Source organism: Streptomyces sp. NPDC127197 (genome assembly GCF_042672405.1).
Classification (GTDB): Bacteria; Actinomycetota; Actinomycetes; order Streptomycetales; family Streptomycetaceae; genus Streptomyces; species Streptomyces flavusporus.
Map to the genome: position 1 here is coordinate 56,042 of NZ_JBHXVG010000007.1, position 57,545 is coordinate 113,586.

Consider the following 57,545-nt stretch of genomic DNA (forward strand, 5'->3'; position numbering starts at 1 on the left):
GCCTGCGGGTCGATTTCGTGGTGTTGGCCCTGTGACGCCGCGCCCGGGCCGGGTCACCCGGCCGGGCAGCGGCGTCGTCTCACACGGAGCAGGATTGAGGCGTCAGCCGTCGAGCCAGTCGCCTGCGAGGTCCGTGGGACGGTATCCCGTGGCGTTCCAGAGGAAATGCGGGTGGGCACAGCCGAACATGTAGGCGAGCAGTGCGGTGTCCTCCCTCCCGGTCTGAGGGTCGTGCAGGGTGTAGAAGAACTCGGATCCGACTGCGCCGGAGTCTTGTTGGACATCACGAGCGCGGGCCGTGGACGGTGCGGCGCTGGATGCCTCCACGGCGGCGATGTACGTGCGGCGCAGGATCTCCCATGTGCTGTCGGTGTTGCCGTGCCAGGGGCCGTGCAGTGCTTCGAAGGCATGGAGCTCGGCGTCGAAGAGGGGCCATGTCTCGGGGTATTGGGCTCGGCAGCGTGCGGACAGCTCGGCGGTCCGGGCGCTCAGAGCGGGTGCGGTGGGCCGCGGGGCGATGGTGAGGCTGGTGCCGTGGGTGAGGATGCCGGTGCATGCGTTGGGCTGAAGGTCGCACAGCGGGCACTCCTGGGCCGGGGGGAGGCTCTGGGTGATGCCGTCGAACCACAGGGCGTGGCGGCCCGTGAGCCCCAACCAGACGATGGTGCTGGTCATCAGCCAGGTGTTCCACATCGGGGGATGCGCCTCGGGCATGCAGCCGTACTTGATGAGGGCGATGGCGCAGGCAGCGTAGAGGGCCTTGGTGTGGGTGGGCATGTCGGCGAGCCAGAAGTTGCTGATTTCGCCGGTGAGGGCGTCGGCTCGCACGTCGACCATGTCGTCGACGACGCGGCACAGCAACAGGGAGGCGAGGTGTTCTTCCTGCCAGAGTTCGGTGTCGGGCGAGACGTGCCAGAACAGGCAGTCCATCATCTGCAGGAGTGAGTAGGTGCTCTGGCTGAGTGGGTTGGTCTGGGGGAGTACGACGCTGCCCGCGTGATGCTGTTGGAGCCAGTACTCGTCCACGGATCGCTTATGGGCTGCGTAGAGTCCGCAGACGAGGGCCCGTGCGGTGTTGGTGCTGAAATTCTCGGCCAAGCGGCCTTCGATGAGTTGGGTGAGGTGCGTGGTGTCTATGGTGTCGATCACGCGTTTGTATTCGTGGAAGAGCAGGATGTCGTCCTCGAAGCGGTGGCGGTAGCCAAGGTCTCGTTCAAGGTCGTTCATCTGCCGGGCCAAGACCCATCCACCGGTCAGGACGCTGTCGAGTTCCCGGTGGTACGGCCAGGTCTTGACGGTGAGGGGACGACCGGCGCTCTGCCGCCAACCGTAGTCAGCCAGCGTGCGTTCGGGCGGCGTGGGCAGCCGACGGCACAGAGAGCAGTCGCAGACGGCTGTCTGCTCCTCCTCGCGCGGCGGGGAGAGTGCCCGGCTCCTCCAGGCCCCTTCCAGCATCATGCAGGTCAGTCGGCAGACCTCGATATCGGTGCTGACTTGGGGGAAGGCCGCTTCGATCACGCGCAGGCTGGCGTCGAGTCGCCTCAACCTGGCGTAGCCCTCCTCGTCGGGCGGGAGGAACGCGCGCGGCGCCAGATGGAGGGCTCCCTCCACATGCAGCGTGGTGCTGGAGTGGGGGGATCCGAGTGCGTCCAGCCGCTGCTGAGCGGCGTTCTGGAAATCTCGGTACTCATCCGTGCACCCATCGATGTGTTTCTCGAAGAGGCGGGCCAGGGCGTTCCCCGCCTCCGCCGGCTGGAGCTGGGCGCTTGGCTGCGCCGGGATCAAGCTGTCGGTGGATATCTCCGGACCACCGCCTACGACTCGAGATTTCACACCGGTCTCCCTTCAAGCTGTGGTCCTGGCAACGGAATCGATCGGCCGTGGTTGTCGGCCAGATTCATCCGCGACACCGCCGGCGGCCTCCCATGAACGGCCCGCCCTTGTCGAAGGGGAGATCGAACCGGACGTCCTGCGGCATGCGTTTCCTTTCGGGAGACGGCAGCGCAAAGTCCCCCGTCCCTGCGTGCGGTCACCGTGACCGCCCGCGCACTCGAACTGAGCTTCGCGATACGAAAGTTGAACCGGAAAGCGGTACGAGACTGCCCAGAGCGTAAATGATCTACGCGTAACCGGACCGTGATCTCCGTTACTGCTCAAGCCTCTTGAGCTGCGTATACTCGCGCGCCCCCAACATAAGTGAGAGCTACACGCGTCTCGGCGATCGCCTCGACCGGCCCGTCGAACGGATCGCGGTCCAGGACCACGAGATCCGCCAGCGCTCCCACACGCACCTCGCCCGTGTCGTCGAGGTGGTTCACATACGCCGAACCCGCCGTGTAGGCGGTCAACGCCTCGGCGAGTCCGATCCGTTCGCCGGGCAGGAACACCGGCGTGTCGCCCCCGTCCGGCGCCACCCGGTTGACCGCCACATGGATGCCGTGCAGCGGATCGGGGCTGCTCACCGGCCAGTCGCTGCCCGCCGCGAGCCGGGCGCCGGAGCGCAGCAGCGCGCCGAACGGGTACTGCCACGCGGCCCGTTCGGGCCCCAGGAAGGGGATGGTCAGCTCGTCCATCTGCGGTTCGTGCGCGGCCCACAACGGCTGGATGTTCGCGACAGCCCCGAGCCGGGCGAAGCGCGGCACGTCGGTGGGCTGGACGACCTGGAGATGCGCCAGGTGGGGCCGCGTGTCGCTCGGTCCGTTGGCCGCGCGCGCCGCCTCGATCGCGTCCAGCGCGTCGCGTACGGCCCGGTCGCCGAGCGCGTGGAAGTGGCACTGGAAGCCGAGCGCATCCAACTCGGTGACGTACTTGGGCAGTTGATCCGCGTCAATGAAGGCCGTGCCCCGGTTGGCGGTGGCGCACCCGCACTTGTCGAGGTAGGGGTCCAGCAGTGCCGCCGTGCCGGTCTCGGCGACGCCGTCCAGCATCAGCTTCACGCTGCCTGCCTGAAACCGGCCATGGCTCAACGCCGCCCGCCGCTCGGCCAGTTCGGGAATCTGCTCGGCGCCGCGCTCACGGTCCCACCACAGCGCACCGACGACACGCGCAGTGAGCGAGCCGTCCCGCGCGGCCGTCAGATACGCCTCGGACGGATCGTCCATGCCCAGGAACTCGCCGACCAGCGCGTCCTGCCAGGCGGTGATGCCGAGCGCGTGCAGATGGCGCTGGGCGTGCAGCAGGGCGGCCACCCGGTCGGCCGGCGTGGCGGGTGGGGTGAGCCGGCCCACCAGCTGCATCGCCCCCTCCTGCAAGGTACCGCTCGGCTCGCCCGAGGCGTCCCGGTCGATCCGCCCGTCCGCCGGGTCGGGCGTGTCGCGCGTGATGCCGGCGAGCGCGAGGGCACGGCTGTTCACCCAGGCGCCGTGATGGTCACGGTTGGGCAGATAGACCGGCCGGTCGGGCACCACCGTGTCCAGCAGCTCCTTCGTCGGTGTGCCGCCCTCGAAGGCCTCCATCGACCATCCGCCACCGGTGATCCACTCCCGCTCGGGGTGCGCGTCGGCGTACGCGCGCACCGCGGCGAGGGTGTCGTCGGCTGTCTTCGCCCCGGTCAGGTCGCACTGGGTGAGCTCAAGGCCGGCCGGCACCGGATGCACATGCGCGTCCTGGAACCCGGGCAGCAGCAACCGCCCGGCGAGGTCCACCACCTCGGTCCGCGGCCCGGCGAGATCGTGCACCTCCTCGCGCCCTACGGCCGTGATGCGGTCACCGGTGACGGCGACGGAGGTAGCGGTGCGGCCCTCGGGGGTGAGGACGGGGCCGCCGGTGAACAGGAGATCTGCGTGCATGATCCGTTTCCTGGTAGGGGTTATCGGGAGGTGGCGAGAAGCTGCGGCGCGTCTGCGTCGGTGCCCTTCCCGGTGCGGAAGTACGGCGACCTGCGCACCCACCTGGCCCACGCGGCGGCCACGAAGCCGGACGCGATCATCGCCAGGGGAGTGGAGAGCAGGAACCAGCCGTTGTCCGCGCTGACTTCGAAGTGGTCGGTGGAGGTGTAGAAGGACCACCCGAGGTAGCCGCCGAGGCCGAGCAGTGCGGCCGCGCTGAGCGTGGGCAGGACGACCGCGCGCACTCCCTGCCGCCAGTCCCCGCGCAGCAGTGCGCGGAAGCGGACGGCGGCCGCGAGGGCCGTGAGGGCGTACGACAGGGCGACCACGATGCCCACGGCGCTCACCGTCGCCATGATCATGTCGGCGAGCCGCGGGATGACCAGCGCCAGACCCGCGACCGCTGCGGCCAGCGCGCCGATCAGCACCGTGCCGGCGGCCGGAGTCCCGTACCGGGGCTGACCTTGGACCACACCGGGCCGAGCGTACGGTCCCGGCTCATCGCGAACATCGCCCGGGCCGTCGGGATCACACCGGCCTGCAGCGAGGCGACCGCCGAGGACATCAGGGCGATCAGCGGGAGCGCCGCCCACGGCTGGGACGCCAGCCGGTCGCCGAAGAAGGCCAGGCCCTCGGCGCCGTGGCCGACCAACTCCTCCTCGGACAGCACGCGTTGGAAGGCGACCGAGCCGAGCAGGAAGAGCGCCAGCATGGTGAACAGGGTGGTGATGCCGGCCCGGGACGCGTCGCGCGGGTCGCGCACCTCCTCGTTGACGCTGAACGCCGACTCGAAGCCCCAGTAGCAGAACACCGACAGGAGCATCCCCTGCGCGAGCGCGGTCGGCGACGGGATCGCGAACGGGTCGAACCAGCTCAGGCTGAAGTCGTGCGGGCCGGTGACGATGCCGTATCCGCAAAAGCCCAGCAGGACGACGTACTCGAAGACCAGCAGTCCGGCCTGGAAGCGCGCGGCGGTGCGGATGCCGGTCACGGCGGTCAGCGTGACCGCCGCCAGGACCAGGATGCCGACGGCCGTGGTCTGCGCGGTCGAGCCCGGGTCCAGCGCCAGGTCGCCCACCCGGTGCAGTCCGGCGTCGCCCGCCAGCTGGAGCAGGGCCGAGCCGGTGACCGCCGTGGTGTAGGCGAGGAACGCCACCACGGCCACGATGTTCACCCAGCCCACCATGAAACCCAGCCAGGGGGTGAGCGAACGGTCCACCCACACATAGCCGTTGCCCGCGTTCGGCTCGACCTTGTTGAGCCGGGAGTAGGCGCCCGCGATGCCGAGGATCGGCAGGAACGCCAGCAGCATGATCGCCGGCAGATGCAGTCCGACCACGCCCGCGGTGACGCCGAGACCGATGCCGCTCAGCGCCGCCGCGGCCTGGCTGGGGGAAATCCGGTCCCGGGCGGGACACCCCGACGGCCACACTGGACCACCGTCCGTCAACAACGCCCCATGAGGAGGACGTTCGCCGATGACTCAGCCCGCCCCGCGCACCGCCGAGCAGCGCAAGCAGGACACCCTGCACCGTCTGGAGCACGACGAGGACGTGTGGGTCGCCACGGCCGACGCCGGTGGGGGAGTGCCGTATCTCGTCCCCCTCTCCTTCCTCTGGGACGGCTCGACCCTGCTGCTGGCCACACCGGGCGCCGGCCCGACGGGCCGCAACCTGAGGGCGACCGGCAGAACGCGCCTCGGTATCGGCCCGACCCGCGACGTCGTCATGGTCGACGGCACGGTCGACACGATCACCCTGGCCGAGCTCTCCGAGGAGGAGGGCGACCGCTTCGCGGCCAAGACCGGCTTCGACCCGCGTGAACTCACCACGTCCTACCTGTACTTCAGGGTGCGGCCGACCCGGATCCAGGCCTGGCGCGAGGCCGGCGAACTGGACGGGCGAGAGCTGATGCGGGACGGGAAGTGGCTGGTGGCGGACTGAAACCGTACGACCGGGACACCCGTGGGGGTACAGGGCGGGGGACAGGACCGTCCCGCGCCCCGGACCCTGCGGAGGAACCATGCCACTGGTGAAAGCGGGCTTCGTGGTGCTCGACTGCGCCGAGCCGGAGAAGCTCGCCGTGTTCTACACGGAACTGCTGGAAGGCGAGCAGACGGACGCGACCGCCAACCGTGTCGAGATCAGGGGCGCCGACGGGACCCGGCTCGCGTTCCGCCGCGACATGAACGCGACGCCGCCGAGCTGGCCGCGCCCCGAGAACTCGCTCCAGGCCCATCTCGACTTCGAGGTGGAGGACCTGGACGAGGTCGAGCGCAGGATCGTCGGGCTCGGCGGCCGTCCGCTGGAGACGAAGGAGGCGCCGGGCCCGTACGAGGAGCGCGGGTACGCCGACCCGGCCGGCCACTCCTTCACCATGCGCCGCACGGCCGCCGCGGCACCGAAGCAGGGCTGAGGCCTTCAGTCAGTCCCGGCCGCCCTTCTCCTTGGTCGGCCACACGCCGGTCGAGCGCGCGATGGCCTTGGCGCCCGTGCGGTCCACCGCGCTGCGCACCGCCGCGAAGATCGCTCCCTGGATGGCGGCGGCCAGCAGGATCTCCCCCCAGCCGCGGTCCGGGTCCAGCGCGTCGGGCGCGTCCTCCTCGTGCCGCAGCGCCATCCACGTCTTGCGGAAGGCGAGGCCCGCCAGCGCACCGCCCGCATAGCCCAGCACCCATCCGACCGGCTGGTAGGCGAGGGGGAATTTCTTCTTCTTGCTCTTCTTGGCCACCGTGGTCTCCTCGGTTGTCGGTGTACGGGCTGCGCCGGCTGCGGGGTTCAGGGACGGCCGGCGGCCGGGACCTCCTCACCCGGACGGACCGGCCCCGGCGGTGTGCCGTCCCCGAACGGACGGCCGCCGAGTTCCTCGCGGTGATGCGGGGTCAGCCAGCCGGACAGGTCCGGTCCCAGCGGCACGATCCTGGTCGGATTGATGCCGGTGTGCACCTGGTGGTAGTGCCGCTTGATGTGGTCGAAGTCGACGGTGTCCCCGAAACCGGGCGTCTGGAAGAGATCGCGTGCGTACGCCCACAGCACCTGGTTCTCCGTCAGCTTCCAGCGGTTGCACTTGAAGTGGCCGTGGTAGACCGCGTCGAAGCGGACCAGCGTGGTGAACAGCCGGATGTCCGCCTCGGTGATCGTGTCGCCGACCAGATAGCGCTGCCGAGCCAGCCGTGGCGTCAGCAGCTCCAGCCGCCGGAAGACGTCCGAGCAGGCGGCCTCGTATTCCGCCTGCCCGGTGGCGAAGCCCGCCCGGTACACACCGTTGTTCACGTCCTCGTAGACGTCCGCCATCACCTCGTCGATCTCGTCGCGCAGCCGCTCCGGGTACAGGTCGGGTGCTCCCTCCCGGTGCAGGGACGTCCACTGGGTCGCGAAGTCCAGGGTGAGCTGCTGGTAGTCGTTGGTGACCAGCTGTCCGGTGGGTACGTCCACGATCGCGGGCACGCTGACGCCGCCCGGGTAGCCGGTCTCCCGCTTGTCGTAGGCCTCGCTGAGGAAGCCTATGCCGAGCACCGGGTCCCGCCCGTCCGGGTCCAGGGTGAAGCGCCAGCTGCGGTCGTCCTGGATCGGATCGGCGACGGCCAGCGACAGGGCGGCGTCCAGTCCCAGCAGTCGCCGGGAGATCACGGCCCGGCTCGCCCATGGACAGGCACGGCTGACGACCAGCCGGTAGCGGGCCGCGGCCACCGGCCAGCCGTCCCGGCCGTCCGCGGTGATCCGGTCCGTGAAGTGGCTCTTGGACCGCCGGAACGACTTCCTGCCGTACGCGCTGTTGCCGTCGTCCCCGGCACTCATGACCTGTCTCCTTCCCAAGGGGGCATGTACTGACCACCTGGTTCCCCGAGTTCCCCCCTTTCCGCTCACGGCACGGTGTGACTCGCGCCGACCGGGGCAGTCGGCGTTGATGAGCGGGACAACCACGCACGCACAGCACGACAGCACCTCGGACCGCGGGCAGGCGCCCAAGGCCGACCGCAGGACGCGCCTGACCGTGCTGGTGGCGCTGGCGGCCAACCTGGTGATCGCGGTCGCCAAGACGGTCGGCGGACTCGTCGCCGGGTCCCCCGCCCTGCTGTCCGAGGCCGCGCACTCCGTGGCCGACAGCATGAACGAGCTCTTCCTCCTCGCCGCCCTGCGCCGCAGCCGCCGCCCCGCCGACCGGCGCCACCCCTTCGGCTACGGCAAGGAACGGTTCTTCTGGTCGCTGCTGGCGGCCGTCGGGATCTTCGTCATGGGCGGCTGCTTCTCCTTCTTCCAGGGCTTCGAGGCGCTGACGAGGGGCACCGAGGAGAACTTCGGCGGCTATGTGGCCGGCATGGTCGTGCTCGGCGTCGCTCTGCTCGCCGAGGGCGTCTCCCTGCTGCGGGCCCTGCACCAGCTGCACGGGCAGGGCGCCGCCGACGGCCTGCGCGATCCGGCCCTGCGCACGGTGATCGCCGAGGACGGCACGGCGGTGCTCGGGGTGACCCTCGCCCTCGCCGGTATGGCGGTGCACATGGCCACCGGCCAGGTCGTGTGGGAGGCGTCCGCCTCGCTGGCCATCAGCGCGCTGCTGGTGTACGTCGCCTACCGACTCGGCCGCGACGCGCGCGACCATCTGATCGGCGAGGCCGCCGACCCGGAGGCGAGCGGCAGGATCCGGGCGCTGCTGCAGGCGCAACCCGAGATCGACAGCGTGGAGGCGCTGCTCACGATGAAGACCGGCATCGACTCCACGCTGGTGGCCGCCCGCATCGACCTGGTGCCCGGTCTGGACAGCGAACGGGTCGAGGAGGTGGCCGTGCGCATCAAGGGGTCGATCGCCCGCACGGTTCCCGAGGCGGACCAGATCTTCCTCGACGTGACCGACCGGCCCGCGCGGGAGACACAGGAAAGCCCCGCCGCGACGGGGGAACGCGGCGGGGCCTGAACTGCGAGTGCCCGCCGTACGGCGCTTCATGCACGCCGGGCACGACAATCTGCGAATTTTCTCGGAGAGACGGCGGGATCAGTCCCCGTCGACCGGTTCGAGGACGAAGACCGGGATCTCGCGGTCCGTCTTCGTCTGGTACTCGGCGTACGGGGGATAGGCGGCCACGGCGCGCTCCCACCACTCGGCCTTCTCCGCGCCCGTGACCTCGCGGGCCGTCATGTCCCGCTTGACCGGGCCGTCCTGGAGCTCGACGTGCGGGTCGGCCTTGACGTTGTGGTACCAGACCGGGTGCTGGGGCGCCCCGCCCAGCGAGGCGACGGCGGCATACCGTCCCTCGTGCTCGACGCGCATCAGCGGAGTCTTGCGGATCTTGCCGCTCTTCGCGCCCCGAGTGGTGAGCACGATGACGGGCATCGAGGTGCCCTGCAGGGTCGTTCCCTTGGTACCGCCGGAACTCTCGTACAGCTCGACCTGCTCGCGCACCCACTGCGTCGGGCTGGGTTCGTACTTACCCTCAAGGGGCATGGCAACCGTCCCATCGTCGCGTTCCGGAGCCGTCCGACACGGCTCACCGGCACCGAGACTAAACATCGACAGGCGAGGGTTTCATCCACGCCGGCCGATGTTGCGCCACAGGCATTACCTCGCGAATCATCGCCCCGGTCCGGCCGGTTGGAGTGCGCGCGAAGCCGTACGCTCGGCTCGGAACCCACTCCGACGGCAGGAGCAGCAACGATGCAGTACGTGAAGCTCGGTTCCACGGGCCTGGACGTCTCGCGGATCTGTCTGGGCTGCATGACCTACGGCCTTCCCGACCGCGGCGTGCACGAGTGGACCCTCGACGAGGAGGCCTCACGCCCGTTGATCCGGCAGGCGCTGGAGGCCGGGATCACCTTCTTCGACACGGCGAACGTGTATTCGGACGGCACCAGCGAGGAGATCGTCGGCAAGGCGCTGCGCGACTTCGCCCGCCGGGACGAGATCGTGCTCGCCACGAAGGTGCACGGCCGGATGCGGCCCGGTCCCAACGGCGGCGGACTGTCCCGCAAGGCGATCATGACCGAGATCGACCACAGTCTGCAGCGCCTCGGCACCGACTACGTCGACCTGTACCAGATCCACCGCTGGGACCCGTACACGCCGATCGAGGAGACGATGGAGGCGCTGCACGACCTGGTCAAGGCGGGCAAGGTGCGCTACCTCGGGGCGAGTTCGATGTACGCCTGGCAGTTCTCCAAGGCCCAGTACACCGCCCAGCTGCACGGCTGGACCCGGTTCGTGTCGATGCAGAACCACTACAACCTCCTCTACCGCGAGGAGGAGCGCGAGATGCTGCCGCTCTGCGCGGACCAGGGCGTCGGCGTACTGCCGTGGAGCCCGCTGGCCCGCGGCCGCCTCACCCGCGACTGGGGCACCACCACCGAGCGCAGCGCGGCCGACGGCTTCGGCAGCCGCCTCTACCCGGAGGGCGACCGCACGATCGTCGAGGCCGTCACCCGGATCGCGGGCGACCGCGGCGTGCCCCGCGCCCAGGTGGCCCTGGCCTGGCTGCTGCACCAGGACACGGTGACGGCGCCGGTCGTCGGTGCTCCCAAACCGCACCACATCGATGACGCCGTGGCCGCCGTCGAGCTGGAGCTGACCGGCAAGGAGATCGAGGAGCTGGAGCAGCCCTACACGCCGCACCCCGTCAGCGGGCACTGACGGGCGGCGCGGTCAGTGCGGCCCGGGCGGTGCGAACTCGGTGCCGCACGGGCCGCCGCCCTCGCTCTCCGGCAGCGGCACGCGCTCGGCGTCCATCGTCAGCGTGCGGTAGTAGCCGCCGATGCGCTCGGCGGAGCGGCCGACGTAGTGGCCGATGAACGAGCGGCGGAACCGGTCCTCGGTGCGGTTCGGCTCGGAGCCGTGCACCAGGCTGCCGTTGAAGAACAGGACGTCGCCCGGCTCCATGTCGACCGGCACCGTCGCAAGGCCGGGCGGCGGCGGTACGTACTCCCGTGCGAAGGACACCTCGGCGTCCGCCTCCTCGGGGCAGAAGATGTCCATCCGGTGCGTGCCGGGCACGACCTCCAGCCCGCCGTTGTCCCGGCCGATCACGTCGCAGGCGACCCAGGCCGCCACGCAGGTTCCCGGCTCGACCCGCAGATAGAAGTTGTCCTGGTGCAGCGCCTGGCCGCGCGCACCTGGCGGCTTGAAGTAGAACATGCTCTGCGCGGCCAGCACCTCCTCGCCGAACAGCGTCTCCAGCACGCCGCGCAGCCGCGGGTCCAGCAGGAAACGCAGCGCGACGGGGTTGATCTCGTGCGGCTGCATCACCCTCGGGTAGGTGGCCAGTGGATCTTCGGGCGCGCCGGGCGGGACCGTGCGGGGCTCGAAGTGCCCGGGCACGGGCCCGGCCGCGTGCAGCGCCGCGAACTCGGCGCACAACCGGTCGATCTCGTCGTCCCCGAACAGCTTCCGGACGACCGTGAAGCCGTCCTCCTCGAACCGTGCGCGTCCCTCCTGGGTCAGGATGGGAGATCCGGCGGCGCCGATATCCGTGGCTGTCATGCGTCCACTCCTCGGTGAGGTGTCACTGGTCCATCACGCTAGGCCGACGCGCGGTCCGGGAGGATGCCCATGAGCGCTGACGACTTGCCCGGGACTGCTGTGGACGGCGTTCCGTCCCCGCCGCCCGGACTGGTGGTGGTCGGCCACTTCGACCAGTCTCAGGGCTACGCCATCGACCGGCCACGCGGGTCGGACAGCTGGCTGTTCACCTGGACGACGGGCGGTCAGGGCCGGCTGCGCCAGGGCAGTGCCGAGACGCGGGCGGGCGTCGGGGATTTGGTGGTGCTCGCCCCCGGGGTGCGGCAGGGCTACGGCGTGGCGCCCGGCGCGCCGCACTGGCGCTTCTGGTGGGCGCACTGCCCGGCCCGGCCGACCTGGTCGTCCTGGCTGCGCCCGTACGACGTGGGCGACGGCGTGCACGTCGTCACCCCCGTCCCGGCCGGACTGCACGGCCGCGTCGAGTCCGCCTTCCGCCGGATGCTCGCCGACGCCCGCTGGACGGGCGCGGAGACCCCGCCCGCCACCGCGCCGGCGGACGACCGGGTCACCATGGCTCACGGCACCGCCGCCCGGGAGTTGGCGCTGTGCGCCCTGGAGGAGGTCGTCCTGCTCACGCCCACCGTCGCCGCCGCCCGGTGTCGACGCCCGGGTGCGCCGGGCCGAGGCGCTGATCGCCGCCGACCCCGGCGCCCCGCACACCGTCCGCTCACTGGCCGGCAGCGTCGCCCTGTCACCCTCCCGGTTCGCGCACTTGTTCACCCAGCAGCTCGGCCAGTCACCGATGCGGGCCCTGCGCGAGGCACGCCTGCGGCACGCGGCCCGGCTGCTGGAGGGCACCGACCTGTCCGTGGAACGGGTGGCCGCGGCCTCGGGCTTCGCCAGCCCGTTCCACTTCAACCGGGTGTTCCACGAGCGCTACGGCACCCCGCCCGGCGCCTACCGCGCGCAGCACCGGTGAACCGCTCAGGGCCTGTCCGGCGGATCAAGCTCCGGTACCCGCCTGGAACACCGTGAGGGAGATCTCCGACTCGTTGCCCGCCACAGGCACCTCCTCGGCGGTCCACTTCACCGTCAGCGGGTCCCGCTCGTCCGGCGGGGTCACGAGCAGTGACGCCGGCTCGGCCGTGCGGGCGCCGCTGATCTCCGGGCTGGCGTACGACAGTCCGGCCCAGGCGCTGTCGCCCGGTGTCAGGGTGACCGTGGCGGGCGAGCCCGGTTCGCGCCCCGGGTCGGGCCCCAGCTGCCGGCCGGACGCGTCGACGAAGGCGGCGCCGGGATAGCCGTACAGGGTGCAGGTGCGCGACGAGGTGTTGGTGAGGACGATCGGGAAGTTGCGCTGCCCGGCGCCCGGGTTGTTGCGGCCGACCGAGGCGCGCAGCTCCCAGGTGTGGCAGCGGGTGCCGGGAGCGGACTCGGGCTCGGTGGATGCGCTCGCGTCGCTCGGGGGGCTCGCCGATGAGGAGTCCGGGGCGGATGCGGCCGTCGTCGGCTGCCGTGGGCCGCTCGTCGTGCCGTCGGCCTCGCCGCCGCAGCCGGCCAGCAGGCCCAGCACCGTGACCGCGGCCGCGAGGAGCGCCGACCGGCGCAGGGAGGGGAAGGGGTGTGCGGACGGGGACGTGGGCGTCATGTTCCTCAACACTCCCGGACGTTCGCCGATGCGTACGTACGGGCTCCTTGTGCCCCGTCCCGGGCGCCCGATGCGAACCGGGGCCGGAAAAGCCTCACTCCTCCGCGAGCAGGTCCAGCTCCGCCCAGATCGTTTTGCCCTCGGCCGTGTGCCGGCTGCCCCAGCGCTGGGTGACCTGGGCGACCAGGAACAGCCCGCGGCCGCCCTCGTCCCACATCTTCGCGCGGCGCAGGTGCGGCGCGGTGTGGCTGGCGTCGGACACCTCGCAGATCAGCGTCGACTCGTCATGGATCAGCCGCAGCCGGATGGGGTGCGAGCCGTACCGGATGGCGTTGGTGACCAACTCGCTGACCACCAGCTCGGTGGTGAACGAGGCCTCGAGAAGCCCCCAGATGTCGAGCTGGTCGGCAACCTGCTTGCGGATCGGGGCGACCAGCGCAGGATCAGCCGGAATGTCCCAGGTCGAGACCTGCGACTCCGGCAGCCCGTGCGTACGCGCCACCAGCAGCGCCACGTCGTCGCAGGCGCTGCCGGTGGGGAGCAGGGTGTGCAGGATCCGGTCGCAGGTCCCGTCCAGTGACCCCGTGGACGCCGACAGTGCCTCGCGCAGCAGTCCGAGACCTGCCTCGACGTCCCGATCGTGGGACTCGATCAGTCCGTTGGTGAAGAAGGACAGCACGGTGCCCTCGGGCAGGTACAGCTCGGCCGCCTCGAACGGCAGCCCGCCCAGGCCCAGCGGCGGACCGGCGGGCAGCTCGACCTCCTGGGCCGCACCGCCCGGCAGGACCATGACCGGCGACGGATGCCCTGCCCGGGCGAACGTGCAGCACCGGGACACCGGGTCGTACACCGCGTACAGGCAGGTCGCGCCGACCTCGCCGAGGTCGCTGACGTCGGCGCTGGTCTCCTCCGACAGCCGGACGACCAGGTCGTCGAGGTGGGTGAGCAACTCGTCGGGGGCGAGGTCGATGTCGGCGAGCGTGCGCACGGCCGTGCGCAGCCGGCCCATCGTGGCCGAGGCCCGGATGCCGTGGCCGACGACGTCCCCGACGACCAGCGCGACCCGGGTCCCGGACAGCGGGATCACGTCGAACCAGTCACCGCCCACCTCGGCCCGGGCCGCCGGAAGGTAACGCGAGGACGCCTCCAGGGCGGCCCTGCACGGCAGCGACTGCGGGAGCAGGCTGCGCTGGAGGGCGAGGGTGGTCTCGCGCTCGCGGGTGTAGCGGCGGGCGTTGTCGATGCAGACGGCGGCGCGTGCCGTGATCTCCTCGGCCAGGAGCTGGTCGTCCGATGTGAAGGGGGCCGGGCGCCGGAAGCGGGTGAGGACGGCGACGCCCAGCGTCGTGCCACGGGCTCGGATCGGCACGGACATCGTGGCGTGGATGCCGTACCCCCTGACCCGCTCCATCCGGGCCTTGTCCCAGGTCAACCACTGGGTGAGGTCGTCTGAGGGGGCTTGCGCGACGATCGTCCGGCCGGCCAGCACGGAGTCGGCCTGGGGTGAGGAGGCGGGGTACACGTCCAGCTGGCCCGGTGGGACCACGGCCTCGAAGCTGTCCGGATCGATCGACTGATGGGCCGCCCGGCGCAGAGTGATCGGCGCGGTCGGCGGCTCCGCGGAGGGCTCGCTCCCGAACTCCGGCGGGTCCAGCAGGTCGACGCTGACGAAGTCGGCGAGGGCGGGAACGCAGACATCCGCCAGCTCCTGCGCCGTCCGGACGACGTCGAGTGTCGTGCCGATGCGGAGGCTCGCTTCATTGACCAGGCGGAGCCGCTCGCGTGCCAGGTACTGCTCGGTGAAGTCGTGCACGGCGACGCACACACCGCACACCCGCCCGGTGCCGTCGGTGATCGGCGCCATCCGGGCCAGCCGGGCGTCGACCCGGCCATCGTCGCCGAGCGGCACGTGGGTGTGGACATCGTGCCCCCGGCCGGTCGTGAGCACGTGGTGCAACTGCTGCTCGATCTCCTCGCCCTGGGTTCTGGCGAGGAACTCCGGCACCCGTAGCCCCCGGACGCGCTCCTCGGGCAGCCCGATCAACGCGGCCATGTCGGCGTTGATCCGGTACACCCGGAGCCGCTCGTCGTGGATCGCGACGGCGCAGGGAGTCTGGAGGAGGCTGGTCTTCTCCAGCGGATCGTCGGCCGGTCGGTCCCGGTCGCCCTCCAGAGGTGTCACGACGAGCCAGTCGTCGGTGCCGCTGTCCGGTGGTTGCCGATGGTGAGCGAGCAGCCACACGGACACCGTACGGCCGTCCCGGTGGCGCAAAGTGAGCGTTCCGTCGCAGCGGGGCTCGCGGAGAGCCGGCGCCGGGCCCTCGACCAGCTGTGCGGCGGGGCGTCCCACGACCTCGTCGGCCGTCCAGCCCAGCAGCCGCCGCGCGCCTTCGCCCCACTCGGTCACGGTGCCGTCGCGGTCGATGACAGCCCGGGCCGTGGCGGCCTCGTCGAAGGGGTAGACCGGGCTCATCGTCGTCACTCCATCGCGCATACGCACAGTGAACGGTTGGGCCACTTCAGTTCCAGCGTAGTGCGTTGTGGTCCTGCGTGAACCGGGCACCGGCCACCCCGGGTACTCCGGGTCAAGAGGCAGATCCGGCCGATGTGACCCCTGGGGCAGAAGTACATCACCCGACCCTTGACGGGCGTGTGTGGCAGCCCGTCAGAATCTGTTTGTTCACGATCAGTTGTGAGTACTTCTGGGCCCTGATGAGGGAGAGCCGCCATGTCGGTCACTCGCAGATCGGTTTTGATCACCGGTACGGCCGCACCGGCCGCCGGAGCGCTGCTGGGCACGCCGGGAGCACAGGCCGCCGAGGCCGCCGCCCGGGTCACGGGCCGCCACACCCTCGCCCTGCGCGACGGCTGGCGCTTCGCCCTGGTGAACCCGGGCGGCATCACTGACCCGACCGGCGCGTATGCCGACGCCGCCGAGCCCGGCCACGACGACTCGGGCTGGCGTCAGGTGGCGGTGCCCCACGACTGGAGCATCGAGTCCGCCCCGACCACCGAGCACGGCACCACCAGCGGCACCGGCTTCTTCCCCGGCGGACTCGGCTGGTACCGCCACACCTTCACCCTGCCGCCCGCCCTCGCGGGCAAGCGGATCTCGGTGGAGTTCGACGGCGTCTACATGGACTCGTACGTCTACTGCAACGGCAAGGAGGTCGGCCGCCACCCCTACGGCTACACCGGCTTCGCCTTCGACCTCACCGATCTGGTGCGCCCCGACGGCAGCACCGAGAACGTGCTCGCGGTCAAGGTGCAGAACCAGTTGCCCAGCAGCCGCTGGTACTCGGGCAGTGGCATCTACCGCGAGGCCCGCCTCGTCGTCACCGAGCCGGTGCACGTGGAGCGCTGGGGTACGTATGTCACGACACCGGAGATCACCGACGAGCGGGGCGTCGTACGTGTGCAGACCTCGGTGGTGAACGCCTCCGGCGACGGCGCGGACGTCGAGATCGTGTCGCGGATCGCCGATCCCCGCGGCCGTACCGTCGCCCGTACGTCCTCCACGGTCCCCGCCACCGACAAGGCGACCGAAACCCATGAACTCACCGTTCCAGAGCCGAAGTTGTGGGACTTCGACACCCCGCACCACCGCTACACCCTGAAGACCGAACTGCGCGTCGGCGGCAGAACGACCGACACCTGCCGCACCACCTTCGGCTTCCGCACCTTCCGCTTCGACCCGGACGAGGGCTTCCACCTCAACGGCGTCCACAGCAAGATCAAGGGCGTCGACCTCCACCACGACCTGGGCGCCCTGGGCGCCGCCGTCAGCATCGACGCGATCCGGCGGCAGATGACCATCATGAAGTCGATGGGCATCAACGCCTTCCGCACCTCCCACAACCCGCCCACCCCGGAGATGATCCAGGTCTGCGAGGAGATGGGCATCGTGATGCTGGTGGAGGCCTTCGACTGCTGGCGGACCGGCAAGAACCGCTACGACTACGGCCGGTTCTTCGACGAGTGGGGCGAGAAGGACGCCACCGAGATGGTCCTCGCGGCCCGCAACTCGCCCGCCGTCCTGATGTGGTCCATCGGCAACGAGGTCCCCGACTCCACCTCCACCGCCGGGCTCGCCATGGCCGACCGCGTCATCGACGCCATCAGGGCCGCCGACGACACCCGCCCGCTGGTCATCGGCTCCGACAAGTACCGCCGTCTGCCGGCCAAGGGCTCGGCGGCCGATCTGATGCTGGCCAAGCTGGACGGGCTGGGCCTCAACTACAACACCGCCAAGTCCGTCGACCAGTTGCACGCCGCCTATCCCCACCTGTTCCTCTTCGAGTCCGAGTCGTCCTCCGAGACCTCCACGCGCGGCACCTACCAGGAGCCCGAGCGCCTCAACACGGGCGAGAACCACACGCCGGGCAAGCGGGCCACCTCGTCCTACGACAACAACCTCGCCTCCTGGACCATGAGCGGCGAGTACGGGCACAAGAAGGATCGGGACCGGAAGTGGTTCGCCGGGCAGTTCCTGTGGTCCGGCATCGACTACATCGGCGAACCCACGCCCTACGACGTCTTCCCGGTCAAGGCGTCCTTCTTCGGCGCGGTCGACACGGCCGGCTTCCCGAAGGACATGTACTACCTGTTCCAGAGCCAGTGGATCAGCGAGCCCATGGTCCACCTGCTGCCGATGACCTGGAACCACGCGGAGGGCGACACGGTCGAGGTGTGGGCGTACTCGAATGTCGACACCGTGGAGCTGTTCCTCAACGGAAAGTCCCTCGGCACGCGGACGTTCGACACCAAGAAGACCGTCGACGGCCGGGCCTACCTGGAGACCATCGAGGCGACCGGCGACGACAAGACCTTCACCGACGGCCCCTACCCCGGCAGCTACACCAGCCCGAACGGCAGCGCCGGCAAACTCCACCTCACCTGGAAAGTGCCATACGAGCCGGGGGAGTTGAAGGCGGTGGTACGCGGGGACGGCAAGGTGGTCGCCACCGATGTGCTGCGCACGGCCGGTGCGCCGAGGGCCGTACGCCTTGCCGCCGACCGCAAGTCCCTGGCCGCCGACGGCCGTTCGCTGGTCTTCTTGACCGCCGAGATCGTCGACGCCCGTGGTGTGGTGGTGCCCGACGCCGAGGACCTGATCTCCTTCGAGGTGACGGGCGGCTCGCTCGCCGGCCTCGACAACGGGCGGGAGGAGAGCGCCGAGCGCTACCAGGCCAGCACGCGTACGGCCTTCCACGGCAAGGCGCTGGCGATCGTACGGTCGGGCACGAAGTCGGGCTTCCTGAAGGTGACCGCACGGGCCGAAGGACTGAGGGCGGGCAGCGTGACCGTGAAGACGACTCCCGCCCGGTCGGCCGCGCGCACCCCGGCCGCCGTGTTCGAGCCCGACTACCCGGCGCCCCCGAACTACCCGCACGCGGACGCCAGTTACTCCGGCCGTCCGGACACCCTCCCGGCCGCGATGCTCGACGGCGACCCGGCCACCGGCTGGTCCAACGGCTTCCACAAGGCGGCCACGGCCCTGCTGCCCGCCTTCGACGGGGCCCGGGCCGAGGACTGGGTCTCGCTGGACTTCGGCCGGACGCGGACCATCGACCGGGCCGAGGTCTCCTTCACCGTGGACGCGACGCACACCCTGCCCGCGTCGGTCGATGCCGAGGTCTGGGACGGGCGCCGGTACGTGCCGGTCGAGGGGGTGGCCGTCGACTGGGCCACCGCCTCGGACGCGCCGACCGTCATCACCTTCGACGCCGTACGCGGCTCCCGGCTGCGGCTCACCCTGACCAGCGCTCACCCAGGGGAGGCCCGCGGGGCGGTGCGGATCAGCAAGTTGGAGGTGCCCACAAGCTGAGCCGATGAGCGGTCCGGGCGGGAACCAGTCCCGTCCGGACCGTTGACGGGGTGTCATGCTGCCAACAAACATGGCTGCGTCCGTCTTTGGGAGCGCTCCCATAGCGAGCGTCACCCGTACCTCCCCCCAGGAGCCCAGACGTGAAACGACGCAGAACCACCCTGTTGTCCCTGACGGCCCTGCTGGCGGCGGGACTCACGGCCCTCCCGGCCGCACCGGCCGGCGCCGAAGAGGTCGAGCAGCTCAAGAACGGCACCTTCGACACCACGACCGAGCCCTGGTGGGCGACCAGCAACGTCACCGCGGGCCTGTCCGACGGGCAGCTCTGCGCCGACGTGCCCGGCGGCACCGCCAACCGCTGGGACGCCGCCGTCGGCCAGAACGACATCGCCCTGGTGAAGGGGGAGTCGTACCGCTTCTCCTTCACCGCCAACGGCTCGCCCGAGGGGCACGTCGTGCGGGCGATCGTCGGCCTGTCGGCGGCGCCGTACGACACCTACTTCGAGGTGACGCCGGAGCTGAGCGTCTCCGGGAACACGTACTCGTACACCTTCACCTCGCCCGTCGACACCCCGCAGGGCCAGGTCGCCTTCCAGCTCGGCGGCAGCGCGGACGCTTGGCGCTTCTGCATGGACGACGCCTCCCTGCTGGGCGGCGTACCGCCCGAGGTGTACGAGCCCGACACCGGGCCGCGGGTGCGGGTGAACCAGGTCGCCTATCTGCCCGCCGGGCCCAAGAACGCCACGCTGGTCACCGACGCCACCGAGAAGCTGCCCTGGCAGCTGAAGAACGCGTCCGGAGCCGTGGTCGCCCAGGGCTGGACCGTGCCGCGCGGCACCGACGTCTCCTCCGCCCAGAACGTCCACTCCATCGACTTCGGCGCCCACCGCAAGCAGGGCAAGGACTTCACGCTGGTCGCCGACGGAGAGGCGAGCCGCCCCTTCGACATCGGCACGGCCGCCTACGAGCGGCTGCGCCTGGACGCCGTGAAGTACTACTACACGCAGCGCAGCGGCATCGCGATCCGCGACGACCTGCGCCCGGGCTACGCCCGCCCCGCCGGACACGTCGACGTCGCACCCAACCAGGGCGACGGCGCCGTGCCCTGCCAGCCGGGGGTGTGCGACTACACGCTCGACGTCACCGGCGGCTGGTACGACGCCGGCGACCACGGCAAGTACGTCGTCAACGGCGGCATCTCCGTATGGGAGCTGCTGAGCACCTACGAACGCGAACTGCTCGCCCGCACCGGGGAGTCGGAGAAGCTGGGCGACGGTACGCTCGCCATCCCGGAGAGCGGCAACAAGGTGCCGGACATCCTGGACGAGGTCCGCTGGGAGCTGGAGTTCCTGCTGAAGATGCAGGTGCCCGCGGATCGGCCGCTGGCCGGCATGGCGCACCACAAGATCCACGACGAGCAGTGGACGGGCCTGCCGCTGCTGCCGAGCGACGACCCGCAGAAGCGCGAACTGCATCCGCCGTCCACCGCGGCGACCCTGAACCTGGCGGCGACGGCCGCGCAGGCGGCGCGCCTGTACAAGCCGTACGACAGGGAGTTCGCGGCGAAGACCCTGGACGCCGCGCGCAAGGCATGGTCGGCGGCGCTCGCCCACCCCGACCGGTACGCCTCGGAGAGCGACGGCATCGGCGGTGGCACCTACGCCGACAACGACGTGACCGACGAGTTCTACTGGGCCGCGGCGGAGCTGTATCTCAGCACAGGAGAGAAGGAGTTCGCGGACCACGTCCTCAACTCCCCGGTCCACACGGCCGACATCTTCGGTCCCCTCGGCTACGACTGGGCCAGGACCGCGGCGGCGGCCCGGCTGGACCTGGCGACCGTGCCGAGCAGGTTGCCCGGCCGGGACAAGGTGCGCCAGTCCGTCGTCAAGGCAGCGGACCGCTACCTTGCCACGCTGAAGTCACACCCGTACGGAATGCCGTACGTCCCCGACGGCAACCTCTACGACTGGGGCTCCAACCACCAGATCCTGCACAACGCCGTCGTCATCGCCACCGCGTACGACATCACGGGCGCCTCGAAGTACCGGGACGGCGCGCTGCAGAGCATGGACTACCTCTTCGGCCGCAACGCGCTGAACATCTCGTACGTGACCGGCTACGGCGAGGTCAACTCCCACAATCAGCACGCCCGTTGGTACGCCCGCCAGCTCGACCCGAACCAGCCGAACCCACCGGTCGGCACGCTCGCAGGCGGGCCGAACTCGAGCATCCAGGACCCCTACGCACAGAGCAAACTCCAGGGCTGCGTCGGCCAGTTCTGCTACATCGACGACATCCAGTCCTGGTCGACGAACGAGCACACGATCAACTGGAACTCCGCCCTGACCCGGATGGCGTCCTTCGTGGCCGATCAGGGATGACCGCTGAGGTTCACATGCCCTCGTCGTCCCGGTGCACGTGCGTGAGCTTGTCGGGGTTCGACACGATGTAGACGTTCGACACCCGGTCGCCCTCCGGAGTGAGGTCCATGACCATCACGGCGTAGGGCGAGGCTCCCTGGAACAGCACCGCCGCGTCGTCGCCGTTGACGCGGCGGTAGCTCAGATCGAGCCCCTGTGTGCCGCGCCGGGCCGCGTAGCCGGTGAGCAGGCGGACCGCCTTGTCCCGGCCGTGCACGGGACGCAGCCCGGCCCTGCGGTTTCCGCCGCTGTCCGTCCACACAGGGGCGGTCGGACATGGCGGGGCCTCCCGGGGCGGCGCGATACACCACTGGGAGGTGCGGAGCGGTCCGAATGTGACATCGGCGCTGCCGAATGTGACGTACCTCTCAAGGATTCTGAGCGCTCTCTGCCCGTCCGGTACCTACCCCGATCCCTGCTGAGCTGGTGATATTTACGAGTAAGTACCCGCGCGGTACCGTGATGCCATGCCAGCCCTCAACGTGGAGTTCAGTGATCGTGAGCTGGAGGACCTGCGGCAGATCGCCAAGGAGCGCGGTACGTCGATGAAGGCCCTCGTGCGTGAGGCGGCCGCGGCCGACATCGCCCGGCACCGGGCGCTGCAGGAGGGCGCCGAGGCCTTCCGCCGGTTCTTCGCGGCCCACGCCGACGAGTTCGCGGCCGCCTTCCCCGACGACGAACCGCCCGCCGGCGGCGAGGGACGGGCCGCCTGACCGATGGCACCCGTCCTGCACATCGACGTGCCCTGGCTGCTCCAGCGCCACGAGGAGGTCCTGCCGGACCAGCCGACGATCAACGACTTCTCCGCACTGGTCGCCGCCGTCGCCCGGCACCGCGTCGATCCGCCCCGCCTCGGCGTGGACTCCGACCCCGCCTGGCGGGCCGCCGCACTGCTGCACACCCTCGCCCTGCTCAAGCCCCTTCCGTCGGCGAACGCCCGTTTCGCCTGCGCGACGGCCGTGGCGTACATGTTCGTCAGCGGCGTCGGCATCGACCCGCCCTACGGGGCGCTGGTGGACCTGGCCCGGGATCTGATCGACGGCAAGACCGACGTCTACGGCGCCGCTGACCGGCTGCGCTCCTGGCAGATCTGACGCGCCCGACCCGGCCGCCCCTCCCGCCCCCGGGACCGCCGGCCGAGGGCGGGAGGAACAGGGCCGGCGGCCGCCTCACGCAGGGGAGCCGCCGTCCTGCGCGGGGGCCCAGGCCCTGTCGGCCCGGCGAGAGAGGCCGGTTCCATCCAACTGCTCGGCCGGAGACGTCGGGAGCGTGCGCGGCACCCCGTTGCGTGCGTCGGTTTCATACGGGGCGCATGGAATGGTGAATGGTCGGGCCGACGGCGTGAGTTACCATTGAATCTGACTTTATTTCAGTGTGGCTGATGTTGCCCAAGTGCCTTGTTGGCCGTGAGCGCGATGTGCAAGGGTGAACCACCCGGCGGGGGGAGTAATGGCCGGGCACATTCGCACTTCGGTGAACCGGTCGTGCGAAGCGCCAAGGGTGAATTCACGCTCCCCGCACCCCGCCAAAAGGTACGCACCAACCCGGGCTCCTTTTCGGCGGTCAGAACCCCCGTGTACCACCTGCGTGGGAAAGGAATCCGCTCAGTGCCCACCCCCCACCCCCCTCGCCCTCCTTACCCGCCGTCCGGCGGAGATCCCGGAGAATCCGACGAGTCCCTCGCCGCCCGGCTGAGAGGGGCGTCGGATGTCGAAGTCGCCCATTCCACCGCCCTGCTGATCGCCCGGCACTGGCCGGCGGTCCACTCCTACGCGATCGTCTGCCTCGCCTCCTCGGCGAACGTCGCCGCCATGGTGACCACGGCCGCCTTCCACCAGGTCTTCGACCGTCTCACGCTGGGCGAGCCGGGCATCGCGCTGCGCCCGCTGCTTCTGGTGACCGTGCGGGACACGGTCCGGCGGTGGGCCTCGGAGGAGCGAATATCCGGTGTACTGCCGGAGTTGCAGAAACCCGCGGGGGGCCGTGGTATGCGGGCGGCCAAGTCCATGACGCCCGAAAACCGCAAGCTGGCCGAGCGCGCATTCCAGGCCCTTCCCGGACCCGCCCGCTGTCTGCTGTGGCACACCGAGGTCGAGGGGGAGCCGCTCGACTTCCCCGCCGGACTCCTCGGCATGGACACCGACACGGCGTCGGCCACCCTCGAACTGGCCCGGGACAAATTCCGCGAGGGCTGTGTACGGGCCCACCAGGAACTCGCACCGAGCAAGGACTGCCGCTTCCACAACCGTCTCCTCGACGTCCCGATCCGCCGCGGCAGGGCACTCCTGCCGGACGTTCAGCAGCATCTCGCCGAGTGCCGCCACTGCCGGGACGCAGCCGAACAACTGAGCCATTTCGAGGCCGGGTTGGACGTTCTGCTCGCCGAGGCGGTGCTCGGCTGGGGCGCCCGTCGCTACCTCGAGTCGCGACCGGGCCGCACCCCGCACCGACCGGGTGCCCGCGGTCGGCGCGCCGCCCGGCACTCCGGACGGGGGAGAGGAATGGCACGCCATCGCATCCTGGACCGCATTCCGATCCCCACCGTGGCGGGCCGCTCCTCGCGGGCCGTGCGCACCGGAGTGGGCATCGTCTCCGCCGCCCTGCTCGGCACCGTCCTCGCCACCAGCCTGTCGTCCTACGACGGCGACACCGACACCACGGCCTCCGCCGGCGCCAACGACGACCGCGGCTCCGCGCCCGGCACCGGCGCTCAGGCCCCGCCCACCGTGTCCGCCACGCCGCCCGGCGCCGCCCAACTCCCCACCGCACCCCGGCAGACCAGGCTGCGCAACGCCGCCGCCGACCTGTGCCTCGACCTGCGGGACGGGACCGAGGCCGAGGCCGGTACCGGGACCGAGCTGGCGGTGTGCTCGGCCGACCCGGCCCAGCAGTGGACGTACGAGAACGACGGGCTGCTGCGCAGCGTGGCCGATCCCGACCTGTGCCTGGACTCGCACGCGGACGCCGGTGTCGTCATCCTCGGCACTTGTGCCGCCGCCAGGAGCGAGCGGGGCGAGGACGTGCGCTACGACCTCACCGTCCGCGGCGAGTTGCTGCCCCGCTGGGACGAGCAGCTCGCGCTCTCCTCCACTGCCGGTGAACCGGGCGCCGACATCGTCGTCAAGGTCCGCGACGGCTCCACCGCCCAGCGCTGGCTGACCGACCCCGAACCGGCCGACGCGGGGTCCCTGTCGGTCGCGGAGACGACCGATCCGTCCGCGCGACCGGTGGGACTGCCGGGCGGTTCCTAGCCGACGACGCCGCACCGGCCAGGGCGCCCTACGCGACCATGCCGTGCGCCGCGCCGGCGATCAGCTGTGAAAGCCCGGCTCCGGCCGGGCGCCCGCCGGTGTGCGTGGCGGTCATGCGGACTCCTCGACGAGGACGAGGTCGGCGGGTCCGACGGTGGCGGGTGTGGCGTGCCCGGACAGGGCGAGGGTGAGATCGAGTTCGGCGAGCAGACAGCGGATCACATGCTCCACGCCCGCCCGGCCGTCGAGTGCGAGACCGTACACGTACGGCCGGCCCACCAGGACCGCCCGCGCGCCGAGCGCGAGTGCCTTGAAGACGTCGTCGCCGGTGCGCACCCCGCTGTCGAACAGCACCGTCAACCGGTCACCGGCCGCCGCGACGACCCCGGGCAGCGCGTCGGCCGCCGCGACGGAACCGGCCACCTGACGTCCGCCGTGGTTGGACACCACCACGCCGTCCATCCCGGCGTCGGCGGCGGCCCGGGCGTCGTCCGGGTGCAGGATGCCCTTGAGGACGATCGGGCCGTCCCAGTTCTCCCGCAGGAACGCCAGGTCCGGCCAGGTCTTGGCGGGGTCCGCGAACATGCCGACGAAGTGCATCACCGCCGCGTTCGGATCCTCATGGACCGGCTTGGCCAATCCCGCCTGAAAGGCCGGGTCGGAGAAGTAGTTGGCGGTGCCCACGCCGTGCAGGAACGGCAGATACGCCTGGTCGAGATCGCGTGGCCGCCACGCGAGCAGCGGGGTGTCCAGCGTGACGACCAGCACGCTGAACCCGGCGGCCTTCGCCCGGTTCAGGAAGCTCCGCGTCACCTCGCGGTCCTTCGCCCAGTACAGCTGGAACCAGCGCTCGGCGTCGCCCATCGCCTCCGCGACCTGCTCGATGGGTGTGCTGGACGCCGAGGACAGCACATACGGCACGCCCTGAGCGGCGGCGGCCCGGGCGGCGGCCGGCTCGGCGTCCGGATGCATGATCGACAGCACGCCGACCGGCGCCAGTGCCAGCGGGGCGGGCAGCGGGCGGCCCAGTACCTCGACGGACAGGTCCCGCTCGTGCACGTCCCGCAGCATCCGCGGCACGATGCGGCGCCGGTGCAGGGCCGCCCGGTTGGCACGGGCGGTGCTGCCGTCCCCGGCGCTGCCCGCCACATAGCCGACGGGGCCCGGTCCGAGCCGCTGCTCGGTGAGCTCCTCCAGCCGTGTCAGATCGGTGGGCAGCCGCGGTACGGCTCCCGTCATCCCGTTCAGATAGATCTCGTACTGGAAGTCAGCCCAGTGTCTGGCCATCGCCCGGTCCCCGCCTCTCACCGTCGAGCCGCGTCGTCCCGACGATACTGGCGAGTAAGGGCACGTCCGTCCAGGGTGTGACTCAGGCCCGGACGGCCGACCGGTGCAGGATCCCGGCCAGTTCGCGCGGCCGGGAGAACATCGGCCAGTGACCGGTGTCCATCCGGACCAGCTTCCAGCTCTCGCTCTTGAGCAGCTCCTGAACGGCGTCCATCGGTTCGTCCCCGTCGAGCAGGCACTTGATGTACGTCGCCGGCAGCTCGCCCAGCGGGCGGGACAGGGCGGCCGGTTCGGTGAGGGACGCGCCCGGGTGCGGGGTGGAGCCGTCGATGATCCGGGCGATCTGATCACCCGTCAGGTCCTGGCCCGCATAGTCGTCCGCGGTGAGCGGGGGCCAGAAGCCGCCGCCCGCCTCGATCGACGCCCGCACGTGGTCGCTCGGCCAGCCCGACAGGAACGACTCCCCGTCCACAGGCACGGTGGAGTCGACGAACACCACCCGGGCCAGCCGGTCCCCGATCCGCTCGGCTGCCTGGCCGACCGGGATGCCGGAGTAGCTGTGCCCGACCAGCACGACGTCCCGCAGATCGAGGCGCTCCACCTCGTCGACGATGTCCTGGACGTGTCTCCGCTGCCCGGCCGGCACGTCCCGCTTCTCGGCGAGACCGGACAGGGTCAGCGGATGGACGCCGTGTCCGGCCGCCCGTAGCTCCGCCGCCACCTCGTCCCATGCCCACGCGCCCAGCCACGCACCTGCCACCAGTACGAAATCGGTCATGGTGGCAAGGTAGCGGCAGGGTCCGACAACGGCCCGGCGATCAGTCCGCGAGCTGCGCCTTCTCCCGGACCGACGCGCCCTCGGCGCCCGCCCCCGGACCGGTGATCGGCGGCACCGGCACGTCCACCGTCCGCGCCAGCCGCGCGCCCTCGGGTCCGTACACCGCGCGGGGCTCGGGGAACAGCCGCAGCAGCGTCAGGAACAGCACCGCGGCCACGGCCAGCGAGAGCGGCAGGCCGATGTCGACGCCGTTCGCCAACTCGCCGAGCGGGCCCACGAACTGGCCCGGGATGTTGGTGAACAGCACACCGACGACGGCGGACACCCACCAGGCGGTCGTACCACGCCAGTTCCAGCCGTGCGCGAACCAGTAACGGCCGCCGCGTTGACGGCGGTTGAAGACCTGCAGGGCCTCAGGGTCGTACCAGCCGCGCCGAGTCCAGTAGCCCAGCATCATCACGACCATCCACGGTGTGGTGCAGGTGATGATCATCGTGGCGAAGGTGGAGATGGACTGCACGATGTCCAGCCCGAACCGGCCGACGAAGACGAACGCGATCGACAGCACGCCGATCAGCACCGTGGCCTGCACCCGGGACAGCCGCGGGAACACCGAGGAGAAGTCGAGGCCGGTGCCGTACAGCGCCGTCGTGCCGGTCGACAGGCCGCCGATCAGCGCGAGCAGACACACCGGCAGGAAGAACCACGAGGGCGAGATCGCCAGTAGCCCGCCCACGAAGTCGGGAGCGGCCGGATCGACGTACTCCGGCGCCTTGTTCGCGATGATGCTCGCGGTCGCCAGGCCGAAGACGAACGGCAGCAGCGTGGCGATCTGCGACAGGAACGCCGCACCGACCACCCTGCGGCGCGGGGTGCTCGCCGGGATGTAGCGCGACCAGTCGCCGAGGAACGCCCCGAACGACACCGGGTTCGACAGCACGATCAGGGCCGCGCCGATGAACGACGGCCAGAACAGCGACTGCGTCGCCGCGTCCGCCGAGTCGGTGAAGACGCCCGCGTACGACGGGTCGAAGTCACCGGCGAAGGCGATCGCGCCGAGCAGGAACAGCGCGCTCGCCGAGGTCACGGCGATCTTGTTGACGAACAGCATGAACCGGAAGCCGTACACGCACACGACCAGCACCAGCCCGGCGAACAGGGCGTACGCCAGGGCGTAGGACACGTTGCCGCGGTGCAGGCCGAACAGCCGGTGGGCGCCGCCGACCAGGGCGTCGCCGGAGCTCCACACCGAGATGGAGAAGAACGCGACCGCGGTCAGCAGGGAGAGGAAAGAGCCGACCACACGGCCGTGCACGCCGAGGTGGGCGGACGAGGAGACGGCGTTGTTGGTGCCGTTGACCGGTCCGAACACCGCCATCGGGCACAGGATCAGCGCGCCCGCGACGACCCCGAGGAGCGTCGCCGCGAGGCCCTGCCAGAAGGAGAGGCCGAACAGGATCGGGAAGGCGCCGAGGACACAGGTGGAGAACGTGTTCGCGCCACCGAAGGCGAGCCGGAACAGGTCGAACGGAGTCGCGGTGCGTTCCGCGTCGGGGATGCGGTCGACGCCGTGGCTCTCGACCTCGGTGAGCGGCGGGGGAGGGGTGACTGCTGCGGGATCAGGTACGGGGGACACGAGGGCTCCAGCGAAGCGGCGGCGGTGGAGCGCGGGTGGCGCGGCGGGACGGCGGTGGGCGCGCGGGGTGGCGCACTCGGGGGAACGGCCGTCGGTGCCGCGGGGTGTGCGACGTGGGCGGATGCCGTCCTCGGTGGGTTCGCCGACGGTACGGCGCCGGGGGCGTCCCGAACCAGAGGACGGTTCATCCATCTTTCGTGTCCGTCATGGATGATTCGGCCACCGCGGGCGGTCATTCGTCGTTCGTGGTGGGGTCCTTCGTGTCCTCCGGGGTCTCGGCGTCCGGTCCCTGCGCCCGTACGCGCTGGACGTGTTCGAGGGAGTCCCGCAGTTCGGCCAGCCAGTCGTCGGCGTGCCGCTGGACCAGACGCACGCACCAGGCGAGGGCGTCGCTGCGGCTGCGGGCGACGCCGCCCGCGATCAGGGTGTCGAGCACCTGGCGTTCGGGCTGCCGCAGCCGGGTCATGACGGGTGCTGCCACATGCGTGAACAGCGCGCGCCGCCCGCCGCACTCCACGCCCCATGACACCTTCCGGCCGAACCGGTGCTCGGCCTCGCGGGCCACCGCCATCCGGTCCTCCCGGGTGCGTTCCCGGAACTCCTCGATCCGGCCCTGTACGGCCGCGTCCCGCTCGGCGGCCGAGACGTCGTCGGCGAGCCGGGGTTCGGGGATGCGGCCGATCACGGTGATCTCCTCGCGGTCGACCGTCACCTCGGTCACTTCCTCGAAGAGGTCGTCGGGCAGTCGGCCGGCGAACCAGCCGCGCAGTTTCTGTTGCTGCTCTGTCGTAATCATGTAATGACGATTACTCCGTCGCAGCATGAACACAAGGGGTCGGGACGGAGTCCGCCGAGAGCTCAATCGGAATGTTTCAGGCCGATTAACCAGCCTGGGTAATCCGGCCACCCGGCCGTCCGGGACGATCACGAACCGCCCGGATCGGCGATTGGAACGTTCGAATTCCGTGACTTCACGCCACTGATTCAACACGCAAGGTTACTGAAATCCATGGGGTCGAGGTGAGTTTCGGCGGCGGACTCGGCAGACTCGCGCTCGCCGATCCGGCACCGACCGAGCCCGGGTCCGGCACCTCATCGAATCGAGCGGAAGGATGCACACAATGCGGAACCCCGCGCGCTGGGCAGCGACCCTCGGCCTCACGGCCGCCGCCGTCTGCGGACCCCTGACCGGAGCCTCGCACGCCACGCCGCCCACCGCCCCGGCCACGCTCTACGCCCCGTCGGCCCTGGTGTTCACCGTCGCCCACGGCGAGACCGCGGCCACCGTCACCCCGGAGCGCGCGGTGACGCTGAGCTGCGCGCCGACGCCGTCCGGAACGCACCCGAACGCCGTCGGGGCCTGCGTCGAACTGCGGGGCGCGGACGGGGACTTCGACGCCCTGGAAACCAGAACGGGCGTGTGGTGCACCCGGGAGTACGACCCCGTGGTCATCCGGGTGAGCGGCGTCTGGCAGGGCGAGTACGTCTCCTATGAGCGCACCTTCGCCAACGAGTGCGTGAAGAACTCGTACGGGACGAGCGTCTTCGCGTTCTGAGGGACCGGGATCGCACGGTCCCCGTGCATGCCGTGAGCGGCCCGCAGTTGGGGAGTGCGGGCCGACGTCGCGGGGCCCCTGCGGTCTCGCCCCAGGGGTCGGCGGGCGGAGTGGGGCCGCCCGCCGGCCCTGGGGATCACTCCCCGGACGGACCCTGGGTCCGGTCGCGGTGGCTGGTGTCGCACCAGGGATAGCGGCGGCTGCGGCGGCAGGTGCACAGGGCGACGCGGAAGCGGTCGGAGGTGACGGTGGTCCCGTCCTCCAGCTCCACTTCCACCGGGCCCTCGACCAGGACGGGGCCCTGGCGCTGGACCCTGATCCGGCGCGGTGTGTCAGAGGGGGAGTTCGGCACGGACGACCACCAGCTCTTCCTTGTCCTCGGCGGCGGACAGCAGTCCCCGTTCTCGTAGCCAGCGTTCCCGTTCGCGCAGTACGGGGCCGAAGGCGATCCGGCACCGCCGGGTCACCGTGGCCTTCAGGCCGGACGCGCGCAGCCCCTGCAGTGTGCGGTCCGGGTCGCTGAGGGCCGAGTGGACGACCAGCAGGACCCCTCCCGGGCGCAGCAGGGCAGGCGCCTCCCGGCAGATCCGGTCCAGGACGAGCCGGCCGTCGCGGCCGGCGTCCCAGGCCCGCGCCGTACCGCGCGGCTGCGGGCTCCCAGGGGGTGCGGGAACATACGGCGGATTGGCCAGGATCAGGTCGAACCGCAGGCCGCGTACGGGGGCGAAGAGGTTCCCGTGCCGGATCCGGACCGGCACTCCGGCCAGCCAGGCATTGACCCGCGCCGCCCACACGGCCCGCCACGACACGTCCACGGCCGTCACCCGGTTGCCCCGCCGCGCGGCCTGAAGGGCCAGCGCCCCGGTGCCGGTGCCCACGTCGAGGACGTCCGCGCCCGGCGGGAGCGGCTCTTCGGACAGGGCGTCGGCCAGCAGGGCGGTGTCTTCCTGAGGAGTGTAGACACCGGGTGGCACCAGGGGCTTCACGCCGCCCAGGTACCCCGGCATTCAGGAAATATGGGAGGCACCGGAAGGTGGCAGGGGTGTGCGCAGCGACGACCGTCCGGCACGCCATGCGGTGAGCAGATGCTCGGCGAGCCGGTCCTCCCCCTGTCCGGTCGCGTCGACACCGAAAGCGACGTCGGGCGCGAGGTGCGGCTCCTCGGCCAGCAGGCCGCCGATGACGTCGTGCCGTACGACCTGCTCGTGGACCGCGTCGGCCTCGACGTGCTCGTCGTAGAAGTGCTCCGCGGCCGGTCCGGCCCCGGTGCGGCGCATCGCCTCGGCGAGCCGCCGGGAACCGGGCGACGAGGTGACCTCCACCGCGGCGAAGTGGCCGACCAGCGCGCCCCGCAGGGCCCGGTGCAGGCCGAAGAGGGACATCAGGTTGACTGTGCCGAGCGCCTGAGCCGACGCTGCGTCGACGTAGTGTCCGTACGACGTGTCCAGGCCCAGGTCCGTCATCAGGTCGGCGAAGAGACGGGCATGCACCCGCTCGGGACGGCCGCCGCCGTACTCGTCGAACTCCACCGCCGCCATCGCCGCCTTGGCCCGGCCCCACAGCCGGGGCAGCACCCAGGCGTGCGGGTCGGCCTCCTTGAGGTGGTACACGGAGCGCTGGGCCGCGTACTCGCGCAGCTGCCACAGCTCGCCCTCGTCGCGCAGGTAGTGGGTGACGCCCGTGCCGTCGACCGGTTCGACGAGGAGCTGCGCGAGTGCCTCCTCGACCGTGTCGTGCGTGGGGGTGTCGGCGCGCAGGGCGGACAGGAAGCGGTGCTCCAGCGCCGCGCGGGTGCGCAGCAGGTCGGGGTCCCATTCGCGGTCCGCGGGCACGCCCTCGAAGCCGCGGTAGTGCAGTTCGTAGCAGAGGTGGAGGGCGAGCTGGAGATCGTCGCCGTACGCGGCCGCGGTCGCGACGTCCTCGTCGTGCGGCAGCGGACCCGTCCGCCGGAGGTACGCACCGACAGCGGCGGAGACCGGGCCCCGGGGGGACGGGAGGCGTGGCCCTTCGCGCTGTTTCATGCGGGCCGAGTACCCGAGCGGAACGCGGCTTCCCCTCCGAGTGGAGTCGGCCGTTGCGGGTACTCCGGGCACACATGAAGGCACTCGTGATCAATTGCACGCTCAAACAGTCGCCGGAGCCCTCCAACACGGAGGCGCTCGCCCGGGTCGTCGTCGAGCAGCTGGAGAAGGAGGGCGTGGATGTCGATGTCGTACGGGCCGTCGACCTGGACATCGCGCCGGGCGTGACCAGCGAGGCGGTGCGCGACGGCGACGCCTGGCCGCCCGTCCACGACAAGCTGCTGGACTCCGAGATCCTGGTCATCGCCTCGCCGACCTGGCTCGGCCGGCCCTCCTCCGTCGCCCAGAGGGTCCTGGAGCGGATGGACGCGATGCTCTCCGAGACGGACGACGAGGGCAGGCCGGTCGCCTACAACCGGGTCGCCGGCGTGGTGGTCACCGGCAACGAGGACGGCGCGCACCACGTCGTCAGCGAGATCTCGGGTGCGCTCGCAGACCTCGGCTACACGATCCCCGGCCAGGCCTGGACCTACTGGCATCTCGGCCCCGGCCCCGGCCCGAACTACCTCGACGACGAACGCGGCCGCGAGTGGTCCCACCGCACCGGCCGGGCCATGGCCGCCAACCTCACCGCGGTGGCCCGGGCCCTGACGGAACGGCCCGTGGGGGCACCGCCCGGGTAGGGGGCGGCGCCCGGCCCATCGTGTCGGCCGGGGAGCCGAAGGCCCAGCCCGTGCCCGGGCCCTGGCCGGTCATTCCCCCTGGGACTCCTCCTGAGCTTCGGTGTTGGGGGTGATGGCCTCCCCGGCCTCACCCCTGTGGCTGCGTTGCTCCGCCGAGTCGCGGGTGCGGTGCTCGGCGTCCTGGACCTCGCGCAGGATCTCCTCGATCGCGCTCTCGGGCTTCTCCTCGGGCTGCTCGGCGTCCGGCTTCTCCTCGGGCTGCTTGGCGTCCTCGGACACGGCGTGATTCCTCCTTCAGGGGCCGTTTCAGTGGGCGGCGGACGCGACGCGCAGTGGCACCGGATCCGGGGCAGGGGGCTCCTCGCTGAGCCGGCAGACCTCGGCCCACCAGGCCGAACCGTCCTCGATGTGGCGCAGCAGCACGCCCTCACGGATCGCCCACGGGCAGATGGTGACCGTCTTGAGCCCGGACAGTTTCATCGCCGTGTGCCCGACCACCGCGCCGGCCAGGCTCTGCTCGGCACGCGGCGCGGAAATGCCGGGGAGCAGTGCCCGCTCCGCGGCGGGCAGCGACGCCAGCCGGACCACCGCCGCCCGCAGGTCCGCGCGGCGCATCCGGCGGTCCGTGAAGGGGCCGTGCCGCCCCGGCGCCGCCCCGCACAGCCGGCCCAGCTGCTGGAACGTCCGGGAGGTGGCCACCGCGGTGTGCGGTCCCTCCCAGCGGATCCGCGCCGCGACGTCCCGCAGCTGATGGCGGACCTTGCGGCGCAACGCCCGGACCTGCTCCTGCGACGGCGGATCCTGCCCCGCGAGGAACTCGTGGGTCAGCCGTCCCGCGCCGAGCGGAAGCGACGCCACATAGTCGGGCAGCCGCCCGCGGCCGAAGGCCGCTTCGAGCGAGCCGCCGCCGATGTCCAGCAGGGCGAGCGGTCCCGACCGCCACCCCATCCAGCGCCGCGCCGCAAGGAACGTCAGCTCGGCCTCCACCTCCCCCGGCAGGGTGCACAGCTCCACTCCCGTCCGCGCCCGGACGCGGCGCAGCACCTCCAGACGGTTCGGGGCGTTGCGGACCACGGCGGTCGCGAAGGCCAGCGGGGCCGCAGCGCCCCACCGCGCCGCGGTCCGGCTCGCCTCGGCCACCGCGTCGACGAGCCGGACGACGGACTCCTCGGGGACCACGCCCCCGGGCTCGACCTGCTCGGACAGACGCAGGCGCCATTTGGCGGTGTGGACCGGCAGCGGCACCCCGCCCTCCGCATCCGCCACAACCAGCCGGACCGTGTTCGATCCCACATCCACCACGCTGATTCGCATGGACTGGCGGGTACCCGATTACGGCCCGGAACAACGGAGTCCGCTGCCTGCGCGCCCCCCAAGTGCGCCGATGCGACGGGAGGAGCCGCCCCCCTGACCGCTCAGGCCAACTGGCGCCGCACCAGCTCGTGCAGCCGCCCGCTGGTGTCCGCGAGGAGCTGTGCGGGCGGGCCCTGCTGGGCGACCTTGCCGTCCTCCATCACGATGACGCGGTCGGCGTCCAGCACCGTCGACAGACGGTGGGCGATGACGATCCGGGTGGCGTTGAGGGCCTTGGTGCTCTCGATGACCTTGCGCTGGGTCTCGTTGTCCAGGGCGCTGGTCGCCTCGTCGAAGAAGAGGATGCGCGGCCGGCGGATCAGCGCCTGCGCGATCATCAACCGCTGCCGCTGGCCGCCGGAGATCGCCCCGTTGCCCGCGACGATCGTGTGCAGGCCCATCGGCATGCGCTTGATGTCCTCGGCGAGCCCCGCCATTTCGGCCGCCGCCATCGCCTCCTCCGGCGTGTACGGCTCGGTGCCGCAGATGACGTCCAGGATCGAGCCGGTGAACGGCTGCGCGTGCTGGAGCACCACCCCGCACTGCCGCCGTACGGCCGACTGGTCGAGCGCCGCCAGGTCCTGGCCGTCGTAGAGGACACTGCCGGAGACCGGCTTGTCGAAGCCGATGAGCAGGCGCAGCAGCGTCGACTTGCCGCAGCCGCTGGGGCCGACGACCGCCACGAACTCGCCGGGCCGCACCTCGAACGACACGTCGTCCAGGACCAGCGGGCCGTCGTCGGAGTACCGGAAGGACAGCCGCCGCGCCTCCACGGCCCCGGTGAGCGGACCCGGCCGGGTGCTGGCCGTGCGCACCTCCGGCGTCGCCTGCAGCACCGGCTTGATCTGCTCGTACAGCGGCAGCGCGGCGACCAACGACACGAACGCGCCGGTGATCTGGGTGACCGAGGTGAGCAGCATGGTCACCGAGGTGTTGAAGGCGAGGAAGTCGGCGGCGGACATCGCGCCCCGCGCCGGGCCCGCGAGCAGCATGAACATCAGCAGCGAGCACAGCGGGAGATAGATCGCGCCGAGCACCGTGGTGAGGTTCTTGATCCGGCCGAGGCGCTGCTGCAGCTCCCGGCTGCGGGCGAACTCGCTCGCCCAGGCGGCGTAGGCGTAGTTCTCGGCGGCCGCGACCCGCAGCTTGGGCAGGCCCCGCAGGGTCTGGAAGGCCTGGTTGTTCAGCTTGTTGGTGAGCACCGTCAGGCGTCGCTGCCAGCGCACCTGCCACAGCTCGAGGCCGAGGAAGACGGCGGCGATGACGACCAGCATCCCGATCGCGGCCAGCGCCATCGGGACGCTGAACCAGAGCAGCAGCCCCAGGTTCATCGCGCCGATGGTGACCGACTGGGCGACCGTGGGCCCGACGCCCGCGAGCAGCCGGCGGATCGCGCTGATGCCCATGGCGGCACTGGCCAGCTCGCCGGTGGAACGCCCGGTGAAGAACTTCGTCGGCAGCCGCAACAGCCGGTCCCACACGGCCGGTTGGAGCGTGGCCTCGATACGGCCCTCCAGGCGCAGGATGGTCATGTTCTGCAGCAGCATGAAGGCCGCCGCGACGACACTGCTGACCATCACCGCCAGGCACACCTGCGCGATGAGCCCGGCCTGCGCCTTCGGCACGAACTCGCCGAGCACCTTGCCCGTGGCGATCGGCACCAGTGCGCCGATGGCGACCGTCACCAGCCCGCTGAGCAGCAGCCCGGTCACGTCGCCGCGGGTGCCCCGCATGCAGAAGCGCAGCAGGCCCAGCGGGCCCAGCGGGCGTTCGGGAAGCGGCCGGTAGAACATCACCGCGCGCGGCTCGAACTCCGCCGCGTTGGCCTTCTCGACCGGCGTCTCGCGCCCGGTCGCCGGATGCACCGCCACATAGCCGCCACGCCGCCACAGCAGTGCGACCGGCGCCCCGGACAGGGCGCGGTGGCCCACCAGCGGGCCGACGTTGTCACGCCACCAGCTGCCGTCCAGCCGTACCGCACGGGTGCGCACGCGCGAGGCGAGGGCGATGCGCTCGACCGGGTCGAGGCGGTCGCTCTCGGTGCCGCCGTGCCCGGGGTCGGCGAGGGCGATCCCGGCCGCGCCCGCGACCAGCTTGCAGGCCGCGTACGTGGCGTCCGCGTCGGCGGCCGTCGTGCGCTTGCCCGACGACTTGCCGATCGAGGCGAGCAGGGTCCGGTCGGCCTGGGCGCGTACCTGCTCACCGGCCCTGATACCGGCGGCCGTGCGCGTCTCGTGGGTGCGCTCCAGCTGTTCGATCCAGCGGTCCAGCGTGGTCAGCAGGCGGTACTGCTGGTCGACCATGCTCTGCCAGACCGCCGGGTCCATCAGCAGATCGGCCGCCGCCTCCGCCCCGTACAGGGAGCCGTACTGCACGCTGCCGGGCGGCACCTGCATCCAGAAGACGTCGTCGTCGGTCATCTCCGCGGCGCGCTCACCGGCGGTCGGCGCCTGGAAGAGGATGGACAGGCCGCGGCCGACGCCCAGGGCGAGGGCGTACTCCAGCGGGCTCGACGTGGGCGGTACGTACTGGGGGTTGCCGTACTCGTCGTACGACCAGGTCTGGGTGACGGCGGGCTGGTACAGCTCGCGCAACCCGATGCGGTGCACGACGCAGTCCCGCACCGGGCGGGCGACCAGCGTGTGCTGCGGTCCCGCGACCGGGCCGAGCAGCAGCGAGCCCGCCTCCAGCCGGCCGAGGTGGTGCCAGTGGCCCTGCTGTGCGGCGTCGACCGCGAACAGGTCGAGGGCGCCCGCCGCGACCAGCCACAGCACCTGCGGACCCTCGAGGTCCAGGCGGCCGAGCCCGGCGCAGTCGATCGGCGTGCCCAGCGAGCCGAGCGCCCCGAGGACGTAGTCGTCTTCGTGCACGGACGTCATGTCACCGCTCCCTGACCAGCGCCGCGTACGCCCCGCCGCGCGCCACCAGCTCGTCGTGCCGCCCGCGCTCCACGATCGTGCCGTGCTGGAGTACGACGATCTCGTCGCTGTCCCGCACCGTGCTGAGCCGGTGTGCGATGACCACACACGCGCAGCCGCGCCGGCGCAGATTGTCCATGACGACCAGCTCGGTCTCGGCGTCGAGCGCGCTGGTCACCTCGTCGAGCACGAGGATGCTGGGCCGGCGCACCAACGCCCGCGCGATCTCTAGGCGCTGGCGCTGCCCGCCGGAGAAGTTGCGGCCGTCCTGCTCGACCTTGCTGTGGATGCCGCCGGGCCGGCGCATGACGACGTCGTACAGTGCCGCGTCCCGCAGCGCCTCCACCACGGCCTCGTCCGGGATCGACGGGTCCCACAGCGCCACGTTGTCGCGCACCGTTCCCTCGAAGAGGAACACGTCCTGGTCGACGAAGGAGACGGAGGCCGCGAGCGAGCCGCGCGGGATGTCCTCCAGGCGCTGCCCGTCGATGCGGATCACGCCCTCCCAGGGTGTGTACAGGCCCGAGATCAGCCGGGAGACGGTCGACTTGCCGCTGCCGGAGCCCCCGACGAGCGCGACCTGCTGCCCCGGTCCGACCGTCAGGTCGAAGCCGGTGAGCAGCGGCTTGTCCAGCGGGCTGTAGCCGAAGGTGATGTTCTCCAGCTCCACGTGACCGTGCAGCCTGCGGGTGGAGTCGCCGCCCGCACGGTCGTACAGCGGGTCCGTGCGGAAGTTCTCGACGTCCTTCAGGCGGGCCACGTCTGCCGCGAAGTCCTGGATGCGGCCCGCGACGCCGTTGAGCCGGGTCAGCGGCGCCGTGAAGCGGGTCACCAGCGCCTGGAAGGCGACCAGCAGACCCACCGAGATATGGCCCTCGATCGCGCGCATGCCGCCGATCCACAGGATCAGTGCGCTGTTCAGCATCGCAAGGGTCGGCGCGACCACGCCCAGCCAGGCGCTCGGCACGCCGAGGCGCTGCTGCTCCTCCAGCGTCGTGGCGTGCTGCCCGGCCCACTTGCGGAAGTAGCCGTCCTCGCCGCCGGTCGCCTTCATGGTCTCGATCAGCTGGAGCCCGGTGTACGCCGTGTTGGTGAGCCGGGCGTTGTCCGCGCGCAGCTTCGCCGTACGGGTCGCGCGCAGCCGGATGACGACCCGCATGGCGACGATGTTCAGCAGGGCCACGCCGATGCCGACGAACGTCAGCTGCGGGTCGTAGGTGTACAGGAGCACGGCGTACAGCACCACGACCACCGCGTCCACGCCCGCCGCCGCGAGGTCGCGGGCGAGGGTCTCGGCCACGGCGTCGTTCGACTGGAGGCGTTGCACCAGGTCGGCGGGGCTGCGCTGGGAGAAGAAGGTGACCGGCAGCCGCAGCAGATGGCGCAGGAAGCGGGCGCTGGACAGGGTCGAGGAGATGATGCGGCCGTGGTGCAGGTTGGCCTGTTGCAGCCAGGTGAGGATCAGGGTGAGCAGCACACAGGCGCCCATGGACGCGAACAGCACGTCCAGCAGGGACGTCTGGCCGCCGATCAGGAACATGTCGATATAGGTCCGGCTGAGCGCGGGCACGGCCGCGCCGACCAGGACCAGCAGCAGACTCGCCAGGACGGCGGCGGGCATCGTGCCGGCGGTGCCGCGCAGCCGGGCGGGCATCGCGCCCCACACGCCGGGCTTGCGCCCGCCCCGCGCGAAGTCGTCGCCCGGCTCCATCGTGAGGACGACGCCGGTGAAGCTGCCGTCGAACTCCTCCATCGGGACGAAACGGCGGCCCTTGCCGGGATCGTTGATGAACACCCCGCGGCGGCCGAAGCGACGCCCCATGCCGTCGAAGACGACGTAGTGGTTGAACTCCCAGAACAGGACGGCCGGCGCCTTCACCTCGGCGAGGGCGGCCAGGTCCATCTGCATGCCCTTGGCCGTCAGGCCGTAACTGCGCGCGGCCTTCAGCAGGTTGCTGGCGCGCGAGCCGTCCCGGGAGACGCCGCAGGCGATGCGCAGCTCCTCCAACGGGACGTGCTTGCCGTAGTGGCCGAGCACCATCGCGAGGGAGGCGGCGCCGCACTCCACGGCCTCCATCTGCAGAACGGTGGGGGTGCGCACGGTCTTGCCGCGGCTCTTGGGGATCTGACGCTTGGGCGGGGCGGCGCGGCGTCTGCCCCGGGTCTCCTGGGCGGTGGTCACGGCAGCAGCCAATCGACGGGACGCTGATCGGCCAGCCGGATCGAACCCGTGGCCATGGTCATGGAGGTGAGGGCGTACGGCGGCCCGTCCGCCGACGACCACGTGTAGCCGCTCTTCGTGCCGGACGACTTGTCCAGGCGGACCAGCACCGCGACCGGGCGGCCGTCCTTCGTGAACTGCTCGCCCAGCTGGCTGTCGCCGAGGAACGCGGCGATCTGCTGCGCGGACTGGGGAGAGCGGTCCACCGACTTCACATGGCCGCGCAGGACGCCGTACTCCTGGGTGGGGACCGTCTGGACGGTCAGGTCCACGGCCGCGTTCGCGGGGATGGAGCTGGCGTTCTCCGCCGGGACGTACACCGTGGCGTACAGCGGGTCGTCCGCGTCGGCGACCTTCTCCACGGCGGCGACGTTCGCGCCGGTGGAGATGATCTGGCCGATCGTCGCGGCCAGTGCGGTGAGACGGCCCGCGGCGATGGTGCGGACCACCGTCTCGCCCTCGGCGGTACGGAGCTTGAGGACGGGGGAGTTCGCGGGCAGCCGCTCGCCCTCCTCGGCGAGGATCGCGGTCACCTGGCCCGCGACGGGGCTCTGCAGGATGTAACTGCCCTCGCCGTGCGTGAGGATGGCGGGCGCGCTCACGGTGGAGGTCACCGAGCCCGTCACGGCCCACACGGACGCGGCGGCCATCGCGACCACCGTCACGGACAGCACGAGCCAGCCCTGCGGGCGGGCGAGGCGCACCGGAAGGTCGAGCTCCTCCGGCGACTGGAGCTTGGCGAGGGCCTGTTGGCGGAACTGCACGGAACTTTCCCTCACCGGGTGGACTGCATGACGGCATCCGAAGAGCCCCGGAGCCGGGATACGGCTCCGGGACTCAACGGCACTGGGGTGCGATCAGAGACCGGCGACCAGGCTGGTGACCGGGGCGGTGTTCAGGCCGGTCACGCCCTCGACGGTGCCGACGACCGTGTCGACGGTGGCGGAAACGGGAGCGATGCCGTCCAGGGCGCCGGTCAGGGTGTTGACCGCGTTCACCGAGAGGCCGCCGGAGACGTTGTCCAGCTCCGCGTCGGAGATCTCGACGGTCTCAACCTGGGGGGTGGAGTTCATGATGGAACTTCCCTTCGTATGGATATCTCATAAGGGGGGAGCGGCCCCCTCTGAGGACAGATGGACGGCCGCGACCGCGGGGGCCGAGCACCCCTTCCGGGGCGCCCTCACGGACCTCGCGGTGCGATGGATCAAAGCACGCGGCGACCACGGGCTTCCAATCAATCACCCGTCTCACCAGGTCACTTGAGTACCGTCGGCCGCGATCCGTGCAGGCGCGCGCACGCGTTGTCGGCAGCTTCTTCACAAGCCGCACCGCATCGGCCCCTCCGGGCCCCTTGCTGCCCGGGCGGCGAATCCGGCACTCCCGCCCCAAAGGAGTCTCCGGGGGCGTGCGATTGTGCAGATCCGCCGTTCCCGGTGACTTGGTTGCGTATTGGATGTGCAGATTCCCTGAAGCTGGGATTCCGCTCACTGTTCGGAACGGACCGTTGTCGACCGGTCACGGATCGTATTAGCCCAGGAGGGCATAGACCGTGCTCGCGCGCGCCGCGAGTTCACCCGTCCGTTCGGCGGTCATGGCGATGTCGGCGAACGCCATGCGGCGGCCCAGCTTGGTCAGCACCGCCTCGATCAGGACATCCGAATCCGTCACCGCGCGCTGGAAGGACGTCGACTGCTGAACCGTCGTCATCGGTACGAAGGCGCCCCGCGCCGCCGAGACGGCGATCACGGTCGTGGTGTCGGCGGCCGCCATCAGGGCCTGCCCGGACAGCGCGCCGCCCTCCCGGGCCAGCCGCTGTGACCAGGGCATGCGCAGGACGGCCCGCCGGCCGCCCAACTCCTGTACAGACAGGCCCAGCTCCAGCACCCAGGGAGCGAAGTTGGCGGTGAGGATCTTGTCGGCTTCGGCGGTGGTCATCGTCATATGGGGGATTGTTCCCGGCGCGCGCCGACCGCGCGCGGGCTATGGCTGATTCGACGCCGTCCACCGGCGCATTGCGAACCGGAATTGAACGTCCCGCGCGCCCCATGCGTACCAGTGGCCATCCAGGCGCCCCCAACAGCTGCCGAGACGGCGGCACAGACCCCGTCCTTCAGGAGGTCGAGAAGTCTTGAGTCACAAGCGAATTCCGAAGCGCAAGGCCGCGATTGCGGCGGGCAGCGTGGCGGCGCTCGGAGCGGCGGCACTCCTGCTGCCGAACGCCAACGCGTCCCAGGACGGCGCCGAGGACACCACCGCCGCCGCCCCCAAGACCCTGAAGGCGGGTGACGCCTCGGACCTCGCCGGCCAGCTCGCCGGGCTGCTCGGCGACGCCTTCGCCGGCTCGTACTACGACGAGGACAGCCAGCAGCTCGTCGTCAACGTCGTCGGGGACAACAACCAGCTCGTCGTCCAGGCCAAGAAGGCCGGCGCCGCGGTGCGCCAGGTCGACAACAGCACGGCCGAACTCCAGTCCGCCGCGCAGACCCTGAAGGCCGAGGCCACCATCCCGGGCACCGCCTGGGCCGTCGACCCCAGGACGAACAAGATCCTGGTCACCGCCGACAGCACGGTCACCGGCGAGAAGTGGGACACCCTGGAGTCGACCGTCCAGAGCCTCGGCTCGGGCATGGCGACCATCCAGAAGTCGGCCGGCACCTTCAAGACCTTCGCCTCGGGCGGTGACGCGATATTCGGCGGCGGCTCCCGCTGTTCGCTCGGCTTCAACGTGACCGCGGGGGACGGCAGTCCGGCCTTCCTGACCGCCGGTCACTGCGGCGTCGCGGTGGACCAGTGGTCGGACAGCCAGGACGGGGCGCCGATCGCCACCGTCGACCAGGCCGTCTTCCCCGGCGAGGGCGACTTCGCGCTCGTGAAGTACGACGACCCGGCCACCGAGGCGCCGAGCGACGTCAACGTCGGCGGCGGGCAGACCGTCCAGATCCTCCAGGCCGCGGAAGCCACCGTCGGCCAGGAGGTGTTCCGGATGGGCAGCACCACGGGCCTCGCCGACGGCACGGTCACCGGGCTCGACGCCACCGTCAACTACCCGGAGGGCACCGTCACCGGGCTCATCCAGACCAACGTCTGCGCCGAACCCGGCGACAGCGGCGGCTCGATGTTCACCCAGGACGGGCTCGCGCTCGGCCTGACCTCGGGCGGCAGCGGCGACTGCACGGTCGGCGGCGAGACGTTCTTCCAGCCGGTCACGACGGCCCTCGAAGCGGTCGGCGCGACACTCGGCGCGGGCGACGCGGCCGGCGGCGGTGAGGCCGGTGGCGAGGAAGCCGGGGGAGGCGAGGTCGGCGGTGAGGCCGGTGGTGGCGAGGTCGGCGGTGAGGAAGCCGGCGGAGAAGAAGTCGGCGGCGAGGCCGGCGGGGAAGAAGTCGGCGGCGAGGAAGCAGGTGCCGGTGAGGAAGCCGGTGTCGGTGACCAGTCGGGTGCCGGAGTGGAGGACGGCTCCGGGCTGACCGAGACGCCCTGATCCGTACACACCCGACAGTTGTGGTCCGGCCCTCCGGCGGGAGGGCCGGACCGCCCCGTTCGTACGACGCTCAGCCGTTCCCCCGCGCCCGCAACAGCAGCAGCGCCACGTCGTCGATCCGCTCCTCCGCGCCCGCCTCGCGCGCCACGAGCACGTCGGCCAGCTCGTCCAGCGGTCGGTCCCCGGCCTCGCCCAGGCGCCGCCCCAGAGCGGCGAGCGCGTCCTCGATGTCGACGCCGGGGGATTCGACGAGTCCGTCGGTGTAGAGGGCGAGTACCGAGCCGGGTGCCAGGTCGACCTCCGTCGTCGGATACGTCGCCGAAGCGTCGATCCCCAGCAGCGGACCGCCCGCGAGGTCGAGCACCCGCACCCGACCGTCCGGCCGCCTCAGCAGCGGTGGCGGATGCCCGGCCCGGGCCATCACGGCCCGCCCGCGCCCCGGATCGAGCCGCAGATACAGACAGCTGGCGAACAGGTCGGACCCGAGGTCGATGAGCAGCCGGTTGGTGCTGCGCATGACCTCCTCCGGCGCCTGGCCGACCGTCGTGTAGGCACGGACGGCGGTACGGATCTGCCCCATCAGCCCGGCCGCGGTCACGTTGTGCCCCTGCACGTCCCCGATCACCGCCGCCGCCAGGCCTCCGCTCGGCACCAGGTCGTAGAAGTCGCCGCCGATGTCCATGCCCCGGGTGCTCGGCAGATAGCGCGCGGCCGTGTCGATGCCGGGCAGCGGCGGCAGCGAGGGCGGCAGCAGTGCCGCCTGCAGCCCGTGTGCCAGCTGGTGCTTGGCGTCGTACAGCAGGGCCCGTTCCAGCGCGAGGGCGATCAGCCCGCCGAGACTGGACAGCACCGCCTTCTCGTCCGCGGCGAAGGCGCGCGGTTCGGGGTAGGCCAGGACGACGGTGCCCACCGGGCGTCCGGAGGCGATCAGTGGCAGATACGCCCACGCGGCGAAGCCGTCCGGGGTCGTGTGCCGGATCGGGTACAGCCGCTCCAGTTCCTCGCGGGACTCGAAGAACGCGGGCACCCCGCTGTTCAGGGCATGCGCGCCCGGCGTCGGCTCGCTCAGCGGCATCCCGTCGAACCGCTCCGCGATGTGCGGGTCGGCGTACCCGCGGTGCCCCAGCACATGCAGCCGGCCCGCCCGGGAACCGAGCACGACGAGGGCCTGGCTGCCCACGGCGGGGGCGATCTCGTCGGCGACCAGCTGCACCACGTCCTGCACCGTCACCGCCTGGGTCAGCGCGCCCGCCAGGGTCAGTACCTGGGAGATGGTCACCAGCCGGGACGGCGATCCGCCGGCCCGCGGCAGCACCCGGCCCATCTCCGACACTCCCCGGGCCCGGCTGACCCGGACGCTCAGCCCTGTCGTACTCGGATACAGGCGGAACGACAGCCACTCGCCCGGCGGCCGCAGCGCCACGAACGACGTGGGCTGCTGGCTGATCAGCGCTGCCCGGTAACGGTCCTCGTACACGGGGTCGTTGAGCCAGGGCACCGTCGCCCACAGCTGGGTGCCGAGCAGTCGGCTGACCGGAACCCCGATCAGCTCGGCGGCCGCCGCGTTGCCGAAGGCGATACGACCGTGCAGATCGAGGGAGCACAAGCCGTACGGCAGCCGTGCCACCATCCGCGCCGCCTCGACCGAGCCGAGGGTGCCGGCCACGCCCCCGGTGGGCGGCGCGGCGAGCAGATCGGGCTCCGGCATCACCGGGCGGCTCTCGTCCGCGGCCCGCGCCAGCCGTACCGCGAGCCGTTCGCAGGCCGCTGTCAGGTGCTCGCGCTCCCGGTCGGACAGCTCGTGCGGGTGCGAGCCCGGCCAGGTCACGAACACCGCCCCGTACACGGCGGCCTCGGTGGCCACCGGCAGCGCGGCGAGCGCGAACGGATACGGCAGGACCACGGAGACGCGCGGATAGCGGCGAGCCATCTCCTCGTCGCCGGGGACCCAGATCAGCCGCCGCTCGCGGACGGCCTCGGCGACCGGGATCGGGGCGCTCAGCCCCACCCGCTCCCAGGGCGCGGCGAAGGCCCGCGGCAACCCTGCCATGACCGCCATCTCCAGGACCGGCTCGTCGGCCGCGAGCAGATACACCCCGCCGGAGTGGGCGTCGACGCCGTCCATCATCGTGGCCAGCGCCAGCGACAGCAGGGGGCTGCCCGCCGGGGCCCTGCGGGCCGCCGGTGCCTGGCCGTCGGGCACACCGACCACCTCCTCGCAGCGCCATGGCACGGGACCCAGGCTCCAAATCTCCCTCGTCGGTGCCCACCGCGCACGGCGAACGGTCCCCGGGCCGGTCCCGCACGGTGCGTGTTGGGGAGCGCGCACGGGTCACGGGGGGCTGCGCGGACGCACCATAAGCGCTGTAATACGGACGTGGTCAGTGAGGGCGGCACGGGACGCGGAACGAGAGTGCTGCGTGCCGGGGACGCCCTCACCGCGCTCATGGCCGACCCGGACTCCCCTGAGCGCAGGCAGCGCGTGCTCGAACTGGCGCTCGTCTTCGCGCGGGCGACCTTCGCCGCCGCGTACACGCTCGGCGAGGACGGCGACCTGCTGTGCCTGGCCGATTCGGCCGGTGTGCCCAGGACGCTGTACGGCCTGCGCGACAGCTATCCCGTCGCCGGGCGCTCCCCGGTGGCCGAGGCCTGTCGCACGAAGCGGCCCGTGTGGCTCGGGCCGGGGGATCTCGCCGACCGTGCGGAGGCACGCCGTACCCCGTCGCGGGACTTCTTCCTGGCCGCCCTGCCCGCGTACCGGGGCGACGACGGTGTCTGCCTGCTCGCCGTGAGCGAGCGGCGGGACGGCTTCGACGCCGAGGACCGCAAGTGCCTGGAGCTGTTCGCGGACGCGGTCGCCGCCCACGCCCCGGCCGAACCCGCCGAGGGCGGCGAGCTCCCGCCGGGCGCGTTCAGCCTCGCCATGGACAGCGGCCGCGTCGAGGTCGGCGACGACATCCTCGAGCTGTTCGGCCTCACCCGCGACGGGTTCGACGGCAAGGTCGAGACCCTGCTCGGCCTCACCGTCCCGGAGGATCTGCCCTCGCTGATGTCCGTGGTGGAGGCCGACCACATGTCCATCGGCGACCGCGAGCTGGAGTTCCGGGTGCTCCAGCCCACCGGCCCGCCGAAGTGGCTCAGGCTGCGCGGCCGGTTCCTGCCCGGTGGCGACGGCCGGCCCGCCCGGCTGGTCGGCACCGTCGCCGACGCCTCCACGCTGCGCGCAGAGGTGACCGACGTCGCCCGCATCCAGCGGCTGGCCGCCGCCCTGGCCACCGCGGGCACCGTCCGCGACGTCAGCCAGGCCGTGGTCGCCGCCCTGCGCCGACCGCTGCGGGCCGACCGGATCGCGCTGGCCGAACTGGAGCACGACCGGCTCGTCGTCACCGTCCTCGACCCGCCCGAACCCGAGGCCTGGCCCGAGCTGTGGCGCCTGGAGTGGCGCAGCGAATGGCCCGACGCCCCGGTACGCGCCATGCCCACCCTCGCCGGCGCCCTGCGCGAGGGCCGTGCCCAGATCTGGCCCGCCGGAACCGCCCTGGAACCCGCGCTCGCCGACGTCGGCCCCGGCGGCCTGGCCGTCCTGCCCCTGCCCGCCGGCAACCGCATGGCCGGCGCCTGTCTGATCGGCTGGGACCGCCCGCACGACTTCGGCCCCGACGAGCGCGCCCTGCTCACCGCCTCCGCCGGCCTCGCCGGGCAGGCCCTGATGCGCGCCCATGCCTTCGACGCCGAGCACGAACTCGTCGGCATGCTCCAGCGCCAGCTGCTGCCGCGCCGCCTGCCCAAGCTCCCCGGCGCGGTCGCCGTCGCCCGCTACCTGCCCGCCACCGCCGGTCTGGAGGTCGGCGGCGACTGGTACGACGTCATCCCGCTGCCCGACAACCACGTCGCCCTCGTCATCGGGGACGTCCAGGGCCACAGCGCCGCTGCCGCCACCCTCATGGGCCAGATGCGCACCGCCATTCGCGCGTACGCCGTGGAGGGACACCCGCCGGACGTGGTGGTCTCGCACGCCAACCGCCTCCTCGTCGACCTGGAGACCGACCTCTTCGCCACCTGCGCCTACGTCGACGTCGACATGGAGGAGGGCTCCGCGTGGTGCGTGCGCGCCGGACACCTGCCTCCCGTCCTGCGCCACCCCGACGGCAGCACCCACATCGCCGAGGCCGAGGGCGGTCCGCCGCTCGGCGTGGCGGCCCAGGCCGACTTCCCGATGAGCCCGCTGCGGCTGCAGCCCGGCACGCTGGTCGCCCTGACCACGGACGGCCTCGTCGAGTCCGCCGACGCCGACATCGACGAGGGCATGGCGGGGTTCGCCCACGGGCTGGGCGCCGCCGACCCCGCGCACCTCGGCCTGGTCGCCGACGCCCTCCTCGGCAACGCGCACCGCGGCGACGACGTGGCCCTGCTCCTCATGCGGTACGACGGCATGGCCGTACGCCCGCGGCGCGAGACCTGGACCGTCTGGCGGCTCCCGGAGGCCGTGCGGCACGCCCGCCGCTTCACCCGGCGCACGCTGCGCGCCTGGGGCGTGACCGAGGAGACCGACGCCGTCCAGCTGGTCGTCTCCGAACTCGTCACCAACGCCCTCGTGCACACCGACGGCCAGGTCCGCCTCGACCTCACCCTGGTCAACAGCCGGCTGCGCGTCGCCGTGGCCGACACCTCGCCCCGCAGCCCCGTCCGGCCGACCAGCATCGGCTGGGAGGCCACGGGCGGCCGCGGCCTGCTGCTGGTGGAGGCCATGTCGGCGGCCTGGGGGACGCTGCCCGTCAGCGGCGGCAAACAGGTCTGGAGCGAGATCACCCTGGACCGCTGACACCGCACGTGCCGGCGCAGGCCGCCCGGGTGCACCCCCCGAACGGGGTGTTTCACGGCCCGTCGGCGCTCAGCGCCGCCCTGGCGCGGGATAGACAGCACGGCGGGACGGTGCGGGCGGCGCTCGGAGGTGGCGGCAGGTGGCAGGAGGCGACGAGGCGGCGGCCGGGCGCCGCCCCACTCCCCGACGGGTCCGCCTCGCCGACGCGACGGACGCCCGTCTGCCGGTTTTCGAAGGCGGCGGCCTGCTGCGCAAGGCGTTCCCCGACCACTGGTCGTTCCTCCTGGGCGAGCTGGCCCTCTACAGCCTGCTGGTCCTCATCCTCACGGGCGTGTGGCTGACGCTGTTCTTCAAGCCGGAGATGACCGAGGTCGTCTACGACGGCTCGTACACGCCGTTGCACGGCGTGCAGATGTCCGCGGCCTTCGACTCGACCCTGCAGATCAGTTTCGACGTACGCGGCGGACTGCTGCTGCGCCAGACGCACCACTGGGCCGCCCTCGTCTTCCTCGCCGCCATCGGCGTGCATCTGCTGCGGATCTTCTTCACCGGCGCCTTCCGCCGCCCCCGGGAGCTCAACTGGATCATCGGTGTCACGCTGTTCGTGCTCGCCCTCGCCGAGGGTTTCGCGGGCTACTCGCTGCCGGACGACCTCCTGTCCGGCACCGGGATGCGCATCGCGCAGGGCATCATGCTGTCCATCCCGGTCGTCGGGACGTACGTGAGCATGTTCGTCTTCGGCGCGGAGTTCCCCGGCGAGGACATCATCACCAGGCTCTACGTCCTGCACGTCCTGCTGCTGCCCGGCGCGCTGATCGCCCTGGTCACGCTGCATCTGATCCTGGTGTTCCACCTCAAGCACACCCAGTGGCGCGAACCGGGCCGCACCCGGCGCAACGCCGTGGGCAAGCCGTTCTTCCCGCAGTTCACGGCCTCCTCGGGCGGCCTGTCCCTGATGGTGTTCGGCCTGCTCACCGTGCTCGGCGGTCTCGCCCAGATCAACCCGGTGTGGGCGTACGGCCCCTACCGCCCCGACCTGGTGTCGACCGGTGCCCAGCCGGACTGGTACGTCGGCTTCCTGGAGGGGGCACTGCGCCTGGTACCGCCGTGGGAGACGAACATCGCCGGGCACACCCTCATGTGGAACGTGCTCCTCCCGGCCGTCGTCCTGCCCGGGCTGCTGTTCACGGTCCTGTATGCGTACCCGTTCGTCGAACAGCGTCTGACGGGGGAGTGGCAGCAGGAGCAGCACCTGTGCGACCGGCCGCGGGAACGCCCCGTACGCACCGGTCTCGGCGTCGCCGGCATCACCTTCTACGCCGTCCTGCTGGTGGCGGGCGGCAACGACGTGGTGGCGCTGGCCTTCCGGATCTCGGTGAACGCTCTCACATGGGTGCTGCGCGTGGCCCTGGTCGTGGCCCCGGTGCTCGCGTTCATGGTCACCCGACGGCTGTGCCACGCCCTGCTGGACGCGGAGTCGGAACGGCTCCGGGAGGGCGTGCCGACCGGTGAGGTACGGCAGACGGTCGAAGGGGCCTACGAGAGTGAGCACCGGCCGGTCGGCGAGTTCCGGCCCGGCGCGCCCCGGCCGGAACTCACTCCTCCCGGCCGGCACCCCGGTGCACGTACTGGAACACCAGCCCCAGAACGCCCCGGGACAGCACCGCAAGACCGATGAGGAACAGCCACAGCCCGTACACGACGCCCGTGGCCGCGACCGCGAAGCCCACGGCCGTGACGATGGGCCACGGGCTGTCGGCCGGGAAGAACTCCAGCGGCCCGGCCCCGTCGGCCACCTCGGCGTCGCGCCGGTCCTGCGGCCGCCGCCCCTTGCGCCGGTACTGGACGGCGCTGAAGAAGGACACGATGGCCGCCATGAGGAACGCGATCACCAGTACCGCCGACCCGGCCGGTTCCTCGGACCAGAAACCGTAGAGGCCGGCGATGCCGGCGAAGAACAGCGCGACGCCTCCGAAAAGCAACGCTTCGGTCTTCATCGCTCCACCTCCCCCATCCTGGGTGGCCGTTGCCGGGCGATCTCCGGATGGTGCAGATCGAAGGCGGGTGACTCGGAGCGCACCCGGGGCAGCGCCGTGAAGTTGTGGCGTGGCGGCGGGCACGCGGTCGCCCATTCCAGTCCCCGCCCGTACCCCCACGGGTCGTCCACGGTCACCGGCCGCGCGTACCTGGCGGTGCGCCAGACGTTGTACAGGAACGGCAGGGTGGACACACCGAGCAGGAACGCTCCCGCCGACGACAGGGCGTTGAGCACGGTGAAACCGTCGGCAGCCAGGTAGTCGGCGTAGCGGCGGGGCATGCCTTCCTCGCCGAGCCAGTGGTGCACCAGGAACGTCAGCTGGAAGCCGGGGAACAGCAGCCAGAAGTGCAGCTTTCCCAGCCGCTCGTCCAGCATTTTCCCGGTGAACTTCGGCCACCAGAAGTAGAACCCGGCGAACATCGCGAACACGACGGTGCCGAACAGCACGTAGTGCAGATGCGCGACGATGAAGTACGAGTCGGTGAGGTGGAAATCGAGCGGCGGGGAGGCGATCAGCACCCCGCTCAACCCGCCGAGCAGGAACGACACCAGGAAGCCGAGAGCCCACAGCATGGGCGTCTCGAAGGACAGCGAACCCTTGTGCATGGTGCCGATCCACGCGAAGAACTTGATACCGGTGGGCACGGCGATCAGGAACGACATCAGGGAGAAGAACGGCAGCAGCACGGCGCCGGTGGCGAACATGTGGTGGGCCCAGACCACCGCGGAGAGCATGGTGATCACGATGGTCGCGCCGACCATCGGCAGGTAGGCGAACAGCGGCTTGCGGGAGAACACCGGAACGATCTCCGTGATGATCCCGAAGAACGGCAGCGCCACGATGTACACCTCGGGGTGCCCGAAGAACCAGAACAGGTGCTGCCACAGCAGTGCGCCGCCGTTGGCCGCGTCGAAGATGTGCGAGCCGAACTTCCGGTCCGACTCCAGGCAGAGCAGTGCCGCCGTCAGGACGGGGAACGAGGGCAGCACGAGGATCGACGTGAACAGCACGTTCCAGGTGAACATCGGCATCCGGAACATCGTCATGCCCGGGGCGCGCAGACACATGATGGTGGCGATGAAGTTCACCGCGCCCAGCGTCGTCGACACGCCCGTCACCACCTGCCCCATCACCCACAGGTCGTGGCCCGCGCCGGGAGAGAAGTACGCGCTGTTCATGGGCGCGTAGGCGAACCAGCCGAAGGCGGCCGCGCCACCGGGCACGATGAACCCCGCGATCACCATGAGCCCGCCGAAGAGGTACATCCAGTACGACAGCGCGTTCAGGCGCGGGAACGCCACGTCGGGGGCGCCGATCTGCAGGGGCATCACCGCGTTCGCGAAGCCGGCGAACATCGGCGTCGCGAACAGCAGCATCATGATCGTGCCGTGGTTCGTGAAGAGCTGGTTGTAGCCGAGATCGCTGAAGAACTGCAGCCCCGGGGCGGCGAGTTCGGCGCGCATACCCATGGCCAGCAGACCGGCGAAGAGGAAGAAGCAGAAGGCGGTGACCATGTACAGGCGTCCGATCACCTTGTGATCGGTCGTCGTGGTCCAGTGCAGCAGCGTGGCGCCCAGCGAGCGCCCCGGCGCGCCGCGTCGCCGGGCGGTCGGGGTGTCGTGCGACAGCTCCGTCATCGTCCTCCTCTCCGGCCGCCGCGACGCTATCGCCGTGACCTGCGGTGCCGTCCGCGCCACGCCCTGTTGTCGCCCGTCAGAGGGCCGACCGGCGTCATCCACGTCCCCGGCGCCACCTGACCGGCGCGGCGTTTGCCCGGGCCGGATCCGGGGACCCGGCCCTGAGCAACCCCCACCGGACGCAGAAGGAAGATGAAGCGTCGTGACCACGTCCGCCCGTGAAAAACCCGCCGTCCGCCGCCTGGAGACCGGCTGGTCGAAGGCACGCCGACTGCGCGGCAAGGCCGTGCTGCGCACCTGCCTCCCGGCTGTCGAAGGCCCGGACGGGCCGCGGACCTCGCACACCGGCCAGGAGTGGAACATCGTGCGCGGCGAGGACTGACACCCCGCCCGCGCCATGCAGCGACGCAACCCCCGCTTCGTGCCCCCGTAACCCTGCCGCCCGCTCGCCGTAACGGTTGATTAGGACGCGCGGTGCTCCGATGAGCGCGTTCGCCGCTATGGTGAAGCAGATGAAGGCTCTCGTGCTGTCCGGCGGCGCCGGTACACGACTGAGGCCGATCACGCACACCTCGGCCAAACAGCTCGTGCCGGTCGCCAACAAGGCCGTCCTGTTCTACGGCCTGGAATCCATCGCCGCGGCCGGAATCACCGAGGTCGGCGTGGTCGTCGGGGACACCGCCGAGGAGATCCGGGAAGCGGTGGGCGACGGATCGAAGTTCGGCCTGGAGATCACCTACATTCCCCAGGAGCGGCCCCTCGGTCTGGCCCACGCCGTGCTGATCGCGCGCGACTATCTCGGCGACGACGACTTCGTGATGTACCTCGGCGACAACTTCATCGTCGGCGGCATCACCGACCTCGTCGAGGAGTTCACCCGCACCCGCCCGGACGCGCAGATCCTGCTCACCCGCGTCTCGGACCCGCGCGCCTTCGGCGTCGCCGAACTCGACCCGTCCGGGCAGGTCATCGGCCTGGAGGAGAAGCCGGAGCGGCCCAAGAGCGATCTCGCGCTGGTCGGGGTGTACCTGTTCACGCCGGTCATCCACGAAGCGGTGCGGGCCATCCGGCCGTCCTGGCGGGGGGAGTTGGAGATCACCCACGCCATCCAGCACCTCATCGACGCCCGCGCCGACGTCCGCAGCACGGTCATCAAGGGCTACTGGAAGGACACCGGGAACGTCGGGGACATGCTGGAGGTGAACCGGACCGTCCTCGAAGGCCTCGACCGGCGCATCGACGGCGAGGTGGACGCCGGTTCCGAGACGATCGGGCGGGTCGTGGTCGAGGCGGGCGCCCGCATCGTGGACTCACGCATCGTCGGCCCCGCCGTCATCGGCTCCGGCACCGAGGTCCGCGACTCCTACGTCGGCCCCTTCACCTCCATCGCGGAGAACTGCCGGATCACGGACAGCGAAGTGGAGTTCTCCATCGTGCTGCGGGACTCCTCGATCGACGGGGTGGGCCGCATCGAGAACTCGCTGATCGGCCGGCACGTCCGGGTGACGACGGCACCCAGCGTTCCCAGCGCCCACCGACTCGTCCTCGGCGACCACAGCAAGGTGCAGATCCACACATGAACCTTCTCGTCACCGGCGCCGCCGGGTTCATCGGCTCCGCGTACGTCCGCGCCCTGCTCGCAGCGTCCGACGCGCACATCACCGTGCTGGACAAGCTCACCTACGCCGGCTCCCGGGACAACCTGCCCTCCGGCGACCCGCGGCTGGACTTCGTGCACGGCGACATCTGCGACGCCGCCCTGGTCGACAAGCTGATGGCCGACGCCGACCAGGTCGTGCACTTCGCGGCCGAGTCCCACGTCGACCGCTCGATCGACGGAGCGGCCGACTTCGTACGCACCAACGTCCTCGGCACCCAGACCCTGCTGGACGCCGCACTGCGGCACGGGGCCGGCCCGTTCGTGCACATCTCCACCGACGAGGTCTACGGCTCCATCGAGTCCGGCTCCTGGCCCGAGGAGCACCCGCTCAGGCCGAGTTCGCCGTACTCCGCCTCCAAGGCCTCCTCCGACCTGCTCGCCCTGTCGTACCACCACACCCACGGTCTGGACGTCCGCGTCACCCGCTGCTCGAACAACTACGGCCCGCGCCAGTTCCCCGAGAAGGTCGTCCCGCTGTTCATCACCAACCTCCTCGACGGGCGCACCGTCCCGCTGTACGGCGAGGGCCGCAACGTCCGTGACTGGCTGCACGTCGAGGACCACTGCCACGGCATCGAGCTGGTGCGCACCCGGGGCCGGCCCGGCGAGGTCTACAACATCGGCGGCGGCACCGAACTGAGCAACAAGGAGCTCACCGCACTGCTGCTCCAGGCCTGCGGGGCGAGCTGGGACCGGGTCGAGCACGTCGAGGACCGCAAGGGCCACGACCTGCGCTACTCGGTCGACTGGAACAAGGCCCGCACCGAGCTCGGCTACCGGCCGCGCCACGACTTCGCGGCCGGCCTCGCAGCGACCGTCGCCTGGTACCGCGACCACCGCGCCTGGTGGGAGCCGCTCAAACAGCGCATCGAAAGCGGGCGCGCATGAGGTGGCTGGTCACCGGGGCGGGCGGAATGCTCGGCCAGGACGTCGTCGACACCCTCCGCAGCCGCGGTGCCGACGTGGTCGCCCTGGACCGGGCCGCCCTCGACATCACCCGGCCCGACGCGGTCGAGGCAGCGTTCGCCGAGCACCGCCCCGACCTCGTGGTCAACTGCGCCGCGTACACCGCCGTGGACGACGCCGAGACCGACGAGGAACGGGCCCTGTGCGTCAACGCCGACGGCCCGCGGCTGCTCGCCCGGGCCTGCGCCGCGAGCGGCGCCCGGCTGCTGCACGTCTCCACGGACTACGTCTTCTCCGGCACCGCCCGCACCAGCCCCTACCCGGAGGACCTGCCGCCCGCCCCGCGCACCGCCTACGGCCGCACCAAGCTCGCCGGCGAGCGGGCCGTCCTCGCCGAACTCCCGCTGACGAGCGCCGTCGTGCGCACTGCCTGGCTGTACGGCGTCCACGGCCGCAGCTTCGTGCGGACGATGCTCGACCTTCAGGCCCGCCGCGACACCGTCGACGTCGTCGACGACCAGCGCGGGCAGCCGACCTGGAGCGCCGACGTCGCCGCACGCATCGCCGACCTCGGCCCCCGCCTCGGCCCCGCCCTGCACGGCGTCTTCCACGCCACCAACTCGGGCGAGGCCACCTGGTACGACCTGGCCCGCGAGGTGTTCGGTGCGATCGGCGCCGACCCGGCCCGGGTCCGCCCGACCAGCAGCGCGGCCTTTCCCCGCCCCGCGCCCCGGCCCGCCTACAGCGCCCTCGCACACGGCCGTTGGCGGGAGGCCGGCCTGCCGCCGCCGCGCGACTGGCGTGCCGCGCTGCACGAGGCGCTGCCCCTGATCCGCAAGGAGTCCCGAAAAGGAGCCCCGTCGTGAAACGCCATGAGTTCCTCAGGGAACTGCACAAGGTCGCCGCGAACCGCAACTACCTGGAGATCGGCGTCAACGACGGCCGCAGCCTGCGCCTGTCCCGCGTCCCCAGCATCGCGGTCGATCCCGCGTTCAAGGTGGTCACCGAGATCCGCTGCGACGTCCACCTCGTCCGGGCCACCAGCGACGACTTCTTCGCCCGCGACAACCCCCTGGCCCACCTCAAGGGCGGCCGCCACCCGCTGCGCAACCTGCGCCGCGGCCGCAGCCCGCTCGGCCACTGGCGGCGCACCACCCTCGACCTGTCCTTCATCGACGGCATGCACCTGTTCGAGTACGCGCTGCGCGACTTCATGAACATCGAACGGCACTCCGACTGGGGAAGCGTGATCGTCTTCGACGACATGCTGCCGCGCAGCGTCGACGAGGCCGCCCGCGACCGGCACACCACCGCCTGGACCGGGGACGTCTACAAGCTGGCCGAGATCCTCACCCGTCACCGGCCCGACCTGCTGACGGTCCTCGTCGACACCCAGCCGACCGGGCAGCTCGTCGTCTTCGGCGCCGACCCCACGAGCACCGTGCTGCACGACAGGTACGAGGAGATCGTCGCCGAGTACGACGTGCCGGACCCGCAGAAGGTGCCCGAGACGATCCTGGAGCGGGCGGGCGCGGTCCGGCCGGAGGACCTGCTGGGCGCCGGTTTCTGGCCGCTGCTCGCCCGCGCCCGCAACCTCGGAGTGCGCCGCGGCCGCGGCTGGCCCGCCCTGCGGCGCGCGGTGGAGGAGGTCACCCTTCTGCGCTGAGCCCGCGCAGCCGCTCGTAGTGGGCGACGCAGTCGTCGTACGAGGGGAGCAGCCCCGCCCGGCGCACCTCGGCCAGTGACGGGGCCTCGGCGTCCTTGGGCGACAGCACCGGCGACACGCCGTCCGGCCAGGCGATGTCCAGCTCCGGGTCCAGCGGGTGCACGGCGTGCTCCCGCTCCGGCGTGTACGGCGTCGAGCACAGGTACACCACCGTGGCGTCGTCGGTGAGCGCCATGAAGGCGTGCCCGAGCCCCTCCACCAGGAAGAGGGCGTGGTGGGCGCCGTCGTCGAGCCGTACCGCCTCCCACTGCCCGAACGCCGGGGAGCCGACCCGCAGGTCGACCACCACGTCGAGGACGGCACCGCGCACGCAGGTGACGTACTTCGCCTGACCCGGCGGCACCTCCGCGAAGTGCACCCCGCGCAGCACGCCCCGCCGGGAGACCGAGCAGTTGGCCTGTGCCACGGCGAGGTCGTGGCCGGTCGCCTCCCGGAACTCCGCACCGCGGTACCACTCGTGGAAGCTGCCCCGGTCGTCCGGGAAGACCTTGGGCTCCATCATCCACGCACCGTCGATGTCCAGCGGGCGCATCCCGTCACCTCCTCGCCGCTCGCACTCGGTTCGCCGCCTTCCGCAACACCCGCCGTGCCCGGCGTGCCAGCCGCCCGGGAAGGCTCGGGCGGACCGTGCGCACCACCCGGACGCCACCGGCCCGGCCCCGCAGGACGACGGGCAGCGCCAGGAAGCGGGGCTCGTCGGCGTCGCCGGAGGCGGGGCGCAGCGCGGTCCGCCACGTCTTGCCCGCCAGGTCTCCGACGGGCAGGAGGGCGTCCAGGTGTCCGCCCGGCCTGAGGGTGCCGGGCACATCGACCCGGGATGCGGGGCCGGTCAGCCGCACCCGCACGTCGGTGACGGCCGGGACGTACAGCGGCATCGTCCACCGCAGCCGGCCGCCCGAGACGCCCACGTCCCGTGGCCCCGGGCGGCCGAGGTCCAGTCGGCCGCGCGCCGGGTCCACGTCCAGGGAGAGGTTGGCGTGCGGCTCGGTCCAGTACGGCAGGACCACGCGACCGGCCACGACACCGGCGTACGGCGCCGACACGTCACCCTGCCGGCCCAGCCGACACTCCTTGGTCCAGCCGCCGAACCTGACGCGCACGAAGACGTCCCACAGCCCGCTGTTCACCGGGCTCTTGCTCGCTGCCGTACCCGGGTCGACGGTGGCTGTCGCGCGCAGCACCAGCCGGACACGGCTGCCGTCGTCCACCGGCACGGTTTCCCGGGTCACCTCCACCGGCTGGAAATACGAGGCGGAACTGGAACGCTCCCGCAGCACCACATCCAGCGCCGACTTCCCGAAGCGGGCCACGCTGTCCGCGCCGAGCCACTCCACCGCCTCGGCCAGGTCGCGCGGCGGCGCGTCGAACGAGGGCGGGGCAGCGTCGGCGGGACAGGTCATCGGCTCACCGTTCAGCGTGTACTCGGCGGTGAGGCCCACGCGCAGCGCTCCGTCCCGCCACTCCACCCGCTCCGCCCGGGCCACCAGACCGACGGCGGCCTCCCACTCGGCGAAGGCCACCATGTCGTCGAACCGCCCGGCGGCGGCCAGTGCGGCGACGATGCGCTGCGTCGGCTGGAGCCCGGCCGCGACACCGGGACCGAACCGCTCGACGACGACCTCGTGGATCTGCTCGAACAGCTCCCGGCGGAAGTCCTCCGGCAGGGCGAGGAAGCGCCGGCCGCGCAGCCGCTCGACCATCTCGACGCGCAGCCACCGCCGGAACAGCCGGTCGCGCAGCGCACCCGGCTCGGTGTACCGCTCGACGACGTCCAGGGCCTCCCGGAGGTTCTTGAAGTACCCGGCGGGATCGAAGCGCTGGAAGCCCGCGTTGGAGGAGTCGTCCCGGCGGACGTGGTAGTAGCAGACGTAGTCGCTGAGCACCGAGACGTTGTCCGCGCGCAGATACGCCTCGGTCACGAAGACATGGTCCTCCAGCCGCCGTCTGCCCTCGGGAAACCGCAGCCCGGTGCGGTCCAGGAACTCCCGGCGGACCATCTTGTGCGGGGTCAGACTGTCGATCAGCGGGGCGTTGCCGACGGTGGCCCGCGGCCGGTTCGTACGGAACAGCTCCACCGGCACGCCACGGCCCCGGCCCGCCATCTTGCCGACCACGACGTCGGCGCCGTTGGCCACCCCGTAGTCGTACATCCGTTCAAGGGCCTCGTCGCCGAGATGGTCGTCGTTGTCCACGAACATCACATACTCGCCGTGCGCGGCGGCGATGCCGACGTTGCGCGGCTTGCCCGACCAGCCGGAGTTCTCCTGGTGGATCACCCGCACCCGGGGGTCCGCGGCGGCGAGGTCGTCCAGTCGGGCGGGTGTCTCGTCGGTGGACCCGTCGTCCACGAAGATCACTTCGTATTCGTCGGGCGGCAGCGACTGCCGCAGCAGCGAGTCGAC

Annotated in this window: 46 protein-coding genes and 3 pseudogenes (1 of these 49 cut by a window edge); 20 read left to right on the forward strand and 29 right to left on the reverse strand. The window is 71.4% G+C overall.

The features are described 5' to 3' along the window. Positions 1-102 precede the first annotated feature (102 nt). The 3 genes and pseudogenes from ACFVJQ_RS13280 to ACFVJQ_RS13290 form a co-directional block, all read right to left on the reverse strand. Entirely contained in the window at positions 103-1,833 is a 1,731-nt protein-coding gene (locus ACFVJQ_RS13280) for a hypothetical protein (protein WP_385783442.1), read from the reverse strand. Between the two features lie 320 nt (positions 1,834-2,153). Continuing rightward, entirely contained in the window at positions 2,154-3,788 is a 1,635-nt protein-coding gene (locus ACFVJQ_RS13285; RefSeq protein ID WP_385783445.1) for an amidohydrolase, read from the reverse strand. A gap of 20 nt (positions 3,789-3,808) precedes the next feature. Then, positions 3,809-5,259: pseudogene (locus ACFVJQ_RS13290) on the reverse strand (APC family permease). A 46-nt stretch (positions 5,260-5,305) separates the two neighbouring features. Here ACFVJQ_RS13290 and ACFVJQ_RS13295 point away from each other — a divergent pair. Then, a complete protein-coding gene (locus ACFVJQ_RS13295; protein WP_385514025.1) occupies positions 5,306-5,770 on the forward strand; it encodes a pyridoxamine 5'-phosphate oxidase family protein in 465 nt (154 codons plus the stop codon). Between the two features lie 79 nt (positions 5,771-5,849). After that, positions 5,850-6,242: a VOC family protein gene (locus ACFVJQ_RS13300; protein WP_385514024.1), complete on the forward strand. Its 393-nt coding sequence runs from the start codon at positions 5,850-5,852 to the stop codon at positions 6,240-6,242. A gap of 9 nt (positions 6,243-6,251) precedes the next feature. Here ACFVJQ_RS13300 and ACFVJQ_RS13305 read toward each other — a convergent pair whose 3' ends face one another. Both ACFVJQ_RS13305 and ACFVJQ_RS13310 read right to left on the reverse strand, forming a co-directional pair. After that, complete coding sequence (locus ACFVJQ_RS13305) at positions 6,252-6,557, reverse strand: DUF4235 domain-containing protein (RefSeq protein ID WP_129803329.1); 306 nt, start codon at positions 6,555-6,557, stop codon at positions 6,252-6,254. A 47-nt stretch (positions 6,558-6,604) separates the two neighbouring features. Then, entirely contained in the window at positions 6,605-7,624 is a 1,020-nt protein-coding gene (locus tag ACFVJQ_RS13310; RefSeq protein ID WP_385783450.1) for a glutathione S-transferase family protein, read from the reverse strand. A gap of 109 nt (positions 7,625-7,733) precedes the next feature. Here ACFVJQ_RS13310 and ACFVJQ_RS13315 point away from each other — a divergent pair, with 109 nt between their 5' ends. Next, a complete protein-coding gene (locus ACFVJQ_RS13315) occupies positions 7,734-8,738 on the forward strand; it encodes a cation diffusion facilitator family transporter (RefSeq protein ID WP_385783453.1) in 1,005 nt (334 codons plus the stop codon). A 78-nt stretch (positions 8,739-8,816) separates the two neighbouring features. On the opposite strand, the gene ACFVJQ_RS13320 is transcribed toward ACFVJQ_RS13315, so the two are convergent. Next, the gene (locus ACFVJQ_RS13320; RefSeq protein WP_385783456.1) at positions 8,817-9,266 is read right to left on the reverse strand and encodes a nitroreductase family deazaflavin-dependent oxidoreductase; all 450 of its coding nucleotides are present in this window, start codon (positions 9,264-9,266) and stop codon (positions 8,817-8,819) included. 210 nt (positions 9,267-9,476) lie between these two features. On the opposite strand from ACFVJQ_RS13320, the gene ACFVJQ_RS13325 reads away from it, so the two are divergent. Then, complete coding sequence (locus tag ACFVJQ_RS13325; protein WP_385514021.1) at positions 9,477-10,445, forward strand: aldo/keto reductase; 969 nt, start codon at positions 9,477-9,479, stop codon at positions 10,443-10,445. 12 nt (positions 10,446-10,457) lie between these two features. Here ACFVJQ_RS13325 and ACFVJQ_RS13330 read toward each other — a convergent pair whose 3' ends face one another. Then, positions 10,458-11,291, reverse strand: coding sequence for a phytanoyl-CoA dioxygenase family protein (locus ACFVJQ_RS13330; protein WP_385514020.1), 834 nt, complete (start codon positions 11,289-11,291; stop codon positions 10,458-10,460). Between the two features lie 69 nt (positions 11,292-11,360). Here ACFVJQ_RS13330 and ACFVJQ_RS13335 point away from each other — a divergent pair. Further along, positions 11,361-12,249 (forward strand): annotated as a pseudogene (locus ACFVJQ_RS13335) (helix-turn-helix domain-containing protein). 24 nt (positions 12,250-12,273) lie between these two features. Here ACFVJQ_RS13335 and ACFVJQ_RS13340 read toward each other — a convergent pair. Continuing rightward, positions 12,274-12,918, reverse strand: coding sequence for a DUF4232 domain-containing protein (locus tag ACFVJQ_RS13340; protein ID WP_385514018.1), 645 nt, complete (start codon positions 12,916-12,918; stop codon positions 12,274-12,276). 94 nt (positions 12,919-13,012) lie between these two features. After that, positions 13,013-15,391: a SpoIIE family protein phosphatase gene (locus tag ACFVJQ_RS13345; RefSeq protein WP_385783810.1), complete on the reverse strand. Its 2,379-nt coding sequence runs from the start codon at positions 15,389-15,391 to the stop codon at positions 13,013-13,015. A gap of 255 nt (positions 15,392-15,646) precedes the next feature. Here ACFVJQ_RS13345 and ACFVJQ_RS13350 point away from each other — a divergent pair, with 255 nt between their 5' ends. Both ACFVJQ_RS13350 and ACFVJQ_RS13355 read left to right on the forward strand, forming a co-directional pair. Then, positions 15,647-18,745 (forward strand): glycoside hydrolase family 2 TIM barrel-domain containing protein, encoded by a 3,099-nt coding sequence (locus ACFVJQ_RS13350; protein ID WP_385783461.1) that lies wholly within the window; start codon positions 15,647-15,649, stop codon positions 18,743-18,745. Between the two features lie 140 nt (positions 18,746-18,885). After that, complete coding sequence (locus tag ACFVJQ_RS13355; RefSeq protein WP_385783464.1) at positions 18,886-21,129, forward strand: glycoside hydrolase family 9 protein; 2,244 nt, start codon at positions 18,886-18,888, stop codon at positions 21,127-21,129. A gap of 10 nt (positions 21,130-21,139) precedes the next feature. Here ACFVJQ_RS13355 and ACFVJQ_RS13360 read toward each other — a convergent pair. Next, a pseudogene (locus tag ACFVJQ_RS13360) lies at positions 21,140-21,442 on the reverse strand (RNA polymerase subunit sigma-24); the annotation flags it as partial. Between the two features lie 193 nt (positions 21,443-21,635). Between ACFVJQ_RS13360 and ACFVJQ_RS13365 the strand changes: the two are divergent. The 3 genes from ACFVJQ_RS13365 (at position 21,636) to ACFVJQ_RS13375 (ending at position 24,419) form a co-directional block, all read left to right on the forward strand. After that, positions 21,636-21,881 carry a hypothetical protein gene (locus ACFVJQ_RS13365; RefSeq protein WP_129803775.1) on the forward strand — a complete coding sequence of 82 codons (246 nt, stop codon included), beginning with the start codon at positions 21,636-21,638 and terminating at the stop codon, positions 21,879-21,881. 3 nt (positions 21,882-21,884) lie between these two features. Next, positions 21,885-22,262 carry a toxin Doc gene (locus tag ACFVJQ_RS13370; RefSeq protein ID WP_224736312.1) on the forward strand — a complete coding sequence of 126 codons (378 nt, stop codon included), beginning with the start codon at positions 21,885-21,887 and terminating at the stop codon, positions 22,260-22,262. A 513-nt stretch (positions 22,263-22,775) separates the two neighbouring features. Beyond that, positions 22,776-24,419: a ricin-type beta-trefoil lectin domain protein gene (locus ACFVJQ_RS13375; RefSeq protein ID WP_385783467.1), complete on the forward strand. Its 1,644-nt coding sequence runs from the start codon at positions 22,776-22,778 to the stop codon at positions 24,417-24,419. 111 nt (positions 24,420-24,530) lie between these two features. Here ACFVJQ_RS13375 and ACFVJQ_RS13380 read toward each other — a convergent pair whose 3' ends face one another. From ACFVJQ_RS13380 to ACFVJQ_RS13395, 4 genes are all read right to left on the reverse strand, one after another. Continuing rightward, positions 24,531-25,706 carry a lactate 2-monooxygenase gene (locus ACFVJQ_RS13380; protein WP_385514014.1) on the reverse strand — a complete coding sequence of 392 codons (1,176 nt, stop codon included), beginning with the start codon at positions 25,704-25,706 and terminating at the stop codon, positions 24,531-24,533. Between the two features lie 82 nt (positions 25,707-25,788). Continuing rightward, entirely contained in the window at positions 25,789-26,484 is a 696-nt protein-coding gene (locus tag ACFVJQ_RS13385; RefSeq protein WP_385514013.1) for an alpha/beta fold hydrolase, read from the reverse strand. 40 nt (positions 26,485-26,524) lie between these two features. Then, positions 26,525-28,312, reverse strand: coding sequence for a purine-cytosine permease family protein (locus tag ACFVJQ_RS13390; RefSeq protein ID WP_385514012.1), 1,788 nt, complete (start codon positions 28,310-28,312; stop codon positions 26,525-26,527). 40 nt (positions 28,313-28,352) lie between these two features. Beyond that, positions 28,353-28,916: a hypothetical protein gene (locus ACFVJQ_RS13395; RefSeq protein ID WP_385514011.1), complete on the reverse strand. Its 564-nt coding sequence runs from the start codon at positions 28,914-28,916 to the stop codon at positions 28,353-28,355. Positions 28,917-29,241: 325 nt separating this feature from the next. Here ACFVJQ_RS13395 and ACFVJQ_RS13400 point away from each other — a divergent pair, with 325 nt between their 5' ends. Next, on the forward strand, positions 29,242-29,676 hold the full coding sequence (locus ACFVJQ_RS13400; RefSeq protein WP_385783471.1) for a subtilase-type protease inhibitor: 435 nt from the start codon (positions 29,242-29,244) through the stop codon (positions 29,674-29,676). A 136-nt stretch (positions 29,677-29,812) separates the two neighbouring features. On the opposite strand, the gene ACFVJQ_RS13405 is transcribed toward ACFVJQ_RS13400, so the two are convergent. From ACFVJQ_RS13405 to ACFVJQ_RS13415, 3 genes are read right to left on the reverse strand one after another with little or no spacing between them, the layout of a single operon-like run. Beyond that, on the reverse strand, positions 29,813-30,028 hold the full coding sequence (locus tag ACFVJQ_RS13405) for a CDGSH iron-sulfur domain-containing protein (RefSeq protein ID WP_129803250.1): 216 nt from the start codon (positions 30,026-30,028) through the stop codon (positions 29,813-29,815). Further along, a complete protein-coding gene (locus ACFVJQ_RS13410) occupies positions 30,009-30,683 on the reverse strand; it encodes a HemK2/MTQ2 family protein methyltransferase (protein WP_385514009.1) in 675 nt (224 codons plus the stop codon). Before ACFVJQ_RS13410 ends, ACFVJQ_RS13405 begins: the two co-directional genes overlap by 20 nt. Beyond that, a complete protein-coding gene (locus ACFVJQ_RS13415; protein ID WP_385783475.1) occupies positions 30,684-31,697 on the reverse strand; it encodes an iron-containing redox enzyme family protein in 1,014 nt (337 codons plus the stop codon). A 74-nt stretch (positions 31,698-31,771) separates the two neighbouring features. On the opposite strand from ACFVJQ_RS13415, the gene ACFVJQ_RS13420 reads away from it, so the two are divergent. After that, positions 31,772-32,380 (forward strand): flavodoxin family protein, encoded by a 609-nt coding sequence (locus tag ACFVJQ_RS13420; RefSeq protein WP_385514007.1) that lies wholly within the window; start codon positions 31,772-31,774, stop codon positions 32,378-32,380. A 69-nt stretch (positions 32,381-32,449) separates the two neighbouring features. Here ACFVJQ_RS13420 and ACFVJQ_RS13425 read toward each other — a convergent pair whose 3' ends face one another. The 7 genes from ACFVJQ_RS13425 to ACFVJQ_RS13455 all read right to left on the reverse strand — a co-directional run bounded on the left by ACFVJQ_RS13425 (position 32,450) and on the right by ACFVJQ_RS13455 (position 40,813). Further along, positions 32,450-32,659, reverse strand: a complete 210-nt coding sequence (locus ACFVJQ_RS13425; RefSeq protein ID WP_385783478.1) for a hypothetical protein — start codon at positions 32,657-32,659, stop codon at positions 32,450-32,452. Positions 32,660-32,686: 27 nt separating this feature from the next. Then, the gene (locus ACFVJQ_RS13430) at positions 32,687-33,694 is read right to left on the reverse strand and encodes a Ppx/GppA family phosphatase (protein ID WP_385514005.1); all 1,008 of its coding nucleotides are present in this window, start codon (positions 33,692-33,694) and stop codon (positions 32,687-32,689) included. Between the two features lie 101 nt (positions 33,695-33,795). After that, positions 33,796-36,612 carry an NHLP bacteriocin export ABC transporter permease/ATPase subunit gene (locus tag ACFVJQ_RS13435; protein ID WP_385783482.1) on the reverse strand — a complete coding sequence of 939 codons (2,817 nt, stop codon included), beginning with the start codon at positions 36,610-36,612 and terminating at the stop codon, positions 33,796-33,798. 1 nt (position 36,613) lies between these two features. Then, a complete protein-coding gene (locus tag ACFVJQ_RS13440) occupies positions 36,614-38,833 on the reverse strand; it encodes an NHLP family bacteriocin export ABC transporter peptidase/permease/ATPase subunit (protein ID WP_385783485.1) in 2,220 nt (739 codons plus the stop codon). Then, positions 38,830-39,636 carry an HlyD family efflux transporter periplasmic adaptor subunit gene (locus ACFVJQ_RS13445; protein ID WP_224734512.1) on the reverse strand — a complete coding sequence of 269 codons (807 nt, stop codon included), beginning with the start codon at positions 39,634-39,636 and terminating at the stop codon, positions 38,830-38,832. Before ACFVJQ_RS13445 ends, ACFVJQ_RS13440 begins: the two co-directional genes overlap by 4 nt. 93 nt (positions 39,637-39,729) lie before the next feature. Next, the gene (locus ACFVJQ_RS13450) at positions 39,730-39,945 is read right to left on the reverse strand and encodes a type A2 lantipeptide (RefSeq protein ID WP_129803259.1); all 216 of its coding nucleotides are present in this window, start codon (positions 39,943-39,945) and stop codon (positions 39,730-39,732) included. Between the two features lie 454 nt (positions 39,946-40,399). Next, positions 40,400-40,813 (reverse strand): PaaI family thioesterase, encoded by a 414-nt coding sequence (locus ACFVJQ_RS13455; RefSeq protein ID WP_385514002.1) that lies wholly within the window; start codon positions 40,811-40,813, stop codon positions 40,400-40,402. A gap of 187 nt (positions 40,814-41,000) precedes the next feature. On the opposite strand from ACFVJQ_RS13455, the gene ACFVJQ_RS13460 reads away from it, so the two are divergent. Next, positions 41,001-42,353, forward strand: coding sequence for a S1 family peptidase (locus tag ACFVJQ_RS13460; protein ID WP_385514001.1), 1,353 nt, complete (start codon positions 41,001-41,003; stop codon positions 42,351-42,353). Positions 42,354-42,423: 70 nt separating this feature from the next. Here ACFVJQ_RS13460 and ACFVJQ_RS13465 read toward each other — a convergent pair whose 3' ends face one another. After that, entirely contained in the window at positions 42,424-44,565 is a 2,142-nt protein-coding gene (locus tag ACFVJQ_RS13465) for a SpoIIE family protein phosphatase (RefSeq protein ID WP_385783813.1), read from the reverse strand. Between the two features lie 165 nt (positions 44,566-44,730). On the opposite strand from ACFVJQ_RS13465, the gene ACFVJQ_RS13470 reads away from it, so the two are divergent. Both ACFVJQ_RS13470 and ACFVJQ_RS13475 read left to right on the forward strand, forming a co-directional pair. Continuing rightward, positions 44,731-47,175, forward strand: a complete 2,445-nt coding sequence (locus ACFVJQ_RS13470) for a SpoIIE family protein phosphatase (protein ID WP_385783490.1) — start codon at positions 44,731-44,733, stop codon at positions 47,173-47,175. Between the two features lie 139 nt (positions 47,176-47,314). Further along, positions 47,315-48,853: a cytochrome bc complex cytochrome b subunit gene (locus tag ACFVJQ_RS13475; RefSeq protein ID WP_385513999.1), complete on the forward strand. Its 1,539-nt coding sequence runs from the start codon at positions 47,315-47,317 to the stop codon at positions 48,851-48,853. On the opposite strand, the gene ACFVJQ_RS13480 is transcribed toward ACFVJQ_RS13475, so the two are convergent. Continuing rightward, the gene (locus ACFVJQ_RS13480) at positions 48,771-49,172 is read right to left on the reverse strand and encodes a cytochrome c oxidase subunit 4 (protein WP_224734516.1); all 402 of its coding nucleotides are present in this window, start codon (positions 49,170-49,172) and stop codon (positions 48,771-48,773) included. The genes ACFVJQ_RS13475 and ACFVJQ_RS13480 overlap by 83 nt on opposite strands. After that, on the reverse strand, positions 49,169-50,851 hold the full coding sequence (gene ctaD / locus ACFVJQ_RS13485) for a cytochrome c oxidase subunit I (RefSeq protein ID WP_385513998.1): 1,683 nt from the start codon (positions 50,849-50,851) through the stop codon (positions 49,169-49,171). Before ctaD ends, ACFVJQ_RS13480 begins: the two co-directional genes overlap by 4 nt. 202 nt (positions 50,852-51,053) lie before the next feature. Here ctaD and ACFVJQ_RS13490 point away from each other — a divergent pair, with 202 nt between their 5' ends. The 5 genes from ACFVJQ_RS13490 to ACFVJQ_RS13510 all read left to right on the forward strand — a co-directional run bounded on the left by ACFVJQ_RS13490 (position 51,054) and on the right by ACFVJQ_RS13510 (position 55,083). After that, positions 51,054-51,233 carry a hypothetical protein gene (locus tag ACFVJQ_RS13490; RefSeq protein WP_129803883.1) on the forward strand — a complete coding sequence of 60 codons (180 nt, stop codon included), beginning with the start codon at positions 51,054-51,056 and terminating at the stop codon, positions 51,231-51,233. 130 nt (positions 51,234-51,363) lie between these two features. Beyond that, positions 51,364-52,431 (forward strand): glucose-1-phosphate thymidylyltransferase, encoded by a 1,068-nt coding sequence (locus ACFVJQ_RS13495; RefSeq protein ID WP_385783496.1) that lies wholly within the window; start codon positions 51,364-51,366, stop codon positions 52,429-52,431. After that, positions 52,428-53,399: a dTDP-glucose 4,6-dehydratase gene (gene rfbB / locus ACFVJQ_RS13500; protein ID WP_385783499.1), complete on the forward strand. Its 972-nt coding sequence runs from the start codon at positions 52,428-52,430 to the stop codon at positions 53,397-53,399. Before ACFVJQ_RS13495 ends, rfbB begins: the two co-directional genes overlap by 4 nt. Next, the gene (gene rfbD, locus ACFVJQ_RS13505) at positions 53,396-54,283 is read left to right on the forward strand and encodes a dTDP-4-dehydrorhamnose reductase (protein ID WP_385513995.1); all 888 of its coding nucleotides are present in this window, start codon (positions 53,396-53,398) and stop codon (positions 54,281-54,283) included. Before rfbB ends, rfbD begins: the two co-directional genes overlap by 4 nt. Beyond that, on the forward strand, positions 54,280-55,083 hold the full coding sequence (locus tag ACFVJQ_RS13510; protein WP_385783502.1) for a class I SAM-dependent methyltransferase: 804 nt from the start codon (positions 54,280-54,282) through the stop codon (positions 55,081-55,083). The genes rfbD and ACFVJQ_RS13510 overlap by 4 nt, the downstream gene beginning before the upstream one ends. Here the strand turns inward: ACFVJQ_RS13510 and rfbC are convergent. Both rfbC and ACFVJQ_RS13520 read right to left on the reverse strand, forming a co-directional pair. Continuing rightward, the gene (gene rfbC / locus ACFVJQ_RS13515; protein WP_385513993.1) at positions 55,067-55,675 is read right to left on the reverse strand and encodes a dTDP-4-dehydrorhamnose 3,5-epimerase; all 609 of its coding nucleotides are present in this window, start codon (positions 55,673-55,675) and stop codon (positions 55,067-55,069) included. The genes ACFVJQ_RS13510 and rfbC overlap by 17 nt on opposite strands. A 4-nt stretch (positions 55,676-55,679) precedes the next feature. Beyond that, positions 55,680-57,545, reverse strand: the 3' portion of a protein-coding gene (locus ACFVJQ_RS13520; protein WP_385783505.1) for a glycosyltransferase family 2 protein. Its footprint extends 63 nt past the window's final position; only the last 1,866 of its 1,929 coding nucleotides appear in the window; its start codon lies beyond the right edge, outside the window — the gene reads right to left on this strand; the stop codon is at positions 55,680-55,682.

Bases quoted from the DNA above. Each gene is read 5' to 3' on its own strand.
- ACFVJQ_RS13400 (WP_385783471.1), top strand. From the start codon at position 29,242: ATGCGGAACCCCGCGCGCTGGGCAGCGACCCTCGGCCTCACGGCCGCC.
- ACFVJQ_RS13370 (WP_224736312.1), top strand. From the start codon at position 21,885: ATGGCACCCGTCCTGCACATCGACGTGCCCTGGCTGCTCCAGCGCCAC.
- ACFVJQ_RS13410 (WP_385514009.1), bottom strand. From the start codon at position 30,683: ATGCCGGGGTACCTGGGCGGCGTGAAGCCCCTGGTGCCACCCGGTGTC.
- ACFVJQ_RS13365 (WP_129803775.1), top strand. From the start codon at position 21,636: ATGCCAGCCCTCAACGTGGAGTTCAGTGATCGTGAGCTGGAGGACCTG.
- ACFVJQ_RS13420 (WP_385514007.1), top strand. From the start codon at position 31,772: ATGAAGGCACTCGTGATCAATTGCACGCTCAAACAGTCGCCGGAGCCC.
- ACFVJQ_RS13390 (WP_385514012.1), bottom strand. From the start codon at position 28,312: ATGGATGAACCGTCCTCTGGTTCGGGACGCCCCCGGCGCCGTACCGTC.
- ACFVJQ_RS13495 (WP_385783496.1), top strand. From the start codon at position 51,364: ATGAAGGCTCTCGTGCTGTCCGGCGGCGCCGGTACACGACTGAGGCCG.
- ACFVJQ_RS13415 (WP_385783475.1), bottom strand. From the start codon at position 31,697: ATGAAACAGCGCGAAGGGCCACGCCTCCCGTCCCCCCGGGGCCCGGTC.
- ACFVJQ_RS13310 (WP_385783450.1), bottom strand. From the start codon at position 7,624: ATGAGTGCCGGGGACGACGGCAACAGCGCGTACGGCAGGAAGTCGTTC.
- ACFVJQ_RS13315 (WP_385783453.1), top strand. From the start codon at position 7,734: ATGAGCGGGACAACCACGCACGCACAGCACGACAGCACCTCGGACCGC.
- ACFVJQ_RS13285 (WP_385783445.1), bottom strand. From the start codon at position 3,788: ATGCACGCAGATCTCCTGTTCACCGGCGGCCCCGTCCTCACCCCCGAG.
- ACFVJQ_RS13435 (WP_385783482.1), bottom strand. From the start codon at position 36,612: ATGACGTCCGTGCACGAAGACGACTACGTCCTCGGGGCGCTCGGCTCG.
- ACFVJQ_RS13385 (WP_385514013.1), bottom strand. From the start codon at position 26,484: ATGACCGATTTCGTACTGGTGGCAGGTGCGTGGCTGGGCGCGTGGGCA.
- rfbC (WP_385513993.1), bottom strand. From the start codon at position 55,675: ATGCGCCCGCTGGACATCGACGGTGCGTGGATGATGGAGCCCAAGGTC.
- ACFVJQ_RS13350 (WP_385783461.1), top strand. From the start codon at position 15,647: ATGTCGGTCACTCGCAGATCGGTTTTGATCACCGGTACGGCCGCACCG.
- ACFVJQ_RS13395 (WP_385514011.1), bottom strand. From the start codon at position 28,916: ATGATTACGACAGAGCAGCAACAGAAACTGCGCGGCTGGTTCGCCGGC.
- ACFVJQ_RS13295 (WP_385514025.1), top strand. From the start codon at position 5,306: ATGACTCAGCCCGCCCCGCGCACCGCCGAGCAGCGCAAGCAGGACACC.
- ACFVJQ_RS13345 (WP_385783810.1), bottom strand. From the start codon at position 15,391: ATGAGCCCGGTCTACCCCTTCGACGAGGCCGCCACGGCCCGGGCTGTC.
- rfbB (WP_385783499.1), top strand. From the start codon at position 52,428: ATGAACCTTCTCGTCACCGGCGCCGCCGGGTTCATCGGCTCCGCGTAC.
- ACFVJQ_RS13330 (WP_385514020.1), bottom strand. From the start codon at position 11,291: ATGACAGCCACGGATATCGGCGCCGCCGGATCTCCCATCCTGACCCAG.
- ACFVJQ_RS13455 (WP_385514002.1), bottom strand. From the start codon at position 40,813: ATGACGATGACCACCGCCGAAGCCGACAAGATCCTCACCGCCAACTTC.
- ACFVJQ_RS13480 (WP_224734516.1), bottom strand. From the start codon at position 49,172: ATGAAGACCGAAGCGTTGCTTTTCGGAGGCGTCGCGCTGTTCTTCGCC.
- ACFVJQ_RS13300 (WP_385514024.1), top strand. From the start codon at position 5,850: ATGCCACTGGTGAAAGCGGGCTTCGTGGTGCTCGACTGCGCCGAGCCG.
- ACFVJQ_RS13430 (WP_385514005.1), bottom strand. From the start codon at position 33,694: ATGCGAATCAGCGTGGTGGATGTGGGATCGAACACGGTCCGGCTGGTT.
- ctaD (WP_385513998.1), bottom strand. From the start codon at position 50,851: ATGACGGAGCTGTCGCACGACACCCCGACCGCCCGGCGACGCGGCGCG.
- ACFVJQ_RS13450 (WP_129803259.1), bottom strand. From the start codon at position 39,945: ATGAACTCCACCCCCCAGGTTGAGACCGTCGAGATCTCCGACGCGGAG.
- ACFVJQ_RS13325 (WP_385514021.1), top strand. From the start codon at position 9,477: ATGCAGTACGTGAAGCTCGGTTCCACGGGCCTGGACGTCTCGCGGATC.
- rfbD (WP_385513995.1), top strand. From the start codon at position 53,396: ATGAGGTGGCTGGTCACCGGGGCGGGCGGAATGCTCGGCCAGGACGTC.
- ACFVJQ_RS13320 (WP_385783456.1), bottom strand. From the start codon at position 9,266: ATGCCCCTTGAGGGTAAGTACGAACCCAGCCCGACGCAGTGGGTGCGC.
- ACFVJQ_RS13380 (WP_385514014.1), bottom strand. From the start codon at position 25,706: ATGGCCAGACACTGGGCTGACTTCCAGTACGAGATCTATCTGAACGGG.
- ACFVJQ_RS13340 (WP_385514018.1), bottom strand. From the start codon at position 12,918: ATGACGCCCACGTCCCCGTCCGCACACCCCTTCCCCTCCCTGCGCCGG.